This is a genomic window from Alcaligenes sp. Lyrl_28 (assembly GCF_051948705.1).
GTDB classification, from domain to species: Bacteria; Pseudomonadota; Gammaproteobacteria; order Burkholderiales; family Burkholderiaceae_B; genus Alcaligenes; species Alcaligenes ammonioxydans.
Genome location: NZ_JAYJLG010000006.1, coordinates 173,015 through 225,496 on the forward strand (window position 1 = coordinate 173,015; position 52,482 = coordinate 225,496).

Sequence of the window (52,482 nt, forward strand, 5' to 3'; positions counted from 1 at the left end):
GCGAAGAGCTCGGAATTGAAACCACGCTTGCGCATCCTTGGGTCACCTACACCCACGAATACCCAAAAAATTTCGTCAAACTCTCTTTCTGTCTGGTGCGGGAATGGGAGGGCGAGCCCCAATGCCTGGAAGGACAGGAGCTTGCCTGGGTCAACCCCCAGGGGCCGCTGGAGGTAGGGCCTGTGCTGCCGGCCACGGAGCCACCCATGAAGTGGCTGCAGCTGCCCGAACGGTACCTGATTACCCATATTGAAGAACCAGGCCGCCTGCCCGCCTACCTTGAACAGCTGGAGCAGGCCCTGCAACAGGGACCGGCCCTGGTCCAGTTTCGCGAACCGGCCTGGGCTGCCCGCCCCGATGCCGAATTTCATCTTCATCAGGCGTTCCTGCAGGTCGTCACGCTGTGCCAACGGTATCAGGCCCGCTGCCTGGTCAACAGCCTGCATCCAGAAAGTTGGTGGGATCACGCCGATGGCGTGCACTTGCGCGCCAGCGACGCCCAAGCCTTATCCGCCAAATGCCACGATACCCTGACAAGCGTTCCCGCGATCAGCAAGGGCCTGATCGGCATGTCCACGCACAATGAAAGCGATATTGAAATCGCCCGCAAAATCCAGGCGGATTTCCTCGTGCTGGGTCATGTGCTGGACACCGCTTCGCATCCCGACGAACCCGGCATGGGCTGGGCCCGCTTTGCCCGTCTGGCAGAACAGGCCGGCCTTCCCGTCTTTGCCATAGGCGGACAATCGGCGCATACCCTGGCCGACGCACGCACGCATGGCGCACACGGTATTGCCGGCATGCGTCACATGCTGGACAACAACCCGGCATGACGCCCCACGTCACCATTTCGGAGCACGAAGGTGTCCGTTACCTGCACCTGGGTTCAGCCTGGGTGCAGGGGGCCATGCGCCTGGCCGCCCCCGATCAGCTTGAGCTGCACTACATCCGACAGATGATGATCTGGACGCTGTTTCAGCATGCCCCTCAACGCATTGCCCAGCTCGGGCTAGGCGCAGGCAGTCTGACACGTTTTTGCTACCAGCATTTTCCACAAGCGCGTATCGACGCGGTGGAAATCAACCCGGAAGTGGTGCGAGCCAATCGCCTGTTGTTCCATCTGCCGCCCGATGACGAGCGTTTGAGCGTGCATACGGTCGACGCACTGGACTACCTGGATGCCCTACATGGCGAACTGGATGTGCTGCAGGTGGATGTGTACTCCGATCAGGCCGAACATCCCGCCCTGGAAAGCCAGGACTTTTACCTAGCCTGTCGGCGAGCCTTGGGTCCGCAGGGTTTGTTGACGGTCAACCTGCTGGGCTCTGAGCTGGTTCATGCTCGCAATCTGCATGCGCTGCAAAAAAGCTTTGCCGCCGTAGTCTGGTTACCAGAAACACACGACGGCAACCTGGTCGCGCTGGCGTTTGTTGACCCGCCACAAATTGATTTTGATGATTTATACAAGCGTGCCGATCAGATTCAAGCCACCTTGGGCTTGGCTGACGGCGAAGAATGGGTAGAGGGACTCTACGCCTGGATGGACCAGGAATAAATCCCCCCTCGCAAGCACGCCAAGGCATCCGCAAGCTGGAAGAACGATCCCGTCAGCGGGCAGGACCCCGCACGTCCTCACTGGGCGGCGGCACCTGATGCGCTTGCAGCCGGCTGCGCGGCGACTGTTTTCTTCATACCCGCTTTTGCCACTTCTTCAGCTGTCAACCCGGTTTGTGCGTCCCAGCCCCCTCCAAGTGCCACCATCAGCTTGACCGCTGCCCGCAGGCGCTGGGACTCCAGATCCAGCGCCTGCCGCTCTGCCGACAAGGCCGTTGCCTGAGTTTGTGCCAGACTCAGAAAATCCACCAGGCCAGCATCAAACTGATTGCGCGTCAAACGCAGGGACTCCCGTGCAGCGGCCAGGGACCGTGCCTGACTGGCCTGCTCCCGCTCCAGCCCATAAAGCTCGGACAAGGCATCTTCCACTTCTTTGAGCGCATCCAGAACAGTCTGGCGATAGCCCGCCAATTGCTCGTCATAGCTGGCTTGCGCCTGCTCGACCTGAGCGCGTCGCGCGCCAAAATCCAGCAACGTCAAGGCAAAGGCCGGTCCCAGTGACCAGACACGCGCTGGCGCGGTCAGCCATTCACTCAGATCACTACTACTGAAACCGCCACTGGCTTTCAGGTTCAAACTGGGAAACCAGGCGGCCTTGGCCACCCCGATCTGCGCATTGGCCTGCGCCATGCGACGCTCGGCGCGCGCGACATCCGGACGGCGCTCCAGCAAACTGGAAGGCAGGCCCACCGGAATATCCGGGGCCACCGGCCAAGGCGCATTAGGCACCACGTCAAACTGCGAGGGCGGGCGTCCGACCAGAACCGCCATCGCATGCTGATAGCTGGCCTTCTGGCGATCCAGGGCCAGACGCTGGGTCCGTGCCCCTTCAAGCTGACTCAAGGCAGCGGCTACATCCGCGGGTGTCGAAAAACCAGCCTCCAGGCGATTCTGATTGATTTGCAAGGAACGCTCATACGCCGCCACGGTTTCATCCAACACCCGCGCACTGGATTCGGCACTGCGGTACTGCAAATAGGTCTGCGCCAATTGGGATTGCAAACTCAGCCGCGTTGCCGCCAGGTCCGCCGCACTGGCCTGCAGGCTCGCATCGCCCGCTTCCACCTGACGGCTGATCCGCCCCCACAAGTCCACTTCCCAATTCACTGTGACGCTAGCGTCATACGTACTGCTGCTTTGGCTGGTAGCACCCGAGCCGCTGCCACGTCGTGTCGTACCGACCGAACTGCCCACCTGCGGAAACTGTGTCGCCCGGGTACCTGACACCGTGGCCTGGGCCTGACGCACCCGCGCCTGAGCCTGCTGCAAGGTGAAATTCTGCTCGTTCAGACTTTGCATCAAGGCATTCAGCACCCCGTCATTGAGACTTTCCCACCAAGGGCCACGGTCATTCAGATCTGCCGGCTCAGCCGGCTTCCAGGCCGTCGCGCGTACTGCTTCCCGAAAATGCTCACCGACTGGCGCCTGCGGCCGCTGATAGTCAGGGCCGACAGCGCACGCAGACAGGGCCATCACCATGGCTGCCAATGCAAAACGCGGAAAAATCAGGACGTTGGAAATAGGCATATCAGCTTATAGAGTCGAAGTTGTCTGGTTCTTGCGGCGCATGAAACGATGACGCAGACGATCCAGATAAAGATAAACGACCGGAGTGGTATAGAGCGTCAGAATCTGACTGAGCACCAGCCCGCCCACAATCGTGACCCCCAAAGGCTGGCGCATCTCGACACCTGGCCCAGAGGCCACAATCAGGGGGATAGCGCCAAAAATGGCAGACAAGGTCGTCATCATGATGGGGCGAAAACGTACCAGGCAGGCCTCATAAATCGCCTCACGCGAGCCCATGCCGCGCTCACGCTCCATTTGCAAGGCATAGTCCACCATCATGATGGCGTTTTTCTTGACGATACCAATCAGCAAAAACACCCCGATCATGGCAATCAGGTTGAACTCGCCACTGGTCATCATCAGGGCCAGCAACGCGCCGATTCCGGCCGAAGGCAAGGTCGACAAGATAGTCAGCGGATGCATATAGCTCTCATAGAGCATCCCCAACACAATATACAAAGCCACCAGAGCCGCCAAAAACATCAAGGGCTGCTTGGCCAGGGCATCGAGCATCTGGGCCGTGTTGCCTTCAAATCCGGCCTGAATCTCGCGGGTGGGCAATTGAATGCGCGCCATGGCCTGCTCGATTGCTGCTGTCGCCTCGCTCAGGGTGACTCCTTCGGCCAAATCGAAAGAGACAGACTCGGCCACCAACAGTCCCGTGTGGTTGATGCTGCGCGGCGCAGTTCCCGCACTAAAGCGGGTAAAGGCAGACAAGGGAACCCGGGTTCCATCCTTGGCCACCACTTCGATTTCCTTAAGCGATTCCAGGTCCTGGGCAAAACGCGGCTCCACTTCCATCACCACGTAATACTGGTTCAAGCGACCATAAATTGTCGAGACCTGGCGCTGGGAAAAAGAGTTATTCAGCGTTCCAGCCACCATGGCCATGTCAATGCCCAGACGGGACGCCATATCACGATCGATCTCCAGCTGAACCAGGCCCGCCTTATCGTCCGTACCGGTATCCACGTCCACCAGTTCAGGCAGTTCGGCCATGGCCTGCTGCACCTTGGGCAACCAGGTTTTCAACAGCTCCAGATCGCTGCCCATCAAGGAGTAATCATAGGAGCCGCTACGCCCCCCTCCTCCGCTGCCTACCGGGATATCCTGTTGCGGCACCATGAACATGCGTGCACCCGGCGTAGTCGACAAAGGCTCGCGCAGGCGATTGACGATGTCCGTCGTGCTGGCCTTGCGCTCATCCATGGGCTTGAGTTCCACCAGAATAAAGGACGAGGTACTGCCGCCCCGGCCCCCGGCAAACACCGCAACCGAGCGAATGTCCGGGTCCTGATTCAGGATGGAGCGAAAGTGCTCCAGCTTGGGCACCATGGACTGAAACGAGGTACCCCTGTCCACCCGGAAAAAACCCATCAACTGTCCGGTATCTTGCTGAGGGAACAGGCCCTTGGGCACCACGGTATACAGATACACATTCAGACCGATGGTGGCAAACAAGGAAAACAGCATCAGACGATGATGTTTGAGGGCCCACTGCAACGAGCGGCGATACGCCCGCCAGCTGACATTGCCAATCCAGCCCAAAAAGCGGCTGATTGGATGCGAACCCTCCGACTCCTGCGGCCCGGGGCGCAGCAAGCGGGCCGACATCATCGGAGTGAGCATCAGAGAGATCACCAACGACACCAGAACGGCCGTACACAGCGTGACTGCAAACTCCATGAACAGCCGCCCTGCCAGCCCCCCGATCAACCACAAGGGGATGAACACCGCCACCAGCGACAAGCTCATGGCCGTTACGGTAAAGCCCACTTCACGAGTCCCGCGCAAGGCCGCCCGCATCGGTGACAGACCTTTTTCCAAATAACGCATGATGCTCTCGAGCACCACAATCGCATCATCCACCACAAAACCCGTCGCCACGATCAAGGCCATCAGGGAAATGGTATTGAGCGTAAAGCCGAACAGATGCATAAACGCAAAGGTACTGATCAGGGAGGCCGGGACCGCAATGGCGGGAATCAGGGCGGCCCGCCAATTTCGCAGAAACACCAACACCACCAGCACCACCAGGGCTACCGCGATAATCAGGGTAAGCTGAGCCTCTTCCAAGGTGGCCCGGATACTGGGCGTGCGGTCCTGTGCGACCGTCAACTGCGCCTGACTGGGCAGCATTTCCTCGATATCGGGCAACCGTTCGCGAATGGTGTTGACGGTCTCGATAATATTGGCGCCCGCCTGACGACGCACAATCAACAACACCGCTTCCTGGTTGTTCAAATAGCCCAGGCTGTGAATGTTCTCCACAGAATCCTCAACCTTGGCGACATCGCCCAAACGGATCACCTGTCCGTCCTGGTTTTTCAGCACCAGAGGCTCAAAAAATCGTGCCTGGTTGTACTGCTTGCCCGAGTTGATCTGCCATTGACCCTGCTCGCTTTCCAGATACCCGTTGGGACGCAAACTATTGGCGTTATTGATGACTGCACGCACATCATCCAAGGCAATGCCAGCCGAGGCCAGGGCTTTGGGATTCAAGCCAACTCGCACCGCCGGCAAGGAACCGCCCCCCACATCCACCGAACCCACACCCGGAATCTGCGCCAGCTTTTGCTGCACAATGCCGCTGGCCATATCAAAAAGCTGGGCCTTGCTGGCCGTTTGCGACGTCAGCGCCAGCACCATGATGGGCATGGAGGAGGGGTTGACCTTCTCGTAGGTCGGGACGCTGGACATGCCCGAGGGCAGCATGGGCCGTGCCTGATTGATGGCAGCCTGCACATCGCGGGCGGCCCCCTCAATATCTCGATCCAGATCAAAAATCAGCATGATCTGGGTGGAGCCTTCGCTGCTGCGCGAACTCATCTCTGAGATCCCGGCAATGGAACCGAGGGCCTGCTCCAGCGGCGTTGCCACACTGGAGGCCATCGTCTCAGGGCTGGCGCCTGGCAAGTTGGCTGAAATCGCGATCACCGGAAAATCCATTTCCGGCAAGGAGGATACCGGCAAGAGGCGCAATGCCAATGCGCCCACCAGCACCATCGCCAGCGCCAGCAGGCTGGAGCCCACTGGACGAAAAATGAACAAACCTAGCAAACGTTTCATGTCGACTCGCGCACCGACTTGGCACCACGGCGGGTAAAGCGATCAAAAAACAGATAGATCACGGGAGTCGTAAACAAGGTCAGCACCTGACTGACCAGCAGCCCCCCCACCATGACCAGGCCCAGGGGCTGGCGCAGCTCTGCGCCAGAGCCGGTTGCCAGCATCAGGGGGATGGCGCTGAACAAGGCCGCCAGGGTGGTCATCAAAATAGGGCGAAAACGCAGTAAAGCCGCCTGGTGAATCGCCTCCTGAGGACTGACCCCCTGCTCGCGCTGAGCCTCCAGCGCAAAGTCGATCATCATGATGGCGTTCTTTTTCACGATGCCAATCAACAGTATGATCCCGATCACCCCGACCATATCCAAATCCCGCCCGGCCAGCAGCAACGCCAGCAAGGCCCCGATCGCGGCAGAGGGCAAGGTAGACAGAATCGTGATGGGGTGTATGTAGCTTTCATACAAAATCCCCAGCACGATATACATGGTCAGCACCGCAGCGAGCATCAGCCACAGCGTGCTGGACAAGGACGCATGAAAGGCTTTGGCCGCACCCAGATAGCGGGTGTCCACCGAGGATGGCATGCCAATCTCGTCAGGGACGGTTTCAATCGCTTCAATCGCGTCGGACAAGGAATAGCCGTCCGCCACATCAAAGGACACATTCACGGCGGGAAATTGACCCAGCCGCTCCACCGACAAGGTGCTTGGCACCAGCTCGATACGCGCCAGGGAGGTAATGGGCACCGGCGTACCTGCCGTGGTCATCACGTAAATATTTTCCAGGTCCTGCGGGTCCTGGCGATACTGGTCCTTGACCTCCAGCACCACCCGATATTGCGCAGACTGCGTGTAGATCGTGGAGATCAAACGCTGACCAAAAGCGTCATACAGGGCATCGTCGATATTGGCCTTGGTCACACCCACGCGGGCTGCGGCATCCCGGTCGATATCGAGCAGCACCTGCAAGCCCTTGTCCTGCAGGCTCATGGAAGCATCTTTAATCTGCGGCAAGGCTTTGACCGCCTCCAGCCAACGCGGCATCCAGCGAGTCAGCACCGCCGTTTCCGGATCGGACAAAGCCATCTGATACACATTACGGCTGATCTGGTCATCCACCGTCAGTTCCTGAATGGACTGCTGGTAAACCGTCAAACCCGGAATATCCTTCAGGCGCGCATCGAGTCGGGCCATGATTTCGTCGGCCGTGGCACGGCCCGAGCCGATCGGCTTGAGGGCAATTTGCAGGCGACCATTATTCAAGGTGGCATTGGTGCCATCCACGCCGATAAAGGAGGTCACGGCCTGCACATCCGGGTCTTCAAGGACGATGGCAACCGCTTGCTGCTGCAAGTCCCCCATGGCACGGAACGACGCGGTTTGAGGCCCCTGCGTAATCGCCTGGATCAGGCCGGTGTCCTGTTGCGGAAAAAATCCTTTGGGAACCACCAGGTACAACATCCCTGTCATCAGCACCGTGCCCAACGCCACCCATAGAGTCAAGGTCTGGTGACGCAACACGACCCGCAGGCCACGATCGTACGCGGCAATGATGCGATCCATCTGTTCGCCCAGCCAGGTCGTGAAGCGGCCATACTGACGCTCATCCTCGGGCTTGAGCATGCGCGCGCACATCATGGGCGTGAGCGTGAGCGAAATGAACAGGGACAACAGGATAGCCACCGCCAGCGTAATGGCAAATTCACGAAACAGACGGCCGATCACATCACTCATAAAGAGCAAGGGAATCAACACGGCAATCAGGGAAATGGTCAAGGACAGCAGCGTAAAGCCAATCTGCGCAGCCCCCTTCAAAGCGGCCTGCAACGCGGATTCACCTTTTTCAATGTAGCGGGCAATGTTCTCGATCATCACGATCGCATCATCAACCACGAAGCCGGTGGCCACAGTCAGCGCCATGAGGGTCAGATTGTTAACGCTGAAGCCCCACATCAACATGATGGCAAAGGTGGCGATCAGGGAGATAGGCACCACGACGCTCGGTATCAAGGTGGCCGTCCAGGTGCGCAGAAAAACAAAGGTCACCAACACCACCAGCACGATGGCCAGCATCATTTCCTTTTGCACATGGTCAACCGAATCGCGAATGGTCTGCGTGCGGTCCGTGGCCACCTCAACGTCCACGCCCACCGGCAAGGAACGGCGGATCTCGGGCAACAGACTCTGAATCTGATCCACGACATCAATGACATTGGCCCCGGGCTGACGCTGAATATTCAGCAAGATCGCCGGGACTGTGCCCATCCAGGCCGCCTGACGCACATCCTGGGCATCCCGCAGCACCGTGGCCAATTCCCCCAGGCGTACGGCTGCGCCGTCCTTGTAGCTGACAATCAGGTTTTCATAGTCCCGCACCGTCTTCAACTGCTCGTTGGCGCCGATGCTGGTCGAGCGCTGGGGACCGTCCAGATTCCCTTTGGGTTGATTCACGTTGGCGGCAACGACTGCCTGCCGGATGTGGCTGAGAGTCAGATTGCGTGCAGCCAGGGCATTGGGATCTGCCTGAATACGTACGGCAGGCTCCTGCCCCCCGGCAATACTGACCAGGCCCACGCCTGTGACCTGTGACAGTTTCTGCGCAACACGCACGTCAATAAGATCACGCACCTCGTGCAACGGCATATTCGGGGAGGTCACCGCCAGAGAAATGACCGGGGTATCAGCCGGATTGACCTTGTTGTAGATGGGGGGGGCCGGCAAATCATTGGGCAACATATTTGAGGCGGCATTAATGGCCGCCTGCACTTCTTGCTCAGCCACATCCAGGGGCAAGCCCAAATCAAACTGCAAGGTAATGCGCGATGCGCCGCCTGAGCTGGACGAAATCATCTGCGACAGGCCCGACATGCTGCCAAACCGCCGCTCAAGGGGGGAGGTAATTAAAGACGCTACCACATCCGGACTGGCGCCCGGATACAAGGTAACCACCTGAATCGTGGGATAGTCCACCTGCGGCAAGGCGGCTACAGGCAGCATACGATAGGCCAGCAAACCCGATACCAGCAGGGCTACCATCGCCAGGGTGGTAGCCACCGGGCGCAGGATAAAAATACGCGACATGCTCACGGCTTACTCGCTTGCTGGACGTGGACGGCGACCCTCACCCGTACGCGGATTCTGCGCTGTGCCGGCGGCATCAGCCTGAACAGGCTTTTCAACGGCCTGACCATCCTGGTTCATCACCTCGACCTGCGAGCCTTCACGCAGACGATCGGTGCCTTCTACCACAACGCGATCGCCTTCTTTCAGACCGCTTGTCACCAGGGTTTGCTCCAAGGTGGCTGTCCCTAGCTCCACCACTTGAATATGAACCTTGTCCTCGGCATCCAGGGTATAGACATAGGTTCCCACCGCCCCCCGCTGCACCGCATGAGAAGGAATGAGCAATCCCTGGTCCTGCCCCAGAAACACTCGAGCATTGACAAACTGATTGGCAAACAGGGTTTCATCGGCATTTTCAAACTCGGCCTTCACCTTCAAGGTGCCGGTATTGATGTCGATCTGGTTGTCCAGTGCCTGCAAGCGGCCTTTATCCGACAAAATCTGTCCCTTGCTGTCGATCAGGGTCACGCGCAAGGGGGACTCACTTTGTCTCATGGCCTCCAGCAAGCGACTTAGCTGGTTTTGAGGCAAGGAAAATTCCACACCGATGGGGTCAATCTGGGTAATCAGAACAATGCCATCGGTATTGCCGGCTGACACCAGATTGCCCTGGTCCAGCTTGCGCAAACCCAGGCGGCCCTCCAGGGGCGCGGTAATGCGCGTGCGGTCCAATTGAACCTGGGCACGCGCCACCTCAGCCTGATTGGATTTGATCTGCGCCTGCAGTTGCTGAACCGCCGTTTCCTTGGTCTCCAAAGATTGACGGGAAATCGAATTTTGTTGAAATAGGATGCGGTGGCGTTGCAGCTCTTGTTGCGCCCCTTTTAACTGGGCCTGATTTTGCGCCAATTGTCCGCGAGCCTGATCCAGCTGCACCTGATAGGTGCGCGGGTCAATCTCGGCCAGCAGCTCGCCTGCTTTCACACGCTGGCCATCGTTGAAATAGATGCGTTCGAGCACGCCGTCGACCTGCCCACGCACAGCCACCGTTTGTAAGGGCTTGACGGTGGCAATCGCATTAACGGTTTGATCGATCAAACCTTGCTGCACGGTCGACACATGAACCGGAACTTTCGTGGCCCCCATCATGCCGCGCGGCCCCCGCAAAGGGCCGGCGGTATCAGAAGAGGAAGACAGGGCGTAATAAACAAGGCCTGCCGTGACCAGCAGCCCTACCACCACCCAGACATAGAAAGATCGGGACCGCCGACCCCTGCCTGCGTTCAACTCCGACATGAATACTCCCCGGCTAAAACTCAATTGTCTCTACGCACAGTCTAAAGAAGCGTTTAAACGTCTCCATCGCTGTAACGACAGGCATTATGCCGCCAAAATATTGGCAACCCGACCGGTCAAACGACAAAGCGTCCCTCACGCCAGACCGCGCTGGCACAGCAAGTATAAAAGCGGCTGTCTGAACCTTATATGAACAGCGTTTTCAGCCGAAGTTGCAACGAGCCAGCCGAAAGGGAATATCCACGGTCACGGCCTGCGGTTTTAATTGATTGTCTTGCTGTACAAAGCGTATCCAGATGACATACCGGTTCGCGCTCATTTCGGGATAGATGCACGCCCCCGCATCCACCCAGACGCGCAGCAGCTGGAAGGTTTTGCCAGCCAGCATCTCCTGATAGGAGCCATCGCGGGCAATCTGGTCGGCCGAGTCGCCGGACTGACGCAGCAGACGCAAGATCAAGGCCAGGCCTTGATAAAGCGGTAAAAAAGACTCGGACCAGCGGCGCAAATCCTGAACGCGATCCTTGTCCGGCCGCTGTTGCCAGGAATAATAAGAAGGCATATCCACCGGGGAGGTGCCGCCGGGCACGGCGACCCGGCCGCGCAAGCTGGTCAGCCATTCATTCTCACGCAAACCTTGTCCCACCCGCCCTTGGGCAGACAGGTCGGCGGCCGCGCGCACGATCTGCTCGATCATCTTGTCCAGTGCCTGCAACTGCACCCCAGGGTGCTCGCGCAGTGCGGCCAGCGCCACGCGCTGACGTTCCAGATCCTGCAAAACGGCCGAACGCAAGTCGGTTCGATCTGCAATGTCCAGCAAATCAAATAAAGTCGCTACTGCGATCTGGTGCGAGTACGCATCCTGGTTGGCCGAAAAATGAAACAGCCTATCGAACAAGTATTCGACTCTCAGTAAAGCCCGGACACGCTCATTGCATGGGTATTCGTATAGAGTCACGCGTTTAAAAACCTTTATTTGTCGGCTGGGGGTCAGACACGGTGTGGTGTCAGGCAGTCAAGGCACACCAGCGTTGGTGGACAGCCCGCGCCCGCTCTTCCAACACGGGCAACGTCGTCTGCCCATCGTTCAGAACCACATCATCAGCCACCGCCAGGCGTTGCTGACGTTGCGCTTGTGCGGCCATGATACGTTCAATTGTGGCCACTGCCAGCCCGCTGCGCTTTTGCACGCGCGCGATCTGGGTCGCCTCATCACAATCGACAACGCAAATCCGGTCCACACGGTCGCTCCATCGTCCTGACTCCACCAGCAAGGGTACAACCACAACAAGATAACATCCCTGCGCCTTCAAGGTCTGTGCTTTTGTTACGTTCCAAATCAGAGGATGAATGATCGCCTCCAGGCGATGACGGGCGGCCGGATCAGCAAACACGCAGGCTCGCATCCAGTCCCGATCCATCGAGCCGTCAGCGGCCAGGGCTTCGGCACCAAAAGTATCGCGGATAGGCCCAATGGCCAAGCCACCGGGCGCGGTCAGCTCATGGGCGATCACATCCGTATCCACCACCGCCGCCCCCCAGGAAGCAAAAAAATTGGCCACCTGGCTTTTGCCCGATCCAATTCCACCAGTCAGCCCAATTGTCAGCATGTGCAATCCACGGATAAAAAACAAAACTGTAACGTACCCGCGCCAATCCTCCTACCCTCGATAGGTCTGATACTGTCCCGCCAGGCCAGGTCTAGCGTAGAATTCAGCTATCACCAGTCCACGGAAGCCCGCCATGTCTTTCCTCAAGATTTCTCCTCTGCGTTCACTGCCCCTGCTCTCGCTTGTTTTGCTGGCAGCCTGCGCCCAGGCACCCGTTCAGCCCACCCCTAACGAAGGCCGTGACTCTACCCAGAAAGACGCCCTGCGCCAGGCACAAGGCAGCAGCACCGCCCGTGCCCCCTCGCAAATCAATCTGGGCTTTGGCAATCAGGAAGGTCTGCGCGCCATTACCCCGGCCAGCGCCGAGCAAGCCCCGGCCGCCCAGGCCGATCGCAGTGTTGCCGAACTGGCCGAGCCCAAAACATTTCTAGGCACCCTGTCCTGCCCGCCCCAAGGTGGCATTTGCGAACCTTACAAAATCAGCGTGACCCTGGCGCCAGCCGGTCAATGGCGTTTACGAGCCACCCCGCTGGGTGCTGGTCAGTCCTACCACAAGGGCGGTTGCTGGGTCCCCATCGGCACACAGCCCACCCGCATCGCCTTGTTGGCGGACAATGACTCGACCCTGGCAGATCTGAGCTTTGTAAACAACAATGTCTTGCGCGTTAACACCTTCAACCAGCAACGTCCCACGCTGGAGAGCCACTTGACCCGACAAGCGGATCTGGACCCGGTCAGTGAGCTGGACACCCAGCCAATCCCCGCCTGCCGCTAAGTGCTATGGTGCAGACTGCCCGCCCATCAAACAGGGCGGCAGCACATCGCGCAGCGCCGGCTCACTAAAGACAAAACGAGTCAGCTCAACCGCATTGCGCACGCGTAACTTCTGAAAAACGCGTGCCCGATGCGCTTCCACCGTGCGCTGGGAAATCTCCAATTCGGCCGCAATCACTTTATTCGCCTTACCCGTCGCGATATAGGACAGGACATCGCGCTCACGCGGGGTCAGGCTTTCAAAAAGCACAGAAGCGGGAAGGTGGCTATTCAATACCATATCAGTCTCGTATATCTGTACCAGGCGGCCAGGCCACCTGTAATGTGAAGAATTAACCATAGACAGAGTTTGTCATTTTAGGCAGGGACTACGCGACTGTTAACTTGTGCAGGATGTTTTTGTCATAGGACCAATATAAGTAGCCACGTTTCAGTGACCTAAAAAAACAGCTATTTACCAGCCCATATCGGTGCTTGAAATCTGCGGCGGCGAGTGCGCTCCCCCAACCAGACTCCGGCAGCAGCCCTAAAGAGACACCCACCCTGTACAGGCCCGACCCTTGCACTGGGTCCAGGGGCCGGGTACCGCGCCCACTGAGTCCAGCCTGCCCCTGCCCCTCTCGCTTTGGTATGCCCCTGCCCCACGGTCAATAAGACAAAAAGACAAACAGACCAAAAGCACGCAGATATGAAAAAAGCACAGTAAAAACTGTGCTTTTCTAACCAAATAACACAAGAAATCAGGCTTTAGTCATTTCCAGATTATCGATCAAACGCGTTGCGCCCAGTTTGGCCGCGGCCAACGCCACCAAAGGCTCGCCTGCCTGTATCTGCTCCTCGCTCGGTTCGAGCAAGTCCGACTGACGACGCAAAGCCATGTAATCCACTTTCCATCCCAGATCGGTCAATTTGCCGGTCGCATACGCCTCAATCTCCTGACGGCTTTGACCTTGTTGCAAGCATTCCTTCATCTCTTGCAGCGTCTGGTAAATCTGCGGGGCCTGGGCGCGCTCTTCCGGACTCAAATAGCGATTGCGCGAGGACATGGCCAAACCATCCTCCTCTCTGACCGTCTCGTGCGCCAGAATCTCCACCGGCAACTGAAATTGACGCACCATCTGACGCACCACCATCAACTGCTGGTAGTCCTTTTTGCCAAAGACGGCGACACGCGGCTGTACACAGGAGAACAGCTTCAGAACAACCGTACACACGCCTTCGAAAAAGTCGGGACGGAAATGACCTTCCAGAATCCGCCCCAGATGATCGGGCGGGCTGACGCGGAAACTCTGCGGCTCGGGGTACATTTCGCGTTCCGAGGGCGCAAACAAGACATACACATCGCGCTCTTGTTCCATCTTCTGCGCATCTTCCTGCAAGGTGCGGGGGTAACGATCAAAATCCTCGTTAGGACCAAATTGCAGGCGATTGACAAAAATACTGGCCACCACCGGGTCGCCATGCTGGCGCGCCATCTTCATCAGGTCCAGGTGAGCCCGATGCAAATTCCCCATGGTTGGAACAAATGCCACGCGTGTCTGGCCCTGAAGCTGATCGCGCAGTTCTTGGATGTTATGAACGACTTTCAAAAAATTCTCCGCTACGGAATAAGATCAGGCCCATCGGCCTGCGCTCGAATATACGTCAGGCGCAAATAAATAGGAGCGTAGGGCTCGGCCTGCGTGATTTCAAGCAGTGACTCTCGTGCCAATTCCAGCATTGCCAGAAAATGCACGACAAGCACCGCTGTCGGATCACCCTGATCCAGACGTTCATTGAACAGCTCACTAAACTCCATAAAGCGAACATGCTGCAAACGTCGCAGAATCTGGCTCATGTGATCCCGCACCGACAACTGCTCACGGGTAATCTTGTGACTGGCGTTGAGCTTGGCCCGCTTTAAAATCCCCAGCCAAGCCTCGCGCAAATCCTCTGCACTCACCTCCGGCGGGATCGCCTCAATAACCAGTTCGGCCTGGGCATTGGCCAGCAGAAAATCGCGCCCCGCCAGGGGCAACTGGTCCAGACGGCGCGCCCCTTCCTTCATGCGTTCGTATTCCAGCAAACGGCGCACCAGCTCCGCACGCGGATCATCCACTTCTTCACCTGTGTCCGCACGTCGCACCGGCAGCAGCATGCGGGACTTGATCTCGATCAGCAGCGCAGCCATCAGCAGGTACTCACCCGCCAACTCCAGATTGCTGGCGCGAATCTGCTCCACATACGCCAGATACTGCCCGGTGACCTGGGCCATCGGAATATCGAGCACATTGAAGTTCTGCTTGCGGATCAGATACAGCAATAAATCCAACGGGCCTTCGAACGCATCCAGAAACACTTCCAGCGCATCGGGCGGAATGTACAGATCCTGGGGAATCGCAAACAGCGGCTCACCATAAAGACGCGCCAGCACATCCTCGGGCTGAGGAGCTGGCGTGTCCACAACAGTCTGCTGTGCAATCTCGGTCACAGGCGCCGGCGCAAGGATTTAGTTGTTTTCGTAGTACACGTAAGGTTTCTGGGGCGTGCGGGCCGCCTTGTAACCATCTTGCAGTTCCTGATCAATCTGCTTGTCCCACAGACGATAACGCCCCTCACGCTGACGCGCTTCGGTATCGGGATTCTGAGCTTTATATTGTTTGAGAAACTGGGTAATTTCGGATTCGAAATTCTTTGCCATAATACCTGTACGCCTAAATAAATTGGATAACAGAAAAGTTTGAGTTTACTGCACCGCACACCAGAGAGTTCGCCGCATGGCATCTGAACAGACCGAAGCTGCCCCACCACCGGCAACCCTGTCCCCTCAAGAGCGTCGGGCCATACGCATTATTCCCTACATTGTGGGATGTGCCTTGTTCATGCAAATGCTGGACTCGACCGTAGTGGCCACAGCCCTGCCCACCATGGCCTTGTCGCTGGATACCAGCGTCATCCGCATGAATACCATCATTACCAGCTACCTGCTGGCAGTGGCTGTGTTCGTGCCTATCAGCGGGTGGGCTGCGGACCGCTTTGGAGCGCGCAAGGTGTTCCTGGCCGCCATTCTACTCTTTACCGCCAGTTCTGTTGCATGCGCCCTGTCCCAGACCCTGACCCAACTGATCATTTCCCGGGTGGTCCAGGGCATGGCGGGGGCCATGATGGTACCGGTAGGACGCATTATCTTACTGCGGCGCGTCCCTAAAGATCAGCTTTTAAGCGCCATGGCCGTGCTGACTTTACCCGCCTTGCTCGGCCCTATCATCGGCCCGCCCGTGGGTGGTTTTTTAGTCACGTATGCCAGCTGGCACTGGATTTTCCTGATCAACATCCCCGTCGGAGCCTTGGGTATTGCCCTGGTACTACGCTATATCCGCGAGGACTATCCCACCGACCGGCCTCCCCTGGACTGGCTGGGCTTTATCTTGAGCGCCATCTGCCTGGCCACCCTGGTAACCAGCTTTGAGAACGTCGGCCACGGCACCCTGAACTGGTCCACCCTGGGCTGGCTGACCCTGGCCGGACTGATCGCCGGCCTGTGGTATGTCTGGCACGCCCGCCAGGTAGCCTATCCCATCATTGACCTGTCCTTGCTGCGCACCAAAACCTTTGCCATATCGGTACTGGGCGGCAACCTGTGCCGCTTCTCGCTCGGAGCTTCCCCCTTTCTACTGGCAATCATGTTGCAAACCAACTTTGGCATGAGCGCGCTGGCAGCAGGTCTGATCACCTTTACCGGTGCGATTGGTGCACTGGGCATGAAGCTGGTGGCCCCACCCATCATCCGGCGCTTTGGCTTTCGCAATGTACTGATCATCAATGCCTGGCTGACCGGCCTGTTCATCGCCTTGTGCGCCCTGTTCCAGGCCACGACCCCAATGTGGCTGATGATTGCCGTGCTGACGGCAGGTGGTTTCTTCCGCTCTCTGCAGTTCACCGCAGTCAACACCCTGACCTACGCCGACCTGGAATCCGAGGCCATGAGTCAGGCCAGCAGCTTTGCAGCCATGGCGCAGCAGTTGGCCATCAGTCTGGGCGTGGCTTGCGCGGCCGTCACCTTGAACATCAGCATGGCCCTGCGTGGTGCCAGCAGTGTGCAGACGCAGGATACGATTTGGGCTTTCCTGATTCTGGGTGCGATTACCGCCTTATCCAGCCTGTCTTTTGCCCGACTATCCCCCACTGATGGCGATTCGTTGCAACAGGCGCCACGCACGACCAGAAAAACGAAAGCATAGGGCTCAGTCCGAAGGTATGCCGCCTGCTTTGGCAAGTCTTGCCCAACGTCTCCTGGCGCACCGATCTGCTGTGTCTGCCTTAGTCCGGCTCCGCTGCCCGCGAAGCCTGATCAGTGAGCAGCATCACCAACTTGCAGTCCGGCCGGATAGCCAGCCGGAACGTAAACTGCTGAAAACGCCTGACACCTTTTTTGGGATGGCGGAAATCCCGCAATCCCCCCTCCCGCTCCACCACGGTCTGGCGTCCCCACCAGAACGCGAATACCTGGCTTTGCTGCCCCAGTTCCTGAATAAGCGCCTGTATATCGGCCTCATCCGCATGTGCGCCGACATCGGCGCGAAACTCGGCCACGACACGGCTGGCACGCTGCTCCCAGTCCACCACCAAATCGCGTGCGGCCGGGTCCAGAAAGATGTAACGCAGCAGATTGGGCTGCTCGCTGCGATCGGGCCAGCCATCAAACAAGTCCAGCAAGGCCTCGTTACGCGCGAGAACATTCCAGCTGCGGTCCAGAATATAAGCAGGCGCGGAGATACTGTCGACACAGGCGCTCAAGCCCTGCGGCAAAGGCTGAATATCACCTTGCCAATGCTCAGGATCGGCGCAATCGGCCAGCTCAAACAGGTAATGACGTTCCGCTCTGGCCAACTTCAACACGGTGGCCAGCCGGGCACAGACAGTCGGGGACACGGTCACATCGCGGCCCTGCTCGATCCAGGTGTACCAGGTGGTGCTGATATCGCACAGCTGGGCCACCTCTTCGCGGCGCAAACCAGGAGTACGACGACGCACTCCCGGGGCCAGACCGACGTCGAGCGGCCGGATACGTTCTCGCGCATGACGCAAAAACCGCCCCAAAGCCTGACGTCGGGTTTGGGAGGTGCTCTCGGCGCCTCCCGTACCAGGCCCCGTCGTTCCCATATCAGCCCAGCACGCCCGACAAGGTGCGGCGCACATCTTCTTCCGTACGGCCACTGCGCTTGATGTAGTCCTGCAACTGATCCTCACCAATATTGCCCACGTTAAAATACTTGGACTGCGGGTGGCTGAAGTAAAAGCCCGACACACTGGAAGCCGGAATCATGGCGTAACTGTCGGTGATGAACATCTCGATGTCTTCGCACTGCAGAACACGGAACATGTCGTGTTTGACCACGTGCTCCGGACACGCCGGGTAACCCGGTGCGGGACGAATACCCTGGTATTTCTCGTCGATCAGTTCTTCGTTGGACAGACGTTCGTCCGTCACATACCCCCACAAATCCGTGCGGACACGAGCGTGCAGACATTCTGCAAAGCCTTCTGCAAAACGGTCCCCCAGTGCTTTGATCATCAGATCTGAGTAATCGTCCCCTGCAGCCTGGAAACGCTCGGACAGCTTGTCCACGCCAATCCCGCCGGTGACTGCAAACATGCCGATGTAATCGGCCACGCCGCTTTCTTTGGGAGCAATGTAGTCGGCCAGACACTTGCTATCTACGCCTTCACGCTTGACGCCTTGCTGGCGCAGATTACGCCAGGTAAACAGGACTTCGCTGCGCGATTCGTCCGAATAGACCTCGATGTCCTCACCATTGACCGTATTGGCGGGGTAAAAGGCAATGACGCCATTGGCGGTCAGCCAACGGCCCTCAATGATCTTTTTCAACATGGCCTGTCCTTCGGCAAACAAGGTCTTGGCCTGCTCGCCCACCACCTTGTCCTCCAGAATGGCCGGGTACTTACCAAACAAGCTCCAGGTCTGGAAGAACGGCGTCCAGTCGATGAACTGGGCAATATCGGCCAGATCATAATTCTTGAAGGTGCGGCGTCCAATGAACTTGGGGCGTGGCGGGACATAGGTTGTCCAGTCAATCGCAGGCTTGTCCTGGCGCGCTTTTTCCAGCGAAATCAAAGGGGTGGCTTTACGATTGGCATGGCGCTGGCGCACTTGTTCATATTCCTCGCGCACTTCGGCCAGAAACTCTTCCACATTATCCGAGACAAGCTGCGTGGCCACACCGACGCAGCGGCTGGCGTCCGGTGTGTAGATGACCGGGCCGTCGTAATGCGGCGCAATCTTCACCGCCGTGTGGACCCGGCTGGTGGTCGCGCCACCAATCATCAGAGGGATATTGCGTTCACGGAAGTAAGGGTCACGCTGCATCTCGGACGCAACATAGGCCATTTCTTCCAGACTGGGGGTGATCAGGCCGGACAGCCCCACGATATCGGCTTCCACTTCTTTGGCCTTGGCGAGAATCTCGGCGCAAGGCACCATCACCCCCATATTGACCACTTCGAAGTTATTGCACTGCATCACGACGGACACAATGTTCTTGCCAATGTCGTGTACGTCGCCTTTCACCGTGGCAATCACCATGCGGCCCTTGGAGCGCACATCCCCACCTGCCGCTTCAATCTGGCGCTTTTCTTCCTCAATGAAAGGGACCAAGTGGGCGACGGCCTGCTTCATCACACGCGCAGACTTCACCACCTGCGGCAGGAACATCTTGCCTTGACCAAACAGGTCACCGACCACGTTCATGCCGTCCATCAACGGCCCTTCAATGACGCTGATGGGACGACCGCCCTGAGCAGCGATCTTCTGACGCACCTCTTCCGTGTCTTCCACGATGAAGGTGGTAATGCCATGCACCAGCGAGTGGATCAAGCGCTGCTCGACCGTGGTTTCACGCCAGCTCAGATCTTCCTCTTTTTTGGCGCCCGAGCCTTTGACGCTCTCGGCCATTTCCACCAGACGCTCGGTGGGGGTGCGCTCATCAGCCGGATCGGTTTTGCACTTAGGTTCGGCCCGGTTCAGAATCACGTCTTCAATCAGATCGCGCAGATGCGGTTCGATATCGGCATACACACCCAGTTGGCCCGCATTCACAATCCCCATGGTCAGGCCTTCCTGAATGGCGTAGTACAGGAAAACGGTGTGGATGGCCTCGCGCATGGCTTCGTTGCCACGGAAGGAGAAGCTGACGTTGGAAATACCGCCGGACAAGCGGGCGTGCGGCAGATTTTTGTGAATCCAGCCTACGCCCCGAATAAAGTCCAGCCCATAGTTGGCGTGCTCATCCATGCCGGTTGCCACGGCAAACACGTTGGGGTCGAAGATGATGTCCTCAGGCGGAAAGCCCACCTCATCCACCAGCAAACGGTAAGCACGTTCGCAAATCTCTACCCGACGCTCGTAACTATCGGCCTGACCCTGCTCGTCAAAGGCCATCACCACAATGGCGGCGCCATACTTGCGGCACAAACGAGCGTGCTCCAGGAAAGGCTCAACGCCCTCTTTCATGGAGATCGAGTTCACGATGGCCTTGCCTTGCACGCAGCGCAAACCAGTTTCAATGACGTCCCATTTGGAGCTGTCGATCATGATGGGCACGCGCGCAATGTCCGGCTCGGAGGCGATCATGTTCAGGAAGCGATGCATGCAGGCTGCTGAGTCCAGCATGCCCTCATCCATATTGATATCGATAATCTGCGCACCGTTTTCCACCTGCTGCCGCGCCACCGACAAGGCTTCTTCGTAGTTTTCCTGCTGAATCAGGCGCAAGAAAGCCTTGCTGCCCGTGACGTTGGTACGTTCACCCACGTTCACAAACAGGGTATCTTCATCAATGTTCAAAGGCTCCAGACCCGACAGACGGGTTTTAACGGGCACCTCAGGAACAACTCGTGGAGGCAGCTTACGGCACAGCTCGGCAATGGCGGCAATGTGCTCGGGCGTCGTGCCACAGCACCCACCCACCATATTGACCAGACCCGCTTGCGTAAATTCCTGCAGCAGGCTGGAGGTATCGGCGGGGGTTTCATCAAAGCCGGTTTCGGCCATGGGGTTGGGCAAGCCGGCGTTCGGGTAGACACAAACGTAGGTATCGCAAATCTTGGACAGCTCGGCCACATAGGGGCGCATCAAGGCGGCACCCAGCGCACAGTTCAGGCCAATCGTAATCGGACGGGCATGACGCATGGAGTTCCAGAAGGCTTCCACCGTCTGGCCGGACAGAATGCGGCCCGAAGCGTCCGTGACCGTGCCCGACACCATGACAGGAACGCGCTCACCACGTTCGTCAAAGACCGTTTCCAGGGCAAAGACAGCCGCTTTGGCATTGAGCGTGTCAAAAACGGTTTCGATCAGCAGGATATCCACGCCGCCATCGAGCAAGGCACGCACCTGCTCGGTGTAGGCCACCCTCAGTTGCTCAAAGGTGACGTTGCGGGCGGCAGGGTCATTCACATCGGGAGAGATGGAAGCCGTTTTAGGTTGTGGGCCCAGCGCACCAGCCACAAAACGCGGCCACTCGGGCGTGCTGAAGGCATCACGCGCCTGACAGGCCAGTTGCGCCGACGCCAGGTTCAGGTCATAGCTGATGCCCTGCAAATCGTAATCACCCTGGGCTATATCCGTCGCACCAAAGGTGTTGGTGCTGATGACATCGGCCCCGGCCGCCAGGTACTGGTCGTGAATCTCGCGAATAATGTCGGGACGCACCAGCGACAGCAATTCGTTATTGCCCTTCACATCCTTGTGGTGATCCGCAAAGCGTTCGCCACGGAAATCGGCCTCGCCCAATTTGTACCGCTGAATCATGGTGCCCATTGCACCGTCCAGAATCAGGATTTGCTGCCCCAGACGTCGGGCAAACTCCGCACCACGGGTGTAGGCAGAGATCGGGTAAGGCAAAGCGGGATAGGACACTAAAAACTCCGTAACACGAAACGGGATGTTGACAGCCTCTGGCAGCAAGAAGCACAAGAATGGTGGATTGGCGCCACAATTGTAGCGCTTTGTACGGGAAATCCGACCTAAACACTTAACCTTTGCCCCCACGGCATGTAACATTTTCGGCTCGGAAAGAGGTGCTTTCCGGCCCACACTCCGCTGGGCCTGGGAAAGTCAAATGGGAAACGTGAGCGGTTCATACTGAAACTGCCAAACGTGCTGCCCCCGCAACGGTACCTGCTACGCGCAAAGCCCGACACCAGCCTGCTTCTGACCCTGACTTTACGGCCGTCCTCCCGTGGACGGCTTCGCTTATCGATGTGCGGGGACGCACATCTCACAGGAATCTCCATGACTCTACTGTCCATCAGACCCTTGATGGTCGCCCTGGCGGGCGCCCTGCCCTTGATCGCCACGGCCCAAACCACTTCTGTCACCAAGCTGGATCACATTGTGGTTACGCCAAGCCGCCTGGCACAGCCACTGAAAAACGTGGTGGGTGACGTCACTGTCATTGATCAGGAAACCTTGCAAAAAGCAGGCCAGAGCAGCGTCGCCGATATTTTGCAGCGTCAGCCCGGAGTAGAAATCTACAGCAGCGGTGGCCCACAAACCACAACCGGCGTCTACCTGCGCGGCACCAACCCGCAACATACCCGCGTGATGATCGACGGCATGCGCATCAACAGCTCTGCCAGTGGTTCGGTGAACTGGCAGGCAATTGATCCAGCCCTGATCGAGCACATTGAAATTGTGCGTGGCGCCGGCAGCAGCCTGTATGGCTCGGATGCCATCGGAGGGGTGGTGAACATCATCACCAAAAAAGGCGGCGGTGAACGTGCCTTGAGCGCCTGGGGAAATATGGGCCTGGGCTCGCAAGATACCTTCAAGGCCAGCGCCGGTTTTTCTGGTGCGGCCCAAGGCTGGGATTACAGCCTGGCCTCCAGCTACGGTAGCAGCGATGGCTTCAATGCCACCAATCCCCTGTCCTTTAGTTACAACCCCGACAAAAACGGCTACACCCAGCACGGGCTGAACGGCTCGTTGGGATATGAATGGTCAAAAGGCCAGCATTTGGGGCTGACCGCTATCAACAGCTACATGGATGGTCAGTTCGACAACGGTCTGTTCGAGCGCCGTACCCCCAGCACACAGACCCGCCAGCAAGCCTATGGTTTGACCAGCACCAACCAGTTGTCCGAAAAGTGGACCAGCCGCCTGAACGCCTCATTGAGCAAAGAAACCGTAGAGAACCGGGCTTTTGCCGCTCGATACGCCACCTTGCAGCGCCAATACAGTTGGCAAAACGACCTGACTGTCGCCCAGGGTCAAACCGTCTCCCTGCTGGCCGAACGTCTGGAAGAACGGATGAGCCACAGCACCGTGCACAAGGACGACAAGCGCAACACCAATGCCTTTGCCCTGATTTACCGTGGCGATATTAATCAACACCACCTGCAAGCCAGCGTGCGTAATGACAATATCAGTGGCTATGGCAACAAGGTGACGGGCGGCCTGGGCTATGACCTAGACATCACCAGCAACTGGACAGTAGGTGTCGCCGCCAACACGGGCTTTCGTGCACCTACGTTCGCGGACTTGTACTCGCCCTACAATTGGGGCTTTCAGGGCAATCCGGACCTGAAACCGGAGAAATCACGCAATGTGGAAGGCCATATCCGCTATACCGACGACACGACCCAACTGGGGATGGTGGTCTACCAGAACCGCATCCGCGACATGATCAACCCCTATGTGTGTGATGCCAATTTCGAATGCACAACCAGCAATACGGAAAAAGCACGGATCACGGGCCTGACCTTGACAGCCGTCAAGCAACTGGGCGACACCACCTTGAGTGCCAGCGCCGACTTTGCCGACCCCAAGGATAGAAATACGGACAAGCAACTGATCCGCCGTGCCAAGCAAAACTACAAAGTGGCCGTGGAACACACGTTCGGGGATCTGAAAACCGGCGCTGAATACCTGTTCGCTTCCCACCGTTATGACGATGCGAAAAACGAACAACGTCTGGGCAGCTATGGTCTGCTTAACCTGACCGCCAGCTACCCGCTGACCTCCAGCCTGGAAGCCCAGCTGCGCTGGAACAACGTGTTCGACAAGGACTACACCCTGGCTCGCGGTTACAACAACGCTGGCTCCAGCGTGTTCCTGAACTTTGCCTGGCGTATGTAAGCTGTTCACTTGGCCTTGGTCAATTCTGACGCGGCCCCGTTCAGGGGCCGTGCCATTTACGGAGGCTGCATGATGCCCTCTTTGCCTGCGACTTGTCGTCTACAGCCCGCCAAGCGCTCTGTCTGGAGCGGACTGCGGCGGTGGAGCTTGCGTTGCCTGTTCGTGCTGCCTTTGGCATTGCCCGTCCCGGCCCCAGCACAGGTGCAGACTCAAGTACAGCCCGAGATACAGACCAGCACGGAACACAGCACGCCAGAAATACAGAACAAGCAAGAAGATACAGAAACACAAAACGCCACGACCGATCAGGAAACCCAATCCTCACCAACCGTCGCTACAGCCCGCGCACGCGCAATTAGTCTGGCCCCTCACATCACTGAGATCCTGTTTGCGGCTGGAGCACAAGACAGCCTGATCGCCGTCGACAGTTCCAGCGACTACCCGCCTGCTGCCAAGGATCTGCCCAGCATTGGGGACGCCTTGCGGGTCAACCCCGAACGACTGCTGGCGCTTAAACCCGACCAGGTCTGGGCCTGGCAGCCCAACCAGATCGGGCCTGAATTGCAAGGACAATTGCAACAAGCCTCGATCCGCCTGATCTTTGCCGCCCCCAAGACACTGGACGATATTCCCGCCTTCATCCGTCTGGCTGGCGACCGTCTGGACACCGCCGAGGCCGCTGTGCCTGCCGCCGCTTTGCTGGACCAGCAAATCGCAGCCCTGCGCCAGAATAGCCGTCTGGGCCACACCGTCAGCGTATTTCTGGAAATAGGCTCCGAACCCTTGTACACCTTGGCCCGCGACCCCTTGATCCAGGACGTGCTCAGCACTTGCAAAGCGCAGAACATCTACGCCCGCCACGCCGCCGTCGCACCCGCTATCAGTCTGGAAGACGTTCTGCACAAGCGTCCGCAAGTGGTCATCCTGGCTTACCGTGACCCCGCCCAGCTGCGCGCGCGCCATCTGTTCTGGGAAAAGCATCTGGGGCTCAGTCCCCACGCGTTACTGAACCTGAACCCGGACGCCCTGTACCGTCCCGGCCCAAGGCTGATAGAGGCCACTCGCCAGTTGTGCGAACAACTGGACCGCTATCGGGCCCAGGCTTTTTGAACGGTTTTTCTTCTGCCGCTTAAAACTGATACTTCACTGCCAGCATCATATTGCGCGGCGCACCCCAGGTGTAGGTGCTGTACCTGACCGGCGTAACCGGGCCGGCTGACCTCCCCCCACGTTTTGCTTTGCCAACGTGCGCCACCGCCCAAGGTCAGTCCCTTCCAGCCGCCCTCGAAATCATAGGTGGTGTAGCGCTTGAACTGATGCTCGGGTGACAAGATGGACACGTTATCGCCGTCCTGGCGCGAGAGCTTGTAAGCGTAACCCGCATGTATCTGCCATTGCGACGTCAGTTGACCCGCCAGCTCGAACTCTACCCCATGGGTGCGCACGCCAGGCACCGCTCCATACGCGATGCCGCCCGAGGGCGTACGTCCTCTCGTTTCTTTACCGAAGTTGTCCTGCCGCAGCTGAAAATAAGCCAGGCTGGACGTCAGTCGACCTTCCATGAATTCGCCTTTGAGCCCAACCTCAGAGTTATCCCCGCGCAAGGGGTCCAGGACACGACCGCTCTCGTCTTGCAGGTCTTGAGGCTGGAAAATCGTGGTGTAGCTGGCGTAGACCGAGAAGTTGTCATTAAGGTCATAAACAGCCCCCAAGTAAGGCACCCATACGCCGGTCTCGCACATCTCTTCCTTGCTGTAATTGGCTTGTAGAGGGGAATAAAGACAAAAAAGCGTACAGCGCCAGACAGGACGTCCAATCAACGGGGACGGCACATTAACCGTCCCCGTGGGTCCGCAAACGAGGTAAAGCGAAGCGCGGGCTGGTGGACCATCCTCAGAACCAGCCACACCCAGCGTAGGCTTGCTGCACTCTCACATCACAAAGGACGGCAGGGTCAATACCGCATGGGTAGGTTGACGACGCAAGCCCTCCACATCATCCAGACGGGTTTGAGCACGCCGAGACAGATGCTTGAGCACTTGACTGCGCTCCACAGTAGGCAACGTCGCCAGAGCGTTTTCAATGGCGCGCCCGGACAGATCATTGAGCGCATAAGCGTATTCGCGGGCGCCGTGTGTTTGCAGCAGCTCCAGCAAATAATCCTGACGCTGGCGGGTGGCAGCCTGACGCAGCGCTTCTTGCAAAGCCAGGTTGCAGGGAGCAGAGCGAAACAGCGTGAGACGGAACATAGCATTCTCCTTCAGACCCGGGGTCCAGAAAGAGTGCTCATCTTCTTAGAGAAGCCCGCTTCGTGGTCCGGCGTCCGTTTGATTGGTCATTAAGAAGGCCGCCCTGGAACAGGGACAAAGCCATGAAGAGGGATCAGGGTCCATTGCGTTGTAAACCTGAGTGGTTAAACAAGAAGATCCGAAGGTTTTCCGAACCGGCACTATTTTCGCATCGTGCCCCAGGGCTTGTCTGCAAGGCATTGGCCTACGTGGCCTCTCCCTTTGGACATCCCTTTTATACTTAGGGATACCTCCTTTTGCCGTTCGCCTGCAAAGGCTGGCCAGTGTCGTGCCGCGGCCAAACTGCCCATTCCAGCTGGGCGACCGACAAACTGGCGTGGCTTAAAATTGATGGGTCACACCCAGAGCGACACGGCTGGTACGCGGTTCACTGACATGGACGGCTGTCTCCATGTCATAGCGCCGCCCTTGGGCCGCAAAGACATAAAGGCTGGTGCGCGGCGACAAAGGATGCACATAAGCGACAGACATCACCTGGAGGCGGCCAGCCTGTTCCCCGGTCGCTTCCCACCTCCAGTTCGGGCGCCCCAATGACCACTGCCACTGAACCTCGCCCTTGCCAAGCGGAATGGCCGAGCCCACGTACCAGGTATCCAGGCGGCCGCCCTGAACAAACTCCGTCGGCCCCAGGCCACCCAGCCCCCTCTGCTGCCAATACGTCGGGCCTTCATCGCCATTCAAGCCCACAAAACCGTTGCTCTGACGACTCCAGCCTGCCGCCACACGAGCAAATCCGAAGTCATAGCTGGCACCCAACTGCAAGGCGGTGGGCCGATTGGATTCGATCCGGCTCAAACTCTCATGACTGGCTGCCAGTAACCAAGGGCCCTGCTCATAACGCAGCGCCAGGCTGTATAGCTTTGTGCGCGCATCAGCCAAACCAGACAAGCTCTGCTCGCCAACATCGCCGCTGTAGCTCAGTCCGAGCTGCAGGCCCGCCCACTGTGGGCTACGCCAGCTGAGCTGCTGAGAGACCTGATAATTGTCCGAGGCACGCATCAACGCCCCCATCCCGAAGTCTTTCCAGGAGCCCACTTCAATAGCAGAGACAAACTCCTGACCGACGGTGTGCTGACGTCCAAACCGCAGTTCACCCCACTGATCGCTCCCCAGCCCCAGCCAGGCCTGGTAGTTGAATAGCCGCGCCGACTCGTCGCCCCGTCCTGTGGCCAGATCAATGCCACTTTCAAGATTGAAGGTGGCACGCCCCCCCTCCCCCAGAGAGTCCTGGCCCCGAATCCCCCACAAGGAGTCTGCCTGTCCGCCACTGAGAACGCCTCGTTGCGAGCCTTGACCGCTCACATGCGTCCAGCCCAAACCGGCATCCACAGTGCCATAGAGCTGCGCGGAGGTTTCGGCATCACTGTGACCCGGCACCAACACGCCACCAAGCCCGCCCAAGGCCACGCACACCACCCAATAAGTACTGCGCAAACGCAAAGGCCGGGCGTGGCAGACCCCATGACCCTGGCCACGGTGCCTCAGGTGTCTTGAAGCCGGTTCTGCAAACAGACTGGGGTCAGGGTAAAAAGACTCGGTCGGGTTCATGCGCACCTCTCGCTCGTGATACAAGGACAGCCATCCAGCCCGGCTTGGACACGAGCTGCTTTCTTGTCATCGTAAAAAACAAAAACCGCTATTTATCATCTCAGACGTGCCCAGCCCGACCCTCTGTCCGATCCCTTGATTGCGCCTTAGGACGGCTACAAACGGGAAAACGCCCACCAACTCCATCCCCCCGCAGACTCTGACCCGGCGCTGGAACCGACCGGTGTGGGCAGACCCACCCTGCTTGGCAGGCCCGTGCATCAGGAGCAACAGGATTTTCGCATCGCGGCCCTGACAGAGCCAGTGGGCATTAGGCCTGTCTGCATAGACTTGAACATAAGGCGACTATGCCAAGGTATAGCGTTGCCCGGTCGACAGCCCAATGTGGCCAGCACATCGGGGCGTGCTTTGGCCCGAGCCGCCTCCCTGCCCTGCACCGGCAAGGCCGCCTAAGGGTTTTCCTGCGGGCCCCGCTCAAATGGATTATTCTTGCAATGTTTGCCCAGCAAAAAACCAATTCTTGATCCGTCCACAGGCACGGATGCGCAACAAAGCACCACCATGACCCAAACAGTGAACAACGATCCTTTTATCCTGGCCGGAACCCACTACCAATCCCGGTTATTGGTAGGCACCGGTAAATACAAAGATTTTGATGAGACGCGTCAGGCGATTGAAGCGAGCGGCGCTGAGATTGTGACTGTGGCTATTCGCCGCACCAATATCGGCCAGAATGCCAACGAGCCAAACTTGCTCGATTACCTGCCGCCTTCCAAATACACGCTGCTGCCCAACACCGCCGGCTGCTACACGGCCGAGGATGCCGTGCGCACCCTGCGCCTGGCGCGTGAACTGCTGGACGGCCACAAGCTGGTCAAGCTGGAAGTGCTGGGCGACTCCGGCAATCTGTTTCCCAATATGCCTGAAACCCTGAAAGCCGCCAAAACCTTGGTGGATGAAGGCTTTGACGTCATGGTGTACTGTGCCGACGATCCTATCCAGGCACGGATGCTGGAAGACATCGGCTGTGTCGCCATCATGCCTCTGGCCTCCCTGATTGGTTCGGGGATGGGCATTATCAACCCCTGGAACCTGCGCCTGATCATCGATCAAAGCAAGGTGCCGGTATTGGTGGATGCTGGCGTAGGCACCGCTTCGGACGCCGCCATTGCCATGGAACTGGGCTGTGATGGCGTCTTGATGAATACCGCTATCGCTGGCGCCCGGCAGCCTGTCCTGATGGCCAGCGCCATGAACCTGGCGGTACAAGCCGGTCGCCAGGCTTATCTGGCGGGCCGCGTGCCGCGCAAATACTACGATGCCGACCCCAGCTCCCCAACCGAAGGGCTGATTCACTCCCGTACCTGAACGAGACATGATTCCCAATACGCTGACCATTGCCGGAGTTGACCCCTCCGGCGGCGCCGGTATTCTGGCTGACGTGAAAGCCATGAGCGCCCTGGGCGCTTATGCCACCGCTGTCATTGCCGCGTTGACGGCACAAAACACCCAAGGGGTAAGCGGCATCAGTCCGGTTCCCGCCGAATTTGTACGCCAGCAGATCACCACTCTGTTTGCCGACGTACGCATTGATGGCGTCAAGATCGGCATGTTGGGCCAGGAGGCCGTCACCACGGTGGTGGCCGAATGCATGGCTCAATTCAAACCCAAGCATCTGGTCCTGGACCCGGTCATGATCGCCAAGAGTGGCGATCATCTGCTGGAAAAATCCGCCGTGCATGCCTTGCGTGAACAATTGGTACCCCAGTGCACCATGATCACGCCCAACCTGCCCGAGGCCGGTGTATTGCTGAACGCCCGGCCGGTAGAGACCGTCAAGGAAATGCGCCAGGCAGCCGAGCGTCTGCGCCGTCTGATGAACCACAGCGATGAACGCTGGGTTTTCCTGAAAGGCGGCCATCTGCCCGGCTCAGAATGCATCGATTTGCTGCATGATGGCGACAAAATGATAGAAATGCCGGCCCGGCGTATTGATACTGCCAATACCCACGGCACCGGTTGCACCCTGTCGGCAGCGCTGGCAGCCCTGCTGCCCCAATACGACCGTGTGCCTGATGCCGCTCTGGCGGCCAAAAAGTACCTGTACGAAGCCATCGCCCGTTCGGGTGAGCTGACGGTGGGCAGCGGCCACGGCCCGGTACACCATTTCCATAAACTGTGGCCATCGTCCTGATACGTGCCGTTTGATCGGGCCGCTTGATGGCCCCTGTCTTATGTCTACACTTGGAATTATTGTCGCCATGCGTGAGGAGCTGGAGATTGTGCTGGAGCGCCTGCAAGCGCCACAGACCATCCAGCGCGCTGGCATGAGCTTTCATCGCGGCAGCTATCTGGGCAAGCCCGTCGTCGCCGTGGTCTGCGGCGTGGGCAAAGTCAATGCCGCGGCATGCACCCAGATGCTGATCTCGGAGTTTTCCGTAGGCAGCATCATCAATATCGGAATCGCCGGCGCCGTTGAACCCAGCATCCGGCCTGGCGATATTGTGATTGCCGATACCCTGGTCCAGCACGATGTGGAGCTCAAAGCCCTGGGGCTGGCGCCCGGACAGGTCTTTCGCCTGGATACCTTTGATTTTCCCGCGGACCCGGCCCTGCTGGCGATAGCCCAAACCGCAGCCCAGCAAATCGAAGGGCATCGGGTTCATACTGGCCGAATTGTTACCGGCGACCAATTTATTGCATGTAACGATAAAATACAGTGGTTAAGCACCACCTTTGACGCTATCGCCTGTGAAATGGAAAGTGGCGCCATTGCCCAGGTGTGCTATCTGAATACCGTGCCTTTTGTCTGCATACGCAGTATTTCGGACAATGCCAACAACGAGGCACACATGGATTTTGATACCTTTTTGCCCATTGCCGTCAGTAACGCCAGCACTTTGCTGCATGCGATGGTGCCGTCCTGCTAAGCCCAAGCGCGCATCTTTATCCATGCGCTGGCTTATAATCGGCTCTTTGCCAAGCCTTTAGTTTTCTGGAAGCTATGAACCATATTGCGCTGTCTGAACTCGAACGTGCCCGTTACTACATGGTGGAGCAGCAAATCCGTCCCTGGAACGTATCCGACGAAAACGTGCTGCAAGCGTTGGTCGCGGTCCAGCGTGAACGCTTTGTGCCCCCGTCTTTGCGCTCGTCGGCTTTTTCGGACACCGAGCTGCCACTGATCATCAATGCCGTGGACACGCACGAGACCATGCTCTCGCCCAAAGTGGAAGCCCGCCTGACGCAGGAACTGCTCTTGCAGCCCAGCGACGGCGTACTGGAAATCGGTACTGGCTCGGGCTACCAGGCGGCGTTGCTCGCCCACCTGTCGCAGCAAGTGACCTCTATCGAGATCGACAGCAAGCTGGCCGCATTCGCTCAGGAGAACCTGCAGCGTAACAATGTGCGCAACGTCAAGGTGGAAGTGGGCGACGCCCATGCTGGCTGGGGTACGACCGAATACGACGCCATTCTGGTCACTGGCTCAGTCCCTGTCATTCCTGACGCCCTGAAATATCAACTCTGTATCGGCGGGCGCCTGGTAGTGGTGGTCGGTCAGAATCCGGTCATGACGGCAGTGCGCATCACTCGCACCAGCGCAGCCAGCTTTGAGACGACGCCCTTGTTTGATACCTGGATCAAACCGTTACGCGGCACCGCGGTTTCGCAGTTTCGCTTTTAAGCACGCATGCGGTGCATGATTTCCGTGCGACTGGCGCTGTGCTCGCTGCTTGCCTTGAGCAGCACCGCCCAGGCGCAGGATCTGTTGCAGGCCTGGAATCAGGCCTTGGCTCGTGAACCCCAATTTGGCGCCGCCCAAGCGCTCCGTCAGGCGGATCAGGAACTCGTTCCGCAAAGCCGGGCGCAATTATTGCCACACATCAGTGCGATTGGTACGGCCGAGCTCCAGGAGCGCCGTCAGACCGGCCAGCTATCCAATCAACAAGCCAGCAATCGGGCCGCCTGGACGCTGACGCTGAGCCAGCCCATCTACAACCGCAATGCCTGGGCACGCTACGAACGTGCTCAGTTACTGGCGCAAGGAGCCGATATTCAGCTTAGCCTGGAGCGGCAGGACTTGATGTTGCGCGTCAGCCAGCATTATTTTGATGTGCTGGCCGCGCAAGACACGCTCTCTACCCTGACCGCCCAGCAGGCTGCTATTGAGGAGCAGTTACGCGCGGCCGAGCAGAACTTTGAGCTGGGCGGCACCACCATTACAGACGCCTACGAAGCCAAATCACGGCTGGACCTGACCCGTGCCAACGTCATTCAGGCGGAAAATGCCTTGCAGGTAGCGCGAGACAAACTGGCAGCACTGACGCTGGAACGCGCTGAAACACTGGCTCGCCTGCGTGACCCCCTGGTCTTGCCTGCTCCCCAGCCCGCAAATCTTCAGGACTGGCTCGATCAGTCCCGTCAATCTGGCCTGAGCGTTGCCTTGGCGGAGATCAAGGCGCGAGCAGCCGAAGAGCAATTGAAAAGCATCCAGGCACTGCATGAGCCTACCCTGGCACTGAAAGCCCAGACAGGTAGTGGCAGTGACCAAACCCTGTTCGGCCAAACCGGCGGTGGCCCCCGCTCCTTAAACAGCGCGCTGGGTCTGGAACTGAGCATTCCCATTTTCCGGGGGGGTGAGACCCGCTCTCAAGTTCGTGAGCAAAGCTCGCGGCTGCAGCAGGCCCGCTACGACTACCAATTCGCCATTCAGCAGTCTCTTCAGCAGACACGCCAGTACTTCTCGGGTGTCACCACTGGTCTGGTGCGGGTAAAAGCACTGGAAACGGCCACCCAATCCAGCCAAGATGCACTGGAGGCCAACAAGCTGGCATACGAGGTCGGTGTGCGCGTCAATATCGACGTACTCAATGCTCAGCAGCAGCTTTATGAAGCCCGACGCAGTCTGGCACAAGCCCGCTACGAGGTCCTGATGAACAGTCTGCGTCTGAAAGCCGCCAGTGGCACCTTGAACGAAAACGACCTGCGTGCTGTCAACGATCTGCTTGAACCGGCATCCTGAAGCCTGCGCTGGCAAGAGACACGAACCAGGCACCGCAATCTGGCCCTAGAAGCAAGACCTCTCCAGCCAGACTCGAGAACTCATACATACGCTCAATATCTGCCTCCGAGACACATACGCCCAGCCCACCAGATCAAGCACGAGGGCCGCATCACATCTTGCTCAGCCACTGATAAACGCAGGAGCAGTCCTGTCTGGCTTGGGCCCAATACTCCGGCATCTATCAAACACTAAACCATCCTGGGCATCAGCAGACCCTCGAGCTCCCTGCTTGCAAGCAAAAAAAATCCCAGACCAAGCCGGGATTAAACACATCCATTTGTATTTCGCTTTCAGTCGCGCAGCTTCTTGACCAGTGCTGTCGTGGAACGCTGAAACTCAAAGGGAATGGCGACGGCATCGCCTCCCCAGCTACGCACCAGTGCCGTTTCGGGCAAGGCTTCCATATCATAGTCACCGCCCTTGACGATCAAGTCTGGGCGCAGGGCGGCAATCAAGGCTTCCGGGGTGTCCTCATCGAACAGGACCACGGCATCCACGCAAGCCAAGGCAGCCAACAAGGCGGCGCGATCCTGTTCGGAATTGATGGGGCGCTCCGGGCCTTTGTTCAAACGGCGTACCGACGCATCGGTATTCACCCCTACGATCAGTGATGCACCCAGCTGCGCGGCCTCATCCAGGTAGCTGACATGCCCGCGATGCAAGATATCAAACACACCATTGGTAAAGACCAGCGGACGTGCCAGGCGACCCTGCTCCACAGCCTCACGCAACGCCTGCAGTTCCAGCACCTTGGCCTCGAAACGCGCACTCATATCAAGCCTGCACCAGGGACGAGTCCGATCCAACCTGACGAGCCAGTTCCTTACGGTAACGGTTCAATTCCTGAACGGTTTCAAACGAGCTGCCCATCAAAAGCGACATATTGTGCAGGATACGCGAGCTGACTTTATGCTCCCACTCCTTGTCAAAACGAATCTGCGTATCCAGCCAGTTTTCCAGCCAGCCGGGTGAAGGCAGCTTGGACTGCACCGTATCTTCCGGGAACATGGCCTTGTTGACGTGCAAGTTGGTGGGATGCAATGCCTGGGCCGTGCGATGCGCCGACGCCATCAGCACTCCAATCTTGGAGAAGGCCAGTCGGGCTTGCAGACCGAACTCCTGGCCCTTGTGTACCAGGGCACGCTTCATATAGCGCAGGTACGCACCGGCATGACGGGCCTCATCCTGGGCCACGATCTTGTAAATGGCCTTGATGACAGGTTCGGTGTGCCAGTCTGCGGCACGACGGTACCAGTGGTTCAGGCGAACCTCGCCGCAAAAGTGCAGCATCAGGGTTTCCATGGCGGGTGCCGGATCAAAATCAAAGCGCACTTTATGCAACTCTTCTTCGGTAGGCATCAGCTCGGGGCGGAAACGGCGCAGGTATTCGATCAGAACCAGTGAGTGTTTTTGCTCCTCGAAGAACCATACGGACATAAAGGCGCAAAAATCGCTGTCATCTTTATTGTCACGCAGGAACATCTCGGTTGCCGGCAAGGCAGCCCACTCGGTAATGGCGTTCATTTTGATGGTGTAAGCCTGCTCGTCGCTCAGCTTGCTGCCGTCAAAATCATCCCATGGTATGTCATGCGCAAAATTCCAGCGCACCGCTTCCATGGATTTAAATAAGTCATGGTAAAGCATAACGATTCCTAAAAAGAATCAAGCGGTTCCTTGAGGGCGGCCATTTACCGTCCGGAAGGCGCCGGAAAGCGCCAGCTTAGCAATACGCTGGCGGACCTGCGTCTATCGTAGAACCTGCAGTTATCAGAAATATGTCAGCCACAAAAAAACTGACACGCTGCGGGGTCGTCACACTTAACGCCCCACCAAAGCCCAGATGGCCACCCCGACCGCCACCGCCAATACAGCACATAAGGCGGTCAACAATCGGTTGGTCTGCTGCTGCGACTGACGCAGCAGCTTAAGTTCCTGGTTCAACGCCTGCCCTGTCTCTGGTCTATTCAGGCTGGAATAAACCAGACGCGGAAGCTGCGGCATGATCTGGGCCCACTGCCCGGCTTCCTGTTTCAAACGCGAGTAAAAGCCCGATGGTCCAATACGCTGGTACATCCACTTTTCCAGATAAGGTTTGGCGGTATCCCACAGATCCAGTTCCGGATCCAGGTCCCGCCCCATCCCCTCCACATTCAGGAGAGTTTTCTGCAGCAGCACCAGCTGCGGCTGAATTTCCACATTAAACCGGCGCGAGGTCTGAAATAGACGCAAGAGCACTTGCCCCAGCGAGATCTCGGACAAAGGCCGATCAAAATACGGTTCACACACCGCGCGTACCGAGCCTTCCAGCTCTTCCTCGCGGGTTTCTGGCGGCACCCAACCAGACTCAATATGCAGTTGGGCTACCCGGCGGTAGTCGCGCCGGAAAAAAGCCAGAAAATTCTGTGCCAGGTAGTTTTTGTCGAACTCGGACAAGGAGCCCACGATGCCAAAATCCAGGGCAATGTAACGGCCCAGCGTCTCAGGGGCATCCGACACATAAATATTGCCAGGGTGCATGTCAGCATGGAAAAAGCCGTCGGTAAACACCTGGGTGAAAAAAATCTCTACCCCTTTGCGGGCCAGATCTTTCAAGTCCACGTTGGCCGCACGCAAACGATCAATCTGATTGACGGGGATACCCTTCATGCGATCCATGGTGAACACGGTGGATGCGCAGTAATCCCAATGCACTTCAGGCACGATCAGCAACTGGGTGCGCTCGACATCCTTGGTGAAATTGCGGCGCAGCTGACTGCAATTGGAGGCTTCACGAATCAGGTCCAGCTCGTCGTTCAGATACTTGTCGAACTCGGCGACCACCTCACGCGGCTTCAGACGACGGGCATCCGGTCCCAGACGTTCCATGAACGCGGCCAGAACCCGCATCAGGCGCAGATCTTTGTGAATGACCTCACGCATGCCCGGACGCAGCACCTTCACAGCGACCTCGCGGCCATTGTGAAGGGTGGCAAAGTGAACCTGGGCGATCGAGGCCGAGGCGACGGGCGTGCGATCAAACTCCTGGAACAGATCGTAAGGCGAGGCACCCAACGCTTTCTGAATCGTCGCCTCCGCCACGTCGGAAGGAAAAGGCGGCACACGATCCTGAAGCATGGCCAACTGTTCGGCGATATCCATCGGAATCAGATCCCGGCGCGTAGAGAGCACCTGACCGAACTTCACAAAGATGGGGCCCAGACTTTCCAAAGCCAGGCGCAAACGCACACCGCGCGGCAGCTTGGGCTTGCGGCCCAGACGCACAACGCGCAACAGGCGGGACGCCCAGGGATGGCGGATACTGGAGAGCACCAGCTCGTCCAGACGAAAACGGAATACAACCAGCAGGATGCTCAGCAGACGGCACAAGGAGAACATATTCAGGACTCCCGCCGACGTGCATCAAGACGACTCAAGCGCTGGTCCAGCTCGTTCAGACGCTGGACCAAACTGGACGCCTGCCCGCGCATCCGATCCAGTTCGGGACGGGTGACCAGCAAGGCACTTTCCTCGGTCAGGTACTCGGTGGCATTGCCGGCCAGACGCTGCCCCAAATCCCGCAGCCCGGAAACAGCCCGTCGCGCGCCACTGAACAGACGCACCGCCATGACATCGCCCACTATCTTGGCCAGATCATGTTCCGCATCCCAGCGCAGATTGGCCGCCAGATCAGATACCAGATTAGCCAGACCGGCCTCACCTTGCACATGCATCAGTTGCGCCACCCGGCTGAAATCGCCATCCTGCAAAATTTGTGGCAGCTCCGGCAGCTTGTCCTGAGGCAGGGTCAAGGTCACATCAGGAACCACAGCGGGGTGGCCCTGCTCCAGCTTGCCCTGGGAAGTGATGGTGTAGACCAGTTGTAAACGGCCCACAATCAGCGAGACGGTTTTACCTGCATGCGCCTGCAAACGATCGCGCGCCCAGTCCTCGCGATCAAGCAAGGCATTGAGCAAACGCACGCCCACGGCGCTAGGTTCTAGGAATGAAGGGATACCAAGCATGTCCATGCAAGTCTACTGCCGGGGCGAGTAAACCAGTCCAATTAAAACAGCCAGTTTAACCCGACAGACACACGGCCGGATGCACGAGACTAAAGGAACACGGGCAGATGGGATCACAGAGAAACGAGAGCGCTCATAACAGAACAGCCGCCTGAACAAGAAGGCGGCTGTTTGTTTCGATAAAGATCAAGCGTTGGGGTCAACCGGGATCTGCTGAATGCCTGCCAGCAGCCAGCCGGCGCCGTCAGCTTTAAACAGATTCCAGACTTCCTCGAAGCGGAAGGCCTCGGCACCCGCCTCTTCACGCAACATGCCGGAGTAACGAACACTGGCCAGGTGACCATCGGCCACTTTTTCAATGCCCAGCAGCTCCGCATTGAGCAGGACCACCTCAGTCACGTTCTCACCCTGACGCTGGGCGATCTGAGGGGCAGCTTCCTTGAGCAGATCATCGGTCAAGAATGTACGCAGCTGTTCGACATCGCCCTTGTCCCACAGCTTCTGGATTTCCACAAACTGGGTCTTGGCATTGGCCAGGAACGTCGGCGTATCAAAGTCACCAGGGATAAACCAGCTCTCATCGACCGGAGGTGCGGGCACAGCGGCAGCAGCGGCCGGCTGTACAGCAGGGGCAGCGGCAGGAGCCGGTGCCGGCGCAGCCTGGGGCTGTTGCCAGGGGCTGCGAGCAGGCTCGGCATTACGCATCATGGACTGACCACCGGCTTGCTGCATGGCAGGACGAGCCGCCGAACCACGCAAACGGCGCACGATAAACAGCACAGCGAAAATAACCAGGCCAATCAGCAAGAGGCTGGACATCATTTCCAGGAACGCACCACCCAAGCCCATGCTGGAGAGCAAGGCGGCAATACCCAGGCCAGCGGCAATGCCGGCGATCGGGCCCAGGAAGCGGGACATACCCGACTTGGCAGCCGTACCCGCAGCGGCCGTACCGGCAGCAGCAGCGCCAGCAGCAGGAGCCGCCGAGCGAGTCGTGTTATTGGCCGCGGCTGGCGGCGTCGCAGCCGAGCGATTACTGGTGATATTGGAAGACTGGCGGCCAAAACTGGAGCCACCACCCATACGACGTGCTTCCGCATCGTAGGAAACGGTCAGCAAAGCGCCGGTGCTAAAAGCCAGCACAGCGGCCATGAAGTAACGAGAAAGCCGTCCAGACATAGTCACAAACTCCTGACCAGGACAAGCGCTTGACACACAGGGGGTTGAGCCCCCGGCCATACCATCCCAGTCGGTTATTCAAGAAAACTTACGATAAGCTGAACATTAACATGACACGTACACCTGCACCATGTTTTTTTTACCCTGTGTGACAGACAAAAAACAAACGGCACCCAAGGGTGCCGTGATAGAAAGACAGAATTCGCAGCGGATCAGTCCAGACGAATGCCTTCATGCAACGCAGCCACACCGGCTGTCAGATTGAAATACTGCACGCGCTCCAGCCCCACGTCCCGCATCATGTCCGCCAGCGTTTCCTGGTCAGGATGCATGCGAATGGATTCGGCCAGATAGCGATAGCTTTCCTCATCCTTGGCCACCAGCTTGCCGATACGGGGCAGCACGTTAAACGAGTACCAGTCATAAGGAGCCTGCAAAGGCTTGGCCACGCGGGAAAACTCCAGCACCAGCAACTTGCCGCCCGGACGCAGCACGCGTTTCATTTCGGCCAGCGCACGGTCTTTGTGGGTCATATTGCGCAAACCGAAGGCTACCGAGACGCGGTCAAAATAGCCGTCGGGAAAAGGCAGATGTTCAGCATCGCAAACCGCAACCGGGGTAATGATGCCCTTGTCCTGCAAACGATCACGCCCCACGCGCAGCATGGAACTGTTGATATCCGTGTGCCAGACCTCGCCATCGGCACCGGCCTGACGCGCAAAGGTCTTGGTCAGATCCCCTGTTCCCGCCGCAATATCCAGCACCTTCATTCCCGGTCGAACGGCTGCGCGTCCAATGGTGAAGGCTTTCCAGATACGGTGCAGGCCGCCCGACATCAGATCGTTCATAATGTCGTAGTTGTTAGCCACCGAATGAAAAACCTGGGCGACTTTGCCCGCTTTTTCGCTTTCGGCCACGGTTTGAAAGCCGAAGTGCGTATCGGCATTCTGGGCGGAGGGGTGAGAAGGACGCTGTTTTTCCATAATGGCATAATCGTAACGCAGATTTCCCGGTACAGAAACGAAAATCCCGCCCGCTGACAGCCACCCTTTCGCGCACATTCACAAACCTGAAACATTAACGCCATATGATGGCCGTATTACGTGCAGTCAGGAATTGAAGTGCCTCCCGTATTGCCCTTGAACGGCCTGAGCCCTGCGGCAGGTTCCCGTGCTCAAGCCCGATACAGACAGGCCGCCGACCTGACCCCTCTTTTATTTTTTATCGGACCAGTCTGAAGCTAACAATGAGTACAAGCATATTAGTCGTGGAAGATGAGCCTGCGATCCAGGAGCTGATCTCTGTCAACCTGTCTTTTGCCGGCCATAAAGTGCTGCGCGCCTTTGATGCTGAGCAAGCCCAGATCCTCATCCGTGCCGAGCTGCCAGACTTGATCCTGGTGGACTGGATGTTGCCCGGCTCTTCGGGCATCAATCTGGCCCGCAAATTGCGTTCGGACGAACGCACGCGACACATTCCCGTCATCATGCTGACCGCCAAAGGCTCGGAGCAGGACAAGGTGGACGGCCTGGAGGCCGGTGCAGACGATTACATCACCAAGCCCTTCTCGCCCAAAGAGCTGATTGCCCGCATCAAGGCCGTGTTGCGCCGCCGCGCACCTCAGTTGACCGACGATGTGATCTCCATTGGCAACCTGCAGTTGGACCCCAGCACACACCGCCTGTCCAGCCAAGGCATGGCCCTGACCATCGGACCGACTGAGTTTCGCCTGCTGCACTTTTTCATGACGCACACCGAGCGCGTTTTCACCCGCTCCCAGTTGCTGGATCAGGTGTGGGGCGACCATGTGTTTGTTGAGGAACGCACGGTAGACGTGCATATCCGCCGCCTGCGCAAGGCGCTCGAACCGAGCGGACATGACAAACATATTGAAACGATCCGTGGCTCAGGCTATCGTTTTGCCCTTTCCCCACTGGAAAAGGCGCCGACCGCCTGATCCCATGTTCAGCATATTTACGTCTATTGTTATCTGGGCCCTGTTGGGCAGCCTGATCGCCTGGTGGCTCGGTCCATTGATCGGTCTTGCCCTGTTTTGTGGAGGACTGCTCCTACTGCTGGTCATCAGCACGTTGCAGTTATCCCGCGTTGAACGCTGGACTCGCAACCTGAACGACCCGCCCCCTCCCGCAGTCGGCCCGTGGGATGCCATTCTGGCCCCCATTTACCGTCAGTTGCGCCGCGACCGCCAGGAAATTCAGGACCTGAATCGTTACGTAGACGGCATCATGATGGCAGCCGAGGCGCTGCCCGACGGCGCCATTACCCTGAACGGGGATATGGAACTGCAATGGTGCAACCAAACCGCCTGTGAGCACATCGGCCTGAATCTGGCCACAGACCGTCACCACAGCATCTTCAACATCCTGCGCGAGCCCGAGTTTTCCCGCTACGCCCGCCAACCCCAGTGGGATGGCCCCCTGATGCTGCATCTGAACAAAGATGGCCGGGAGCGCTCTTTGCTATTGCAATTGACGCCTTACGGTTTGGGCCAGTTCCTGATTGTGACTCGCGATGTCACCCAGGTTGAAATGCTTGAGACGACCCGCAAAGACTTTGTGGCCAATGTGTCCCATGAGCTGCGCACCCCCCTGACGGTATTGCTGGGTTTTCTGGAAACGCTGCAGGATATGCCGGCCGACAGCCTGCCTTTGGAACAGCGTCAGCGCTACGAGCAAATGATGCTGGAGCAAACGCGCCACATGCAGTCGATTGTGTCCGACCTGCTGACCTTGTCCACCCTGGAATCTTCCCCCACCGTCGAAGGTGACGTCGTACAGGTCAGCCAGTTGATTGAAAGCGCCTTGAAACAGGGCGAGGCCATTTCGGGCGGGCAGCACAGCTTTGTCACGGACATAGATCCCCGCATTGCCATTCAGGGCATGGAAACCGAGCTGAGCTCGGCCGTCTCCAATTTGATTACCAACGCGGTGCGCTATACCCCCAAGGATGGCACCATCACCGTACGCTGGTATTTGAATGACAATGGGGAAGCCTGCTACAGCGTTCAGGATACCGGTATCGGCATCGCCGCCCAGGATATTCCCCGCCTGACTGAACGTTTTTACCGTGTGGACAAGGGCCGCTCCCGTTCCACAGGCGGCACCGGGCTGGGCCTGGCGATCACCAAACACATTATCGTGCGACATAATGCCGATCTGCAGATTCAAAGCCGTCTGGGCGTAGGCAGCGTGTTTATGTTGCGTTTCCCCAAGAGCCGGGTCCGACTCCAGGACAGCTAGAACATACGGGGCCATATTGGCCCTACAATAAATGGCTCTGAAGACCACGTTGCCGGCCTTATGCCGCACAGGAGCCAAGCATGTCCCATACCAACGAGCTGCGCCCTTTCCACCTGGCTTTTCCGGTCCATGACCTGGCCGTTGCACGCCAGTTCTACGGACAGACCCTGGGCTGTCCCGAAGGCCGGTCCTCTGACCAGTGGATCGACTTCAATTTCTACGGCCACCAGATCGTGGCACACCTGGCCCCGTCGGAATGTGGCAGCAACGCCACCAGCGCGGTGGACGCTCACAATGTGCCCGTTCGACACTTTGGCGTCGTCCTGGACATGCCCACCTGGCAGGCCCTGGCAGACAAACTGGTCGCCGCCGGCACCCAGTTTGTCATCGAACCGTATATCCGCTTTAAAGGTGAACCCGGTGAACAGGCCACCATGTTCTTCATGGACCCATCGGGCAATGCCCTTGAGTTCAAAGCCTTCAACAATCTGGATTCGCTTTTCGCCAAATAAAGATGCATACCTCCTGGCAACTTAGCGAACAGGGCGACCGCTGTCTGCGCGTGCAGTTCAGCGGCGAGCTATCGTTGGACACGGGCCTGCGCTGTACCCGGGCTGCGCGTCTGCTGCGTGAGCAGGCACCGGCCTGCGTCCGTGATCTGGTCCCCAGCTTCACGGCGGTGGCCATCCACTTCTATCCCGATGGCAGCACGGACCAGCTCGCCCGTTTGCGCGACTATGTCCATCACGCACTGGTCGACCTGGATGCCGTGAGCGATCAGGTCGCCCCCGGCGCATTGGTGGATATTCCTGTTTGCTACGGCGGCCCCTTCGGCCCCGACCTGCCAATCCTTGCCGAGCAGTTGGGGCTGAGCCAGGAACACCTCATTGAGCTGCACGGCAGTCAGCCCCAACTGGTATTTATGGTGGGCTTCGCACCGGGTGCTCCTTATATGGGCATCTTGCCTGAACCGCTGAATGTACCGCGCCGTGCTACGCCACGCACCGTGCTGCCCAAGGGCTCGGTGGCAATTGCCAACCGGCAGACCATTATTTACCCCAACGAGTCTCCCGGAGGCTGGCATTTGATCGGCCGCTCGCCGGTCAGCTTGTTCGATGCCCGGCGCTCTCCCGCGGCCTTGCTTGCCCCCGGCGACCAGGTGCGCTTTGTGCCATTGCCTCACGAACAATTTGATCTTTGGACTCCCGCATGACGGTACATATCCTCAAGCCGGGCATGCTAAGCAGCCTGCAGGACCGAGGCCGGTATGGACACCAGCATCTGGGCGTATCGCCCAGCGGCGCGATGGACGAGCGTGCTCACCGCCTGGCCCATTTGCTGGCAGGCAATACCCCCGAACAGGATCTGGCCAGTCTGGAAATGACGGTACAAGGCCCCAGCCTGCGCTTTGATGAACCCGCCTTGTTTGTCCTGACGGGCGCAGACCTGGATGCCACCCTGGATGGCCAGCCCGTCGCTGCGCTACGCCCGACGCTGGCGCGCGCCGGACAAACGCTAAGCCTGCAAGCCGCTAAACCCGGCCACGGTGCGCGTGCGTACCTGGCGGTGCATGGCGGATTTCAGGTCGAACCCATACTGGGCAGCCAAAGCACCCATATGCGCGTAGGCCTGGGTGGATTTGAGGGCCGCGCTTTGAAAAAAGGCGACCAGATTGCGCTGGTCCGGCCACTCCCCAAGGACGAAACGGTGCTCAGTCGTCTTCAAGCCGAGCTGGATGAATTGCGCATCTACCTGCCCGCCGCCCTGGCCCTGAGCCCACGGGAGCGCCTGCGCGTCATTCTGGATCAAGCGGATCTGTTTACCGACGAGTCGCTGGTCTTGTTTCAAAGCCAGCACTATCGCATCAGCCCCGCTTCAGAACGCATGGGCTACCGTCTGGAAGGTCAGCCCTTACGTCGTACGTCATCTGAAGAACTGCTGTCCGCCCCCACGTGTTTTGGCACCATTCAAGTGCCTAACGATGGACAGCCCATTGTGCTGATGGCCGACCGGCAAACTACAGGCGGCTATGCCCGCATCGCTCAAGTCGCCAGCGTAGACCTGGCCCAGATCGCCCAACGCGTACCCGGTCAGAGCCTGGGTTTCGAAGTGGTGACCGTGGAGCAGGCGCAGGCACTGGCGGCTCGTCAGGAGCAGGCCTTCACGCGCCTCAATGAAAGTCTGGAGTCATTGCGGCAGGCCCTGAAACGCTGTCTGGCCTAGTTTCGCAAGACGCCAACAGCAAAGCCTCTGTCGCGGCTGCCCTCCTTCGTTCTGCCCTCGGGACGCAAGACTATCCGGCAACCTGAGCCATTCCTTGCTGACGAGCCCTCGGGCAACAAGGAATGGCGCCTTGCTGGATCGCGGCTCGGCCTGCCGCTCTCGAACTCAAGCACAAAAAAAAACACCTCACTTGATAAAGTGAGGTGTTTTTATGCGGATGCTGCTGACCGCAAGCCCTAAGGCCTTCAAGTCCTCGCCCGTGTTACAGGAACAACTTGTAAGCGGGGTTGCCGGTCTCATCCCAATACGGGTAGCCAAGATTGCCCAAAAAGGCCTTGAACTCTTTCTTGTCCGAAGCAGGAACCTGGATACCGATCAAAATACGACCGTAATCGTCACCCTGGTTACGGTAATGAAACAGACTGATATTCCAGTCCTGATTCATGCTGGAGAGAAATTTACGCAACGCGCCGGGGCGCTCCGGAAACTCGAAACGCAACAAGACCTCGTCGGTCGCCTGACTGGATACACCACCCACCATATGTCGCAGATGGGTTTTAGCCAGTTCGTTACCGGTCAGGTTCAAGGTACCAAAGCCTTTTTTTACAAATCGCTCTTCCAGCTTCTCGATTTCTGCTTCCGAAGAAATCGACATCCCCACAAAAACGTGTGCCTTTTCAGGATCGGACATGCGGTAGTTGAACTCGGTGACCGAACGGGTCCCCAAGGCGTCGCACAGGCGGCGAAAGCTGCCTTTGGCCTCGGGAATCGTCAAGGCAAACAGTGCTTCACGAGCCTGACCTACGTCGGCGCGGTCGGCAACCATGCGCATGCGGTCAAAGTTCATGTTCGCGCCCGAGGTCACCGCAATCAGGGTCTTGTTTTTAAGCTTGTGCTGGGCTGCGTAACGCTTGGCACCGGCCAAGGCCAGGGCACCGGCAGGCTCAAGCACACTGCGTGAGTCCTGAAATACATCTTTGATCGCCGCACAAATCGCGTCCGTATCCACGACGACAAAATCATCCACGTACTGACGCACCAGACGGAACGTTTCCGAACCGACCTGTTTGACCGCAGTACCATCCGAAAACAGGCCCACATCGGCCAGGTTCACGCGGCGACCCGCCTTGATGCTGCGCACCATGGCACAAGAATCTTCGGTCTGAACGCCAATGACCTTGATTTCAGGGCGCAAGGCCTTGATGTAGGTAGCAACACCAGCCGCCAGCCCACCCCCGCCAATCGCCACAAACACCGCCTCAATCGGGCCTGAATGCTGCTGCAGTATTTCCATGGCCACCGTGCCCTGCCCGGCGATCACATCGGGATCGTCGAACGGGTGTACAAAGGTCAAACCTTCGCTTTTTTGCAGCTCCAGAGCATGCTGATAGGAGTCGGAATAGCTCTCGCCCTCCAGCACCACTTCTCCACCCAGGTTGCGCACGCCATCAATCTTCACTTGCGGGGTGGTGGTGGGCATCACGATGACGGCACGGCAGCCGAGCTTGCGCGCTGCCATGGCCACCCCTTGGGCATGGTTGCCTGCCGACGCGGCCAATACGCCCCGCTTCAATTCTGCGGCCGACAAATTGGCCATCTTGTTATAGGCACCGCGCAGCTTGAAGCTAAAAACAGGCTGATAGTCTTCGCGCTTGAGCAGCACCGTGTTACTAATTCGTGCCGATACCTGAGGAGCGGGTTCAAGTGGTGTTTCGATGGCTACATCGTACACTTTCGAGGTCAGAATGCGCTTTAGGTAATCGTTCGACATGACTCAGCTTTACTTAACAACCGGTTTTGCCACCAAGGCCAGCCGCAGGCCCCTGCCTGAGACCGCTCACCGGGAAAGAAAAACAGAATACCATAGGCGCAAGCCCTCACTGGCGTCCATTATTTTCTCTCTTACCCACCCACTTTACTTATGCAAGCCTGGACTTCTGATCTCATTGCTTGGCTCTTGAACACCTTGTCTTTACCGGAAGTGGGCCTCAGTGCCATTTTCATCGTCAGTCTGGTCTCGGCGACCCTGCTTCCCCTGGGTTCCGAACCGGCTGTCTTCGCGTATATCAATCTGGCTCCCGATATGTTCTGGCCCGCGGTGCTGGTGGCAACAGTCGGCAATACGGCGGGTGGCGCCATCAGCTATGCCACGGGCCTGGCGGCCGAAAAAGCCTATGAGGCCTGGCGCGAGAAACATCCCCAAAGCACGGATGAGGACGAGACCAAGCCCAGAAACAAGGCCGCTGGCCGCTGGCATGAGCTGGGGCAGCGCTGGCTGATCCGCATGGGCCCGCCCGCCCTGCTGTTGTCCTGGCTACCCGTCGTAGGCGATCCCTTGTGCGCGGTAGCCGGCTGGCTGCGTCTGCCTTTTTGGCCCAGCGTGTTTTACATGGCGGTGGGCAAACTGGGGCGCTATATCACCATGACTGCCGGTTTGCTGTGGATTTTCCCCAAGCTGGGTTGGTAAATTGCTGCAAACTCGCCGCAAACCTCTCATTAACCCTGTTTCCCGCCGGTAGTAAGGGGGCAGCCCGGCGACGATTCGTATACACTTGTCTTTTGCCTATCTGCTCCTCGTTGAGCCGCCCTTTGACGGGCCTTGCCAATTATCGCCATGAACGCCCCCATTGCAAGCAAGCACCTGGCTGCCCAGGCACGCAACAACGACACGCCGCGCCTGCGTGAAATCCCCTACAACTACACCTCGTACTCAGACCGGGAAATTGTCCTGCGACTGCTGGGTGAGGAAGCCTGGGAAAAGCTGTCCGAGCTTCGCTCCGAACGCCGCACCGGCCGCTCCGCCCGCATGCTGTTTGAAGTCCTGGGTGATATCTGGGTCGTCAAGCGCAACCCCTATTTGCAGGACGATCTGCTGGACAATCCCAAGCGCCAGCATCAACTGATCGAAGCCCTGAATCATCGTCTGAACGAGATCGATCAGCGTCGTGACAGTGCCGTGCCCGATCGCGATGCAAAGGTTTTGCGCCTGTTGCACGCCGCCCGGGGCGCCGTCGCTGCGTTCGAGCAGGAATTTACCGATACCCTCGAACTGCGCCAGAAGATCGTACGTTCACTCTCGCGTCTGACCGCCAAGGACAACATCAAGTTTGATGGCCTGTCGCGCGTCTCGCACGTCACTGACGCGACCGACTGGCGTGTGGAGTACCCGTTTGTCGTGCTCACGCCCGATCACGAAAACGAAATGGCCGCTCTGGTTCGCGCCTGTATTGAACTGAAGCTGACCATCATCCCGCGCGGAGGTGGTACCGGGTATACCGGCGGCGCCATTCCACTGAGCTGGCGCTCGGTTGTGATCAACACCGAAAAGCTGGACACCATTGGCAAGCCTGAACAAATCACACTGCCTGGCATGTCCGAACCGGTCACCACGATTCTGACTGGCGCCGGCGTGGTTACCCGCCGTGTCGCAGATGCGGCCGAAGCCGCAGGTACCGTCTTCGCGGTCGATCCCACCTCTGCCGATGCCTCCTGTGTCGGCGGCAATATCGCCATGAACGCGGGTGGTAAAAAAGCCGTACTGTGGGGCACCGCGCTGGACAACCTGGCCTGGTGGCGCATGGTCGATGCCCAGGGCAACTGGCTGGAAGTGACCCGTCTTGAGCACAATATGGGCAAGATCCACGACGTGGAAATGGCCCACTTTGAAGTCAAATGGTTTGATGGCCGTTACGCCCCCGGCGCCCAACTGCTGCGCAGCGAAACCTTGCACATTGAAGGCCGCCGTTTCCGCAAGGAAGGCCTGGGCAAGGACGTAACCGACAAATTCCTGGCCGGTTTGCCAGGTATCCAGAAAGAAGGCTGTGATGGCCTGATCACACAGGCGCGCTGGGTACTGCACCGCATGCCGGCGCATACACGCACCGTCTGTATGGAGTTTTTCGGCCAGGCCAAACAGGCCGTGCCCTCCATTGTGGAAGTCATTGACTACCTGAATGGCGAAGGCAAGCGTATCGGCGCCATTCTGGCCGGTCTGGAGCACTTGGACGAACGCTATCTGCGCGCTGTGGGCTATGCCACCAAGAGCAAGCGCGATGGCCTGCCCAAGATGGTTCTGATTGGCGACATCGTGGGCGATGACCCCGATGCTGTGGCAACGGCCGCCTCGGAAGTCGTGCGTCTGGCCAATGGCCGCTCCGGTGAGGGTTTTGTGGCGGTCAGTGCCGAAGCACGCAAGAAGTTCTGGGCCGACCGTGCCCGTACTGCTGCCATTGCCCGCCACACCAACGCCTTCAAAATCAACGAAGACGTGGTGATCCCCCTACGCCGCATGGGCGAGTACACCGAAGAAATTGAACGCATCAATATCGAGCTATCCACGGACAACAAGCTGCGTCTTACCCGTGAGCTGGAAGATTTCCTGCAAGGCGATCTGCCCGTTGGCAAGATCGAGGACCACAACGATGCCGAGCACACCCGCGAAGAAATTCTGAACGAGCGTCGTCACGACGCCCTTCAGGTGGTACGCAGCGTGCGCCAGCGCTGGCAGTGGTTGCAGGACAACCTGGACAAGCCCCTGAAAGACGCGCGGGCCGAGCTGGCCGAGATTGGCGTGCCGCTGGACAGCGCCGCCATCGACGCCCGTTTGCAGGCCGACCCGGACACCTCGATCTTCCAGCTATTACAAGACCACACCATCCGCACATCCTGGAAGAGCGAGATTCGCGAGAATCTGGAACACATTTTCCCAGGCGCCGACTGTGCTGCGGTGCTGGCCGAACTGCAGGCCATTCACGACCGCGTGCTCAAAAGCCGTGTATTTGTCGCCCTGCACATGCACGCTGGCGACGGAAACGTACACACCAACATCCCCGTGAACTCAGATGACTACGGCATGCTGCAGCAAGCCAATGTCACAGTCGCCCGCATCATGCAAATTGCACGCGGTCTGGACGGCGTGATTTCCGGTGAGCACGGTATTGGCCTGACCAAGTACGAGTTCCTGACTCAAGAAGAGCTGGAACCTTTCCAGAACTACAAGCGCGAAGTGGACCCGAACAACCACTTCAACGCTGGCAAGCTGATGCCCGGTGCGGACCTGAGCCGCGCCTGGACCCCCAGCTTCAACCTGCTGGGCCACGAATCGCTGATCATGCAACGCAGCGAGATTGGCTCCATTTCACACGCCATCAAGGATTGCTTGCGTTGCGGCAAGTGCAAACCGGTCTGTGCCACCCATGTGCCACGCGCCAACCTGCTGTACTCGCCCCGCAACAAGATTCTGGCCACCTCTTTGTTGATCGAAGCCTTCCTGTACGAAGAGCAGACACGCCGCGGGATCAGCCTGAAGCACTGGGAAGAGTTTGAAGACGTGGGCGACCACTGCACCTTGTGCCACAAGTGCTACAACCCCTGTCCGGTCGATATCGACTTTGGCGATGTGTCCATGGAAATGCGTTCCTTGCTGAACCGCATGGGCAAGAAGTCTTTTAATCCGGGCTCGGCCGCGGCCATGTTCTTTCTGAACGCCAAAGATCCGCGCGTCATCAAAGCGACGCGTACCGCCATGATCGAGGTGGGCTACAAGGCGCAGCGTGCTGCTCACAATCTGCTGGCGGCGCCGGCCCGCAAACAGGTCAGTGCGCCGCCTGCCACGATTGGCAAGGCACCGATTCGCGAGCAGATCATTCACTTTGTCAACCGCAAGATGCCCGGTGGCCTGCCCAAACAGACTGCCCGTAAACTGCTGGACATCGAGAACTCGGACTATATCCCTATCATTCGCAATCCCGAAGCCACCTCGGTAGATTCGGAAGCCGTGTTCTATTTCCCCGGCTGTGGTTCGGAGCGCTTGTTCTCGCAAGTCGGTCTGGCAACCCAGGCCATGCTCTGGCATGTTGGCGTGCAGACTGTGCTGCCTCCAGGCTATCTGTGCTGTGGCTACCCGCAGCGTGGCAGCGGCCAAAGCGACAAAGCCGAGAAGATGATCACCGACAACCGTGTGTTGTTCCATCGCATGGCCACCACCCTGAACTACCTGGACATCAAAACCGTGGTGGTGAGCTGTGGGACCTGTTACGACCAGTTGGCAGGCTACGAGTTCGACAAGATTTTCCCCGGTTGCCGTCTGATCGATATTCACGAGTTTCTGCTGGAAAAAGGACTGAAACTGGAAGATGTGCAAGGCGTACGCTATATGTACCATGACCCTTGTCACAGTCCCATGAAGCTGCAGGACCCCATGAAAACGGTCAAATCCCTGGTGGGCGATAGCACCATCAAGGCAGACCGCTGCTGTGGCGAGTCCGGCACGCTGGCGGTGTCACGCCCAGACATCTCCACGCAGATCCGTTTCCGCAAACACGAAGAGCTGCAGAAGAACCAGGATGCTGTTCGCGCCGATGGTTTCCAGGGCGAAGTCAAAGTGCTGACTTCCTGTCCTTCCTGTCTGCAAGGCTTGTCCCGTTACGAGGACGAAACCAAGATGGATGCGGATTACATCGTGGTGGAAATGGCCAAGCACATGCTGGGTGAGAACTGGATGGCGGATTACGTCCGCCGTGCCAACGACGGTGGTATCGAGCGCGTGCTGGTGTAAGCCTCGCGCCTCACATTCCGCAAACAGGCCGGCTTTATGTCGGCCTGTTTTGTAAATGCCATATCGGTATTGTTTAACACTGGGCAGCCCCCCAGGTAAAAGCGTTCCTCGGTGGGCAGCTACACGAAGAAGCGGCATGGGGCTTTCTTGATCGCTGAGCCATTAGCAAGATAAAGGTGCCCGGCAACGGATAACGCGACAACGGTGCCATGAGGAGGCTTTTCTGTCGGGCCACTCAAGCTAATATCCCCTTCGCAGCACCTCCCGCACAAGACGCTGTATGGAAGCTTTTTCAGAATAGGTGTTTTTATGTCTATGGATGATCCATTGTTGCTCAGCCTCCAACGCCTACTGCGCCGCGAACGGACTGCTTCGCTGGGCACGCTCAGCAACCAGGGTTTGCCGGTGGTTTCCCGCGTTCCCTTTGCGATCTGCCCCGAGCAAGCCAACATCATCATTCACATCAGTGAAATGGCGGCCCACACCCGTTATCTCATGCAACGTCCCGACGCCAGTCTGATGGTCAGCCAAAGCGAACATGGACAGGATGCCGTCCATGACCTGCCACGCGTCACCTTTCAGGTGCTGGCCCGCCAGCTCGAACGAGGTCAGGCCGATTTTGATCAGGCCCGGAAAGCCTATATAAGACGCTTCCCCGATATGGAGTTTCTCTGTCATTTCACGGACTTTCACTTCTTTGCTTTGGATCTGGTACGCGTGCGCCATATTGCAGGCTTTGCTGCCGCACGTACGTTGAAGCCTGAACCGGTACGTGCCCTGTTGGCAGAATCATCAACAGGTCAGGACTGACGCCTCCTTGAATCAATACGCACTACCGCTCTACTCCATTGCCTGCGCCTTGACCGCTTACTGCGGTTTTCCACCGCAAATTCAGTCTAGTGGGTTTCGGGTAAAAGGCCGATTTGTTGTCACTTTGCTGCCGCTACCGCAATAAAATCCGGAGCCGCTGTTTCTCCCGGCAGTTGAGTAGTCTCTCGATTAAACGCCTCTCCTCCTACGGAAAGCCCCTGCGCACCCGTCTGCCCAAAAGAAAAAGTTGTCACGTTTTTGTCGCTCTCAAACGCTAGGCATGACAAAACGTAAATTCAGTCGCTATAAGATTCAACGGCCATGACGTTAAATGTACTGCAGGAAACCGATCGGTACCGATGCACGACGACTTGCCGCCCCGTCTAAGACCCCCTGGAGAGAAAGAGATGTCGAACAAGACACGCAGCACCTATGTTCTGGTGCAGATGGCGATGCTGACCCTGGCTTTGCCCGGCATTGCGTATGCTGAGCCTGACAGCACACTGGAACAATGGCGCAGCAAAGAATATAAGCGCCAGCCTGGTCTAGATATGGTCAATGCCGCCAAAGCCTACTCACTGGGCTTTACCGGCAAAGGCGTCACAGTCGGCTATCTGGACTCTGGCATTGAGGCCAAGCACCCTGAGTTTGCAGGGGCCATTGCAGGCGGCTTTGACTTCAACACAAATACCGCCTACGCCAACGGCCAAGGCATAGACTCCGACCCACCGTCAGGTCACGGCAGCCACGTTGCAGGCATTATCGGCGCACGTCGTGACGGCGTTGGCATGCATGGTGTCGCGTTCAACAGTCAGCTTTTTGCCGTCGCTTACGACGGCACGGATGAGGACGACGACATGCTTGGCAATGATCCATATGAACCCGACCCGCGTGAAGCGGCCGCCGCCTTTGATCGCGTCGCCTCGCAAGGCTGGAACTATTTGGCACAGTTCAAGCTGCCTATCATCAACAGCAGCTTGGGAGTCAATGGCTGCAATGATGTCAGTTCCCCACCCCCCTGCAATGTCGTGGATTATGGCTCCCCCGAAGGTGTACTGGATTGGCAGCCGCTGGCGATCAACGCATTTCACAACAGCGTAGCAGCAGGCTCTCTCATGGTATTTGCTACCGGCAACGAATCTCAGGACCACCCTGACCTGCTGGCTGGCTCCCCCTATTGGTTCCCCGAGCTGAAAGACAACTGGCTGGCTGTAACGGCCCTGGCTGAGGATGGCTCCCTGGCTTCCTACGCCAATAAATGCGGAGTTGCTGCCGAGTGGTGTCTGGCCGCCCCGGGGGGTGACGATAAGCCCGGCATCAATTCGGTCAATTCCTCGGGTGGCTATATCGCTTTTAGCGGCACCTCCATGGCCGCCCCGCATGTCGCGGGTGGAGCGGCTTTG

The 52,482-nt window shown here is 58.1% G+C and carries 42 protein-coding genes and 1 riboswitch (1 of these 43 running past the window's edge); of the genes, 20 read left to right on the forward strand and 22 right to left on the reverse strand.

The genetic code is table 11. The annotated features are described in order from the left end of the window. Both VF694_RS14455 and VF694_RS14460 read left to right on the forward strand, forming a co-directional pair. Positions 1–833: the 3' portion of a Nudix family hydrolase gene (locus VF694_RS14455; RefSeq protein ID WP_440164749.1), read on the forward strand. Its footprint begins 169 nt before the window's first position; only the last 833 of its 1,002 coding nucleotides appear in the window; its start codon lies beyond the left edge, outside the window; its stop codon occupies positions 831–833. Continuing rightward, complete coding sequence (locus tag VF694_RS14460) at positions 830–1,555, forward strand: hypothetical protein (protein WP_003802022.1); 726 nt, start codon at positions 830–832, stop codon at positions 1,553–1,555. The genes VF694_RS14455 and VF694_RS14460 overlap by 4 nt, the downstream gene beginning before the upstream one ends. Positions 1,556–1,632: 77 nt before the next feature. Here VF694_RS14460 and VF694_RS14465 read toward each other — a convergent pair whose 3' ends face one another. The 6 genes from VF694_RS14465 to coaE all read right to left on the reverse strand — a co-directional run bounded on the left by VF694_RS14465 (position 1,633) and on the right by coaE (position 12,217). After that, positions 1,633–3,141, reverse strand: coding sequence for an efflux transporter outer membrane subunit (locus VF694_RS14465; protein WP_440164751.1), 1,509 nt, complete (start codon positions 3,139–3,141; stop codon positions 1,633–1,635). Positions 3,142–3,147: 6 nt separating this feature from the next. Next, positions 3,148–6,252, reverse strand: a complete 3,105-nt coding sequence (locus VF694_RS14470) for an efflux RND transporter permease subunit (protein ID WP_003802025.1) — start codon at positions 6,250–6,252, stop codon at positions 3,148–3,150. Continuing rightward, the gene (locus tag VF694_RS14475) at positions 6,249–9,335 is read right to left on the reverse strand and encodes a multidrug efflux RND transporter permease subunit (RefSeq protein ID WP_440164753.1); all 3,087 of its coding nucleotides are present in this window, start codon (positions 9,333–9,335) and stop codon (positions 6,249–6,251) included. Before VF694_RS14475 ends, VF694_RS14470 begins: the two co-directional genes overlap by 4 nt. A gap of 3 nt (positions 9,336–9,338) precedes the next feature. Further along, the gene (locus VF694_RS14480; protein ID WP_003802031.1) at positions 9,339–10,607 is read right to left on the reverse strand and encodes an efflux RND transporter periplasmic adaptor subunit; all 1,269 of its coding nucleotides are present in this window, start codon (positions 10,605–10,607) and stop codon (positions 9,339–9,341) included. A gap of 202 nt (positions 10,608–10,809) precedes the next feature. After that, positions 10,810–11,565, reverse strand: coding sequence for a cell division protein ZapD (gene zapD, locus VF694_RS14485; protein ID WP_039943397.1), 756 nt, complete (start codon positions 11,563–11,565; stop codon positions 10,810–10,812). A 49-nt stretch (positions 11,566–11,614) separates the two neighbouring features. Continuing rightward, entirely contained in the window at positions 11,615–12,217 is a 603-nt protein-coding gene (gene coaE / locus VF694_RS14490; RefSeq protein ID WP_003802037.1) for a dephospho-CoA kinase, read from the reverse strand. Between the two features lie 133 nt (positions 12,218–12,350). On the opposite strand from coaE, the gene VF694_RS14495 reads away from it, so the two are divergent. Further along, complete coding sequence (locus VF694_RS14495; protein WP_131070934.1) at positions 12,351–12,992, forward strand: hypothetical protein; 642 nt, start codon at positions 12,351–12,353, stop codon at positions 12,990–12,992. A 3-nt stretch (positions 12,993–12,995) separates the two neighbouring features. Here the strand turns inward: VF694_RS14495 and VF694_RS14500 are convergent, their stop codons facing one another. The 4 genes from VF694_RS14500 to VF694_RS14515 all read right to left on the reverse strand — a co-directional run bounded on the left by VF694_RS14500 (position 12,996) and on the right by VF694_RS14515 (position 15,671). Continuing rightward, on the reverse strand, positions 12,996–13,271 hold the full coding sequence (locus VF694_RS14500) for a response regulator transcription factor (protein ID WP_003802043.1): 276 nt from the start codon (positions 13,269–13,271) through the stop codon (positions 12,996–12,998). A 460-nt stretch (positions 13,272–13,731) separates the two neighbouring features. Continuing rightward, complete coding sequence (gene panC / locus VF694_RS14505; RefSeq protein ID WP_440164759.1) at positions 13,732–14,580, reverse strand: pantoate--beta-alanine ligase; 849 nt, start codon at positions 14,578–14,580, stop codon at positions 13,732–13,734. Between the two features lie 11 nt (positions 14,581–14,591). Further along, positions 14,592–15,434 (reverse strand): segregation and condensation protein A, encoded by an 843-nt coding sequence (locus tag VF694_RS14510; RefSeq protein ID WP_003802048.1) that lies wholly within the window; start codon positions 15,432–15,434, stop codon positions 14,592–14,594. Between the two features lie 45 nt (positions 15,435–15,479). Continuing rightward, positions 15,480–15,671 (reverse strand): DUF3460 family protein, encoded by a 192-nt coding sequence (locus tag VF694_RS14515; protein WP_003802050.1) that lies wholly within the window; start codon positions 15,669–15,671, stop codon positions 15,480–15,482. 76 nt (positions 15,672–15,747) lie between these two features. Here VF694_RS14515 and VF694_RS14520 point away from each other — a divergent pair, with 76 nt between their 5' ends. After that, the gene (locus VF694_RS14520) at positions 15,748–17,211 is read left to right on the forward strand and encodes a DHA2 family efflux MFS transporter permease subunit (protein ID WP_003802053.1); all 1,464 of its coding nucleotides are present in this window, start codon (positions 15,748–15,750) and stop codon (positions 17,209–17,211) included. 79 nt (positions 17,212–17,290) lie between these two features. Here the strand turns inward: VF694_RS14520 and VF694_RS14525 are convergent, their stop codons facing one another. Beyond that, positions 17,291–18,133 carry a helix-turn-helix transcriptional regulator gene (locus tag VF694_RS14525; RefSeq protein WP_003802055.1) on the reverse strand — a complete coding sequence of 281 codons (843 nt, stop codon included), beginning with the start codon at positions 18,131–18,133 and terminating at the stop codon, positions 17,291–17,293. 1 nt (position 18,134) lies between these two features. Beyond that, positions 18,135–21,908: a methionine synthase gene (metH, locus tag VF694_RS14530; RefSeq protein WP_440164762.1), complete on the reverse strand. Its 3,774-nt coding sequence runs from the start codon at positions 21,906–21,908 to the stop codon at positions 18,135–18,137. Between the two features lie 142 nt (positions 21,909–22,050). After that, positions 22,051–22,214: riboswitch (cobalamin riboswitch) on the forward strand. Positions 22,215–22,283: 69 nt separating this feature from the next. On the opposite strand from metH, the gene VF694_RS14535 reads away from it, so the two are divergent. Continuing rightward, positions 22,284–24,128 carry a TonB-dependent receptor plug domain-containing protein gene (locus VF694_RS14535; protein WP_059318228.1) on the forward strand — a complete coding sequence of 615 codons (1,845 nt, stop codon included), beginning with the start codon at positions 22,284–22,286 and terminating at the stop codon, positions 24,126–24,128. A gap of 69 nt (positions 24,129–24,197) precedes the next feature. Continuing rightward, positions 24,198–25,238 carry an ABC transporter substrate-binding protein gene (locus VF694_RS14540; protein WP_230406207.1) on the forward strand — a complete coding sequence of 347 codons (1,041 nt, stop codon included), beginning with the start codon at positions 24,198–24,200 and terminating at the stop codon, positions 25,236–25,238. On the opposite strand, the gene VF694_RS14545 is transcribed toward VF694_RS14540, so the two are convergent. The 3 genes from VF694_RS14545 to VF694_RS14555 all read right to left on the reverse strand — a co-directional run bounded on the left by VF694_RS14545 (position 25,217) and on the right by VF694_RS14555 (position 27,985). After that, positions 25,217–25,870 (reverse strand): TonB-dependent siderophore receptor, encoded by a 654-nt coding sequence (locus VF694_RS14545; RefSeq protein ID WP_440164766.1) that lies wholly within the window; start codon positions 25,868–25,870, stop codon positions 25,217–25,219. The genes VF694_RS14540 and VF694_RS14545 overlap by 22 nt on opposite strands. 189 nt (positions 25,871–26,059) lie before the next feature. Further along, positions 26,060–26,377 carry a hypothetical protein gene (locus VF694_RS14550; RefSeq protein WP_003802063.1) on the reverse strand — a complete coding sequence of 106 codons (318 nt, stop codon included), beginning with the start codon at positions 26,375–26,377 and terminating at the stop codon, positions 26,060–26,062. 381 nt (positions 26,378–26,758) lie between these two features. Continuing rightward, positions 26,759–27,985: a porin gene (locus VF694_RS14555; RefSeq protein WP_003802065.1), complete on the reverse strand. Its 1,227-nt coding sequence runs from the start codon at positions 27,983–27,985 to the stop codon at positions 26,759–26,761. A gap of 561 nt (positions 27,986–28,546) precedes the next feature. On the opposite strand from VF694_RS14555, the gene VF694_RS14560 reads away from it, so the two are divergent. The 5 genes from VF694_RS14560 (at position 28,547) to VF694_RS14580 (ending at position 33,008) form a co-directional block, all read left to right on the forward strand. Continuing rightward, a complete protein-coding gene (locus VF694_RS14560) occupies positions 28,547–29,353 on the forward strand; it encodes a thiazole synthase (RefSeq protein ID WP_003802067.1) in 807 nt (268 codons plus the stop codon). 7 nt (positions 29,354–29,360) lie between these two features. Further along, positions 29,361–30,179 carry a bifunctional hydroxymethylpyrimidine kinase/phosphomethylpyrimidine kinase gene (thiD, locus tag VF694_RS14565; protein ID WP_003802069.1) on the forward strand — a complete coding sequence of 273 codons (819 nt, stop codon included), beginning with the start codon at positions 29,361–29,363 and terminating at the stop codon, positions 30,177–30,179. 40 nt (positions 30,180–30,219) lie between these two features. Next, a complete protein-coding gene (locus VF694_RS14570; protein ID WP_426345307.1) occupies positions 30,220–30,915 on the forward strand; it encodes a 5'-methylthioadenosine/adenosylhomocysteine nucleosidase in 696 nt (231 codons plus the stop codon). Positions 30,916–30,989: 74 nt separating this feature from the next. Continuing rightward, the gene (locus tag VF694_RS14575; protein WP_003802073.1) at positions 30,990–31,670 is read left to right on the forward strand and encodes a protein-L-isoaspartate O-methyltransferase family protein; all 681 of its coding nucleotides are present in this window, start codon (positions 30,990–30,992) and stop codon (positions 31,668–31,670) included. A gap of 15 nt (positions 31,671–31,685) precedes the next feature. Continuing rightward, positions 31,686–33,008, forward strand: a complete 1,323-nt coding sequence (locus tag VF694_RS14580) for a TolC family outer membrane protein (protein ID WP_240209292.1) — start codon at positions 31,686–31,688, stop codon at positions 33,006–33,008. A 332-nt stretch (positions 33,009–33,340) separates the two neighbouring features. Here the strand turns inward: VF694_RS14580 and rfaE2 are convergent, their stop codons facing one another. From rfaE2 to ubiE, 6 genes are all read right to left on the reverse strand, one after another. Further along, positions 33,341–33,823 carry a D-glycero-beta-D-manno-heptose 1-phosphate adenylyltransferase gene (rfaE2, locus tag VF694_RS14585; RefSeq protein ID WP_003802078.1) on the reverse strand — a complete coding sequence of 161 codons (483 nt, stop codon included), beginning with the start codon at positions 33,821–33,823 and terminating at the stop codon, positions 33,341–33,343. 1 nt (position 33,824) lies between these two features. Beyond that, positions 33,825–34,694: a ferritin gene (locus VF694_RS14590; RefSeq protein WP_003802080.1), complete on the reverse strand. Its 870-nt coding sequence runs from the start codon at positions 34,692–34,694 to the stop codon at positions 33,825–33,827. A 174-nt stretch (positions 34,695–34,868) separates the two neighbouring features. Beyond that, positions 34,869–36,425 carry a ubiquinone biosynthesis regulatory protein kinase UbiB gene (ubiB, locus tag VF694_RS14595; protein ID WP_059318224.1) on the reverse strand — a complete coding sequence of 519 codons (1,557 nt, stop codon included), beginning with the start codon at positions 36,423–36,425 and terminating at the stop codon, positions 34,869–34,871. A 2-nt stretch (positions 36,426–36,427) separates the two neighbouring features. Next, positions 36,428–37,057: a ubiquinone biosynthesis accessory factor UbiJ gene (locus tag VF694_RS14600; RefSeq protein WP_003802084.1), complete on the reverse strand. Its 630-nt coding sequence runs from the start codon at positions 37,055–37,057 to the stop codon at positions 36,428–36,430. Positions 37,058–37,237: 180 nt separating this feature from the next. Then, positions 37,238–38,230, reverse strand: coding sequence for a Tim44 domain-containing protein (locus tag VF694_RS14605; RefSeq protein WP_059318223.1), 993 nt, complete (start codon positions 38,228–38,230; stop codon positions 37,238–37,240). 212 nt (positions 38,231–38,442) lie between these two features. Then, the gene (gene ubiE, locus VF694_RS14610; protein WP_039943448.1) at positions 38,443–39,213 is read right to left on the reverse strand and encodes a bifunctional demethylmenaquinone methyltransferase/2-methoxy-6-polyprenyl-1,4-benzoquinol methylase UbiE; all 771 of its coding nucleotides are present in this window, start codon (positions 39,211–39,213) and stop codon (positions 38,443–38,445) included. 263 nt (positions 39,214–39,476) lie between these two features. On the opposite strand from ubiE, the gene phoB reads away from it, so the two are divergent. The 5 genes from phoB (at position 39,477) to VF694_RS14635 (ending at position 43,713) form a co-directional block, all read left to right on the forward strand. Further along, positions 39,477–40,187: a phosphate regulon transcriptional regulator PhoB gene (phoB, locus tag VF694_RS14615; RefSeq protein ID WP_035270329.1), complete on the forward strand. Its 711-nt coding sequence runs from the start codon at positions 39,477–39,479 to the stop codon at positions 40,185–40,187. A 4-nt stretch (positions 40,188–40,191) separates the two neighbouring features. Continuing rightward, entirely contained in the window at positions 40,192–41,490 is a 1,299-nt protein-coding gene (gene phoR, locus VF694_RS14620) for a phosphate regulon sensor histidine kinase PhoR (protein WP_059318222.1), read from the forward strand. A gap of 80 nt (positions 41,491–41,570) precedes the next feature. Beyond that, a complete protein-coding gene (locus VF694_RS14625; RefSeq protein WP_003802094.1) occupies positions 41,571–42,002 on the forward strand; it encodes a VOC family protein in 432 nt (143 codons plus the stop codon). A 2-nt stretch (positions 42,003–42,004) separates the two neighbouring features. Beyond that, positions 42,005–42,703, forward strand: coding sequence for a 5-oxoprolinase subunit PxpB (gene pxpB / locus VF694_RS14630; protein WP_003802096.1), 699 nt, complete (start codon positions 42,005–42,007; stop codon positions 42,701–42,703). Beyond that, positions 42,700–43,713 (forward strand): biotin-dependent carboxyltransferase family protein, encoded by a 1,014-nt coding sequence (locus VF694_RS14635; RefSeq protein ID WP_440164773.1) that lies wholly within the window; start codon positions 42,700–42,702, stop codon positions 43,711–43,713. The genes pxpB and VF694_RS14635 overlap by 4 nt, the downstream gene beginning before the upstream one ends. Positions 43,714–43,975: 262 nt before the next feature. On the opposite strand, the gene ilvA is transcribed toward VF694_RS14635, so the two are convergent. Continuing rightward, positions 43,976–45,484, reverse strand: coding sequence for a threonine ammonia-lyase, biosynthetic (gene ilvA / locus VF694_RS14640; RefSeq protein WP_003802099.1), 1,509 nt, complete (start codon positions 45,482–45,484; stop codon positions 43,976–43,978). Positions 45,485–45,634: 150 nt separating this feature from the next. On the opposite strand from ilvA, the gene VF694_RS14645 reads away from it, so the two are divergent. The 4 genes from VF694_RS14645 to VF694_RS14660 all read left to right on the forward strand — a co-directional run. Next, positions 45,635–46,180: a YqaA family protein gene (locus VF694_RS14645; RefSeq protein WP_003802101.1), complete on the forward strand. Its 546-nt coding sequence runs from the start codon at positions 45,635–45,637 to the stop codon at positions 46,178–46,180. 147 nt (positions 46,181–46,327) lie between these two features. Next, on the forward strand, positions 46,328–50,269 hold the full coding sequence (locus VF694_RS14650; protein ID WP_440164774.1) for a DUF3683 domain-containing protein: 3,942 nt from the start codon (positions 46,328–46,330) through the stop codon (positions 50,267–50,269). Positions 50,270–50,578: 309 nt separating this feature from the next. Next, complete coding sequence (locus VF694_RS14655) at positions 50,579–51,079, forward strand: pyridoxamine 5'-phosphate oxidase family protein (protein ID WP_301606018.1); 501 nt, start codon at positions 50,579–50,581, stop codon at positions 51,077–51,079. 407 nt (positions 51,080–51,486) lie between these two features. After that, positions 51,487–52,482, forward strand: a 996-nt coding sequence (locus tag VF694_RS14660; protein ID WP_440164776.1) for a S8 family peptidase, incomplete at its 3' end; no start/stop codon positions are given.

What these genes read in the sequence shown, in the direction of transcription:
- VF694_RS14460 (WP_003802022.1), top strand. Translation starts at nt 830, where the DNA reads ATGACGCCCCACGTCACCATTTCGGAGCACGAAGGTGTCCGTTACCTG.
- VF694_RS14465 (WP_440164751.1), bottom strand. Translation starts at nt 3,141, where the DNA reads ATGCCTATTTCCAACGTCCTGATTTTTCCGCGTTTTGCATTGGCAGCC.
- VF694_RS14470 (WP_003802025.1), bottom strand. Translation starts at nt 6,252, where the DNA reads ATGAAACGTTTGCTAGGTTTGTTCATTTTTCGTCCAGTGGGCTCCAGC.
- VF694_RS14480 (WP_003802031.1), bottom strand. Translation starts at nt 10,607, where the DNA reads ATGTCGGAGTTGAACGCAGGCAGGGGTCGGCGGTCCCGATCTTTCTAT.
- coaE (WP_003802037.1), bottom strand. Translation starts at nt 12,217, where the DNA reads ATGCTGACAATTGGGCTGACTGGTGGAATTGGATCGGGCAAAAGCCAG.
- VF694_RS14495 (WP_131070934.1), top strand. Translation starts at nt 12,351, where the DNA reads ATGTCTTTCCTCAAGATTTCTCCTCTGCGTTCACTGCCCCTGCTCTCG.
- VF694_RS14500 (WP_003802043.1), bottom strand. Translation starts at nt 13,271, where the DNA reads ATGGTATTGAATAGCCACCTTCCCGCTTCTGTGCTTTTTGAAAGCCTG.
- VF694_RS14515 (WP_003802050.1), bottom strand. Translation starts at nt 15,671, where the DNA reads ATGGCAAAGAATTTCGAATCCGAAATTACCCAGTTTCTCAAACAATAT.
- VF694_RS14520 (WP_003802053.1), top strand. Translation starts at nt 15,748, where the DNA reads ATGGCATCTGAACAGACCGAAGCTGCCCCACCACCGGCAACCCTGTCC.
- VF694_RS14525 (WP_003802055.1), bottom strand. Translation starts at nt 18,133, where the DNA reads ATGGGAACGACGGGGCCTGGTACGGGAGGCGCCGAGAGCACCTCCCAA.
- VF694_RS14535 (WP_059318228.1), top strand. Translation starts at nt 22,284, where the DNA reads ATGACTCTACTGTCCATCAGACCCTTGATGGTCGCCCTGGCGGGCGCC.
- VF694_RS14540 (WP_230406207.1), top strand. Translation starts at nt 24,198, where the DNA reads ATGATGCCCTCTTTGCCTGCGACTTGTCGTCTACAGCCCGCCAAGCGC.
- VF694_RS14545 (WP_440164766.1), bottom strand. Translation starts at nt 25,870, where the DNA reads ATGTGCGAGACCGGCGTATGGGTGCCTTACTTGGGGGCTGTTTATGAC.
- VF694_RS14550 (WP_003802063.1), bottom strand. Translation starts at nt 26,377, where the DNA reads ATGTTCCGTCTCACGCTGTTTCGCTCTGCTCCCTGCAACCTGGCTTTG.
- VF694_RS14555 (WP_003802065.1), bottom strand. Translation starts at nt 27,985, where the DNA reads ATGAACCCGACCGAGTCTTTTTACCCTGACCCCAGTCTGTTTGCAGAA.
- VF694_RS14560 (WP_003802067.1), top strand. Translation starts at nt 28,547, where the DNA reads ATGACCCAAACAGTGAACAACGATCCTTTTATCCTGGCCGGAACCCAC.
- thiD (WP_003802069.1), top strand. Translation starts at nt 29,361, where the DNA reads ATGATTCCCAATACGCTGACCATTGCCGGAGTTGACCCCTCCGGCGGC.
- VF694_RS14570 (WP_426345307.1), top strand. Translation starts at nt 30,220, where the DNA reads ATGTCTACACTTGGAATTATTGTCGCCATGCGTGAGGAGCTGGAGATT.
- VF694_RS14575 (WP_003802073.1), top strand. Translation starts at nt 30,990, where the DNA reads ATGAACCATATTGCGCTGTCTGAACTCGAACGTGCCCGTTACTACATG.
- VF694_RS14580 (WP_240209292.1), top strand. Translation starts at nt 31,686, where the DNA reads ATGATTTCCGTGCGACTGGCGCTGTGCTCGCTGCTTGCCTTGAGCAGC.
- rfaE2 (WP_003802078.1), bottom strand. Translation starts at nt 33,823, where the DNA reads ATGAGTGCGCGTTTCGAGGCCAAGGTGCTGGAACTGCAGGCGTTGCGT.
- VF694_RS14590 (WP_003802080.1), bottom strand. Translation starts at nt 34,694, where the DNA reads ATGCTTTACCATGACTTATTTAAATCCATGGAAGCGGTGCGCTGGAAT.
- ubiB (WP_059318224.1), bottom strand. Translation starts at nt 36,425, where the DNA reads ATGTTCTCCTTGTGCCGTCTGCTGAGCATCCTGCTGGTTGTATTCCGT.
- VF694_RS14600 (WP_003802084.1), bottom strand. Translation starts at nt 37,057, where the DNA reads ATGGACATGCTTGGTATCCCTTCATTCCTAGAACCTAGCGCCGTGGGC.
- VF694_RS14605 (WP_059318223.1), bottom strand. Translation starts at nt 38,230, where the DNA reads ATGTCTGGACGGCTTTCTCGTTACTTCATGGCCGCTGTGCTGGCTTTT.
- ubiE (WP_039943448.1), bottom strand. Translation starts at nt 39,213, where the DNA reads ATGGAAAAACAGCGTCCTTCTCACCCCTCCGCCCAGAATGCCGATACG.
- phoB (WP_035270329.1), top strand. Translation starts at nt 39,477, where the DNA reads ATGAGTACAAGCATATTAGTCGTGGAAGATGAGCCTGCGATCCAGGAG.
- phoR (WP_059318222.1), top strand. Translation starts at nt 40,192, where the DNA reads ATGTTCAGCATATTTACGTCTATTGTTATCTGGGCCCTGTTGGGCAGC.
- VF694_RS14625 (WP_003802094.1), top strand. Translation starts at nt 41,571, where the DNA reads ATGTCCCATACCAACGAGCTGCGCCCTTTCCACCTGGCTTTTCCGGTC.
- pxpB (WP_003802096.1), top strand. Translation starts at nt 42,005, where the DNA reads ATGCATACCTCCTGGCAACTTAGCGAACAGGGCGACCGCTGTCTGCGC.
- VF694_RS14635 (WP_440164773.1), top strand. Translation starts at nt 42,700, where the DNA reads ATGACGGTACATATCCTCAAGCCGGGCATGCTAAGCAGCCTGCAGGAC.
- ilvA (WP_003802099.1), bottom strand. Translation starts at nt 45,484, where the DNA reads ATGTCGAACGATTACCTAAAGCGCATTCTGACCTCGAAAGTGTACGAT.
- VF694_RS14645 (WP_003802101.1), top strand. Translation starts at nt 45,635, where the DNA reads ATGCAAGCCTGGACTTCTGATCTCATTGCTTGGCTCTTGAACACCTTG.
- VF694_RS14650 (WP_440164774.1), top strand. Translation starts at nt 46,328, where the DNA reads ATGAACGCCCCCATTGCAAGCAAGCACCTGGCTGCCCAGGCACGCAAC.
- VF694_RS14655 (WP_301606018.1), top strand. Translation starts at nt 50,579, where the DNA reads ATGTCTATGGATGATCCATTGTTGCTCAGCCTCCAACGCCTACTGCGC.